The sequence below is a fragment of the Mycobacterium sp. 852002-40037_SCH5390672 genome (genome assembly GCF_001665875.1).
GTDB lineage: Bacteria > Actinomycetota > Actinomycetes > Mycobacteriales > Mycobacteriaceae > Mycobacterium.
Genome location: NZ_LZTA01000099.1, coordinates 1 through 54862 on the forward strand (window position 1 = coordinate 1; position 54862 = coordinate 54862).

A 54862-nucleotide genomic window follows, 5' to 3' on the forward strand; every position below is an offset into this window, starting at 1 on the left:
CCCGTGCACACCTGCAATCACCCACTGACGTTCGAACCCCTCGACGAGCGCAGCTGCCGCTATACCGACGAGATCGAAACCGACGACGGCCTGCACGGGCTGCTGACCCGCGCCTTCGTCCGGGTCATGTTCCGCCACCGGCATCGGCGATGGCGCAAGCTCGCGCAGATCCTGCACTGACAGCGCACCAGAGAGGACGGTAAATCGTGGTCGCCAATCAAGAGGGCGTCGGCATGCTGAAACTCGAATGCCCGCAAAGTCATCCCGTCGGCAGGCTCCTCAAAGACGCTCCGCATCAGTCGGTGCAGTTCGACCCCGGGGCTCAGGTGGGCCCGCGCCGGTTCTGGCCGGACGAAGACGAACAGCCGAACTTCAAGACACTCTGCAGGTTCTGCGATAAGCCGGTCGGGGACACCACGTCCACCCTGCAGACCAGACTCGCCACGGTGCTGGCCGATGCGGCCGCGACCGCCGAGACGGCCACGCTGCCTTACGTGTAGGCGTCCTGCCCCACGCGTAGGCGGCCTGCCCCGCGGATACCGTAAGCGCTACAGTAGCGGCGTTGCGGCGCGACGCATCCGCGGCGACGCCGACCCGAGAGGAGTCCCGTGGCGCAGACACCGCAGAGCACCCCCCGTCCACCCGAAGGCGATTGGCTGGGCACACCGTACCTGCGCTTCGAGCGCCAGGGGCCGATCGCGGTGTGCACCATCGACCGGCCCCAAGCACGCAACGCGCTGAGCCCCGCGATGTATTTCGGAATCCGTTATGCGGTAGGACGTCTCAACGAGGACCCGGATCTGGCCGGGCTGGTGCTCACCGGAACCGGCGACGTCTTCGCGCCCGGCGGTGACATGGGCGGCGGGGGAGGCGAGGACAACTGGATCACCTTCGGTTCGGCGCTGGGCATGGACGTGACCCCGTTCGACGCGGTGCGCACCTCGGGCAAGCCCATCGTCTCCGCGGTCAACGGGCTGTGCCAGGGCGGCGGATTTCAGATCGCGTTGTGCAGCGACCTGTCGGTGGTCAGCGATCGGGCGACCTTCCGGGTGCCCGAGCTGTTCCGCGGCTACGCCGACACCTACTACAGTCAGATGCTCACCCGCGTCATCGGTCCGGTGCGCACCCGCGACCTGATGTTCACCGGGCGGGTGCTCACCGCGGTGGAAGCCCTCGACTGGGGCCTGGTCACCAGGGTGGTGCCGCATGAGGGCCTGCTGGAAGCGGCGAAAGACATACTGGCGCAATGCTGTCGGAGCGCACCGCGCGCCCGCGGAGTCATCAAGTCCAGCATCGACAATTACCTGGGCCTCTATGACCGCATCGGCATGACCGCCAGCCTGGCCGACGCGGAGGCCATCGAAGGCTTCCGCTCGTTCAAGGAACGCCGCTCACCGGACTGGGTGCATCCGGAATTGCGCGTCGAGGGCCGCCTATAAGTCGATCCATTCGCCGTTGGGGGGGCAACCTTCAGCACGTTGCTGATGCCGGCCTGATCGAACGCCGCGACGAATTCGCCGACCCCTCGCTGAAATGAGCCTACCTAGCACATTGATCGCGCAGGCGCGTCACGCGGGGTCCGCTCGTGTGCTCATATGCCCCGCGCGCGGTCGCGCCAAAACGGTTCGCGCAGCTGAGTTTTCAGGATCTTGCCGCTGGCGTTGCGGGGGAGCTCCGTCACGAAATCCACCGTGCGGGGACATTTGAAGCCGGCCAGATGCCCTCGGCAGAATTCGATGATGTCGGTGGGATCGATCTCGCCGTCGGCCACCACGATCGCCTTGACCGATTCGCCCCAGAAGTCGTCGGGCACCCCGATCACGGCGGCGTCCTCGACGGCGGGATGCTCGATGAGCACGCTTTCCACCTCGGGGCCATACACGTTCTCCCCCCCGGTGATGATCATGTCCTTGATGCGGTCTTCGATGTAGACATAGCCATCGGCGTCCATGCGACCGATGTCGCCGGTGCGCACCCAATCGTCGGCGGTGATGGTCTCAGCCGTCGCGTCCGGCCGGTTGAGGTAGCCCGTCATGTTCTGGTTGCTGCGCACCCACACCTCGCCGGAATCCCCGGGCGCCAACGGGTTTCCGGTTTCGGGGTCCACGACGCGAATCTCGCATCCCAGCACCGCTTTTCCGGCCGCCAGTTGCAGCTCGGGCCGCGCCGAATCGCGATGATCGTCGTCGGACAGTGCGGTGACCGCACCGCACAATTCCGTCTGCCCGTACACCTGCACGAATTTCGTGTCGGGCCAGGTGGACAGCGCCCGATGCAGCAACGGCAGCGGCATCGGCGCCGCGCCGTACACGATGTAGCGCAAGCCCGCGATGGCGGCGCTCGCCGCCTCGCCCGCGTCCAGGAACCGGGCGATCACCGGCGGGACGAAGAACGCGTGCGTGGCACCGGCGCGCACCGCGCCGATCAGCGTTGCGGCGTCGGGCTCGCGGGTCAGGAACGTCGGTGCCCCGGAACGGATTCCGAACAGCGCGTAGCCGATTCCGCCCACGTGGAACAACGGCATGGCGACCAGGTTCGCATCCCCGTCGTCGAAGGGGAAGGCCGGAGCCAAGTTCGACGCGTGATTGACCAGCGCGCGCTGGCTGAGCAACACGCCCTTGGGCCGTCCGGTGGTGCCGGAGCTGTAGATCACCAACGCCGTCTCGTTCTCGTCGACGCTCGCGTCGGGCTGTGTCGGTGCCGCGGCGGCCAGCAGCGACTCGTACTCGTCGCCGATCTCGATGATGCGTTCCACGCCGGGCGTCCGCGCGGCGGCGGCCTCGGCCGCAGGGCGCAGCTCGGCCCCGACCAGCAGCACGCGCGCGCCGCTGTCGGTGAGGACATGGACGAGTTCGTCGCCCATCACCCGCCAGTTGACGACGGTGGTGACGGCACCAATGGATGCGCCGGCGATGAGGACTTCGAGGCAGGCGGGGTGATTCTTGTCCAGGAAGGCCACGCACTGGCCTCGCCCGATACCGGCGGCGCGCAGTGCTCCGGCGGTGCGACGAATCCGCGAGCTCCATTCGGCCCACGACCACTGGCGTTCGCCGTAGCGGATCGCGATCGCGTCGGGCCGCTGCTGTGCGTGTCGTTCGACGATGCCGGCGAGCGTCTCCGCCGTGCCGGTCGCCGTGTCGGCTGGTGGCATGAACCCTCCGCGGTCGATTTGTTCCAGTTGGTGATAAGGGACGTGCTGCGCACGCTAATACAGAGCCGGTGGTGCGCACGCGCCGCCAGCCCTCGCCTGCGCTGGTCGCCGGCGGCTCACTCCATTGAGCTGATCATCATCCCGCCGTCGCCGGCGGCTTGGGTGGTCGCACCGTTGTCCTGCCGGAAGTCGATGAACGCCGATCGCCCGTTCGCGGTGTTCAGCAACTCGGTGAACGTGCCGATCACCGGAATCGCGCCCTGTGGGTTCACCACGGTGGCCGTGTAGTTGATGGAGGCTTCCTGCTGAAAGCTGGGGCCGGGCAGCGGCTTGGTGTCGGGCGGGGTCAGGCGGTTCACATCGGTCAAGATGGCCGCCGCGCTGCTGGTGAATTGATCGATGTCGGCCTGCAGAAGCCCGGCGGCATCAGTGCCGCCCGCGGGCTTGACCGTGATCCGCAGCTGCGCGCTGGTGTCGGCGTTGTTCAGCGCCACCCAGTTCGGGCCGCGATGGCCCACCGTCCAGCCCGGCGCGGGCCTGACCGAGACGCCCTGCGCGATCGCGATCGCGTCGTCGGAAGTCAGTGCCACCGCTGCCAAGGATTCGGACCGGTTGGCGGTGCAGGCAAGGACGACCACGGCGGCCGCGCTGATCGCCCCGAATCGCCATCCGGCCCGACGGCGAAGCGCCTGAGGCGGAGTTGTCGACATTCGCTATTCCTAACGCCGTCGGGCGCTACCAAAATCGCCCGTGGCTTATCGTGCTCCAATGGCGGCAGCCATGTCCAAGATCGGTTTGCTATAGCTCGATACAGTCCGCCTATGAACGCCCCGGTGTGTTGGTAAAGCCAAGGGCGCGAACCGATGTGACCAGAAATTCAATATTTGCGAATTCATTGCGGGACGGTGTGTCACCATGACTGGGCCTACCCGCCTGACCGACCCACCCGTAAAGGATGCGACATGGTGAATCCCGACCGCGCCCGTTCCCGCACTTTTGTCGTGACCGGCGCCGCGTCCGGAATCGGGTTGGCCACCGCGCGGCGGTTACTGGCCGAGGGCGGCACCGTGATCGGAGCCGACCTGACCGGGCCGCCCGACGACCTGGGCGCGCGGTTCACCTTCGTGGCCGCCGACGTCACCGACGAATCCGCGGTCGCCGCGGTGCTGGCCGCCGTGCCGGGCCGACTCGACGGCCTCTTCCACGCCGCCGGGGTCGCCGGGGGAGGCCCGGTGCACCTGCTCGAGCGCGCCGAATGGGACCGGGTGATCGGGATCAACCTCACCGGCACCTTCCTGGTGGCCAAGGCGGCCCTTGCCAGGATGATCGATCAACCCCGAGTCGACGGTGAACGTGGCTCGATCGTGACGGTCGCCAGCGTCGAGGGTCTGGAAGGCACCGCGGGCGGCAGCTCGTACAACGCGGCCAAGGGCGGCGTCGTACTGCTCACCAAAAACATCGCACTCGACTACGGGCCGAGCGGCATCCGCGCGAACGTCATCTGCCCCGGCTTCATCGAAACGCCCATGGCGCACAACGTTTTCAGCATTCCCGGGATGGAGGGGCCGCTGGCCTCCATCACCAAGGAACACGCCTTGCAGCGGCTGGGGCAGCCCGAAGAGATCGCCGCCATGGCCGCCTTCCTGCTGTCTGCCGACGCCTCGTTCGTCAGCGGCCAGGCCCTGGCGGTCGACGGCGGCTACACCGCCGGTCGCGATCACGGTGTCGTCGAACTCTTCGGCTTTCCCGACTGAGCCAACTAAGATTCGTCCATGAGCGGTGGACTTACTCCTGACGAGGCGATCGAGGCCATCCGGGGCGCCGGCGGAGCGCAGCCCGGTTGTCGCGCCCTGCACGCCAAGGGCACTCTGTATCGCGGCACGTTCACCGCCGCCCCCGATGCGCTCATGCTCTCGAGCGCACAACATCTCGATGGTTCGACGGTCCCGGCCCTGATTCGCTTCTCCAACGGATCGGGCAACCCCGAGCAGCGCGACGGCGCACCCGGTGTGCGGGGGATGGCGGTGAAGTTCACCCTGCCCGACGGCTCCACCACCGACGTCTCGACGCAGACCGCCCGACTGTTCGTCTCCAGCACGCCGGACGGATTCATCGACCTGCTCAAGGCGATGCGGCCCGGCCTCACGACGCCGCTGCGCATGGCCAGGCACCTGCTCACCCATCCGCGGCTGCTCGGCGCCTTGCCCATCGTTCGTGAGGCGAACCGGGTCCCGGCCAGCTACGCCACCACCGAATACCACGGCCTGCACGCCTTCCGCTGGATCGCCGCCGACGGCAGCGCCAGATTCGTTCGCTACCACCTGGTTCCGACCATATCCGAGGAGTACCTGTCGGGGTCGGACGCCCACGACAAGGATCCGGACTTCCTCACCGATGAGTTGACGGCGCGGCTGGACGGCGGCCCGGTGCGGTTCGACTTCCGGGTGCAGATCGCCGGACCGTCGGACTCGACGGTGGACCCGTCGGCGGCCTGGCAGAGCACCCAGATCGTCACCGTCGGCACCCTGGCGATCACCGGTCTGGACACCGAGCGTGAGCACGGCGGTGACATCGTGGTGTTCGACCCGATGCGGGTGACCGATGGGATCGAACCCTCCGACGATCCGGTGCTGCACTTTCGGACCCTGGCGTATTCGGCCTCGGTCAAGCTGCGGACCGGCGTGGATCGCGGCGCCGAAGCTCCTCCCGCCTGACCCGGGGAGGCGGGGGTGATAGTCACCACCTCGCGCCGAAATCTGCGGCAGGCTAAGGTTTTTCTTCGGTGTCGCCATTTCAGATGTTTCTCATATGCCTGGCCGGGCTGGGTGCTGGTGCGATCAACGCGCTGGTCGGCTCGGGCACCCTGATCACCTTCCCGACGCTGGTCGCGCTGGGCTATCCGCCGGTGACGGCCACCATGTCGAACGCGACGGGTCTGGTCGCCGGCAGCGTCTCGGGTACCTGGGGCTACCGCGCCGAGCTGAGGGGTCAGGCCGATCGGCTGCGGTGGCAGCTGCCGGCGTCGCTGGCCGGCGCGGCGCTGGGTGCCTATCTGTTGCTGCATCTGCCCGAGAAGGTGTTCGCCGACATCGTGCCGGTGCTGCTGGTGCTGGCGCTGGTGCTGGTGGTGATCGGGCCGCGGATCCAGGCGTGGACGGCCAGGCGCGCCGAGCAGGAGGGTCGTTCGCCCGAGCACGTCAGCCCGCGCCGGATGGCGACGCTGGTGTTCGGCACCTTCGCCGTGGGCGTCTACGGCGGCTACTTCACCGCCGCACAGGGCATTCTGTTGGTCGGTCTGATGGGTGCTCTGCTACCGGAATCGGTGCAGCGCATGAACGCGGCCAAGAATCTGTTGTCTCTGGTGGTGAATGTGGTTGCCGCCGTTGCGTATACGGCGGTGGCATTCGATCGGATCAGCTGGCCGGCCGCCGGCCTGATCGCGGCGGGCTCGCTGGTCGGCGGGCTCCTCGGCGCCCGTTACGGGCGCCGGTTGTCGGGCAATGCGCTGCGCACGATCATCGTGGTCGTGGGACTGATCGGGCTGTATCGCCTGCTCGCGGTGACCTGACGAGAAGCGCGGCGCGGCAACGGTTTTGGCCACCCGGGTGTGCCTCAGCTCAGCGTGGCCGCGGCGGCTTCGGCGAGGACGTCGCGCACGTCACCACGCTTGCGCCACGCCCGCAACTGACGCATCGCCCCGTTGCCGTGGGATATGACCCGGTTGAGTTCGTCGCGAACGTGGTCGTATTCACCCAGTGACTCCAGCGCGGGGCGCACCCGCCGTACCAACGCCCCCAACTGCTCTCCCGCCGGCACCGCGCCGCGGCCGTGGATCAAATCGAGTGTTTGGCCGGACAATCCGTCGTGTGCGGCCTTCCAGTACGCCGCGCGCAATGCAGCGGGCGGCAGCCGCTGGGCATCATCGGGTGAGTCGAGCGCCGTCATCACCGCCGCCCTGACCAGTGTGGCAAGCAGCACGGTCTCGGCGACGGTGGCCGGCACGTCGGCCACCCGGACCTCCACCGTCGGGAAGTCCGCCGAAGGACGTACGTCCCAATAGATCATGTCCTCGTCCAGGATCACCCCGTTGTCGACCAACATGCGCACGGCCTCGTCGTATTCGTCGGCTGAGGCGAAAAACGGCGGCGCTCCCGCGGCGGGCCAGCGCCGCCACAGCACGCTGCGCCAGCTCGCGTGACCGCTGTCCGCGTTGCGGTACACCCGCGAATTGGCCGACAGCGCAAGCAAAGACGGCAGCCACGGCCGCAGCCAATTGCTGACATGGATGGCGGCGGCGCGGTCGGGCACCTGCACATGCACGTGGCATCCGCAGATTCCCTGCTCGTGGGCGATCATTCCGAACTCTTCGCCGATCCGCCGGTAGCGCGGGGTGTCGGTGACCGGAAATTCGTGCGGCGTGGCCGGCGGAAGCCCGCAGGCCAGCAGCTGCAATCCGACGGCCTCAGCGGCCTGCGCTGCGGTGCGCCGCAGCCGGCTCAGTTCCTCGCCAAGCTCAGCGCTGCTCGCCGCCACGGTCGATGTCGTTTCCACCTGGCAACTGCTCAGCTCGAGCTGCAGTTCGACTCCTCGCCGCTCGGCCTCTTCGGCCACGGCGGTGTTGTGCGCGGCGGGTTCGCCGGTTCGCGGGTCGATGAGGAGGAATTCCTCCTCGGCACCAACGGTGGGATGGGCGCCCATTGAGCCGGTTACGGCCCGATGCCCTACCAGCGAGCGGCCGCGGAGAGTGCGGAGTCGACGGTCGGGTAGATCGGCAGCACGCCGGACAGGCCGCACGCGTCGACGATGCGAGCCACTATCGGCTCGCAGCTCACCAGGCGTAAGTCGATTCCACGTTCCTGGCAGCTTTTCGCCTCTTCGGCGAGCGCCTCGAATGCGCAGCAACCCATGAACTCGAGCCCGGTGACATCGACCACGAAGGGACCGGGCGCGGTGACGCCGCTGGCCGCCTCGCGCACCAGGTGGCGCCAGGTGTCCTCATTGCAGGCGTCGACCTCGCCCCCGGCGTAGATCACCACCGACGGGCCGCTGCGATCCGCGGTAGCCCGCAGCGTGCTGTGGGGGTCACCGAGTTCGTAGACGAGTTTCGTGCTCAGCGTCAGGTGACTGGTCGGCATCGCTTCAACAATGGCGGAATTCATGATGGACCCCCTGATCGACAGGCGCCTCAGACGCCTCGATGGATGCCCGTCCTAATGTCTGAAGACAGACTGTTCGCGGTGCGAATCTCTTTTCTATAACGAGACAGGGCGGTCTGTCTACTGGCAAGGGCTAAGAGTACGGTAAGGCCTGTATGGCTTCTCCCCATGTCGGACCACCTGCCGCGTCGCCTCGCGAACGCGTGCTGACCGCGGCGTATGACCTGTTCAGCCGGCGTGGCATTCACGCGGTGGGTACCGACGAGGTGATCGCACGGGCCGGTGTTGCCAGGGCGACGCTGTACCGCCATTTCGCGACCAAGGATGACCTGGTCCTGGCCGTGCTGGAGCGCCGCGAGGAGCTTTGGACCCACGGTTTGATCGAGGAGCAGTCGCGGCGGCGCGGCAACACCCCCGAGGAGCAGTTGCTGGCGATCTTCGACGTCATGCACGACTGGTTTCAGCTCAGGGATGGCTACGAGGGCTGCTCGTTCATCAACGTGCTGCTCGAGCTGGGGCCGGCGCATCCGGCCGGCCAGGCCTGCATCGGCCACATCGATCACGTCCGCGACATCGTGCGTCGCCGCGCGGTTGCGGCCGGTTTGACCGACGTCGAGGACTTCGCCTCGTCGTGGCACATCCTGATGAAGGGCTCGATCATTCTGGCCGCCGTCGGGGATCTCGACGCCGGGCTGCGCGCCCGCCGGATGGCCCGCACTTTGATCGACGAACACCGGCCGCCACTGGCGGCGGACACCGTCGAGGCCGTGTAGTCAGACGGTGTCGGACGCGGTGCTGCCGGTCTTGCGGTAATGCTCGGCCTCCAATTCCGCGATCATTCGTGATGTGCGTTCCCGCAACAGGATTGCGGCGGTCAGCCCGGCCACGACGGCGATCACCAGCCCGATCCAGGAGAACCGTTCCAGCCAGCGTTCGGCGGCCATTCCGGCGAAGTACACCAGCGCGGTGGTGCCGCCCGCCCAGCAGATGGCGCCCGAGACGTTGGCGGCCAGGAATCGGGGGTAGTGCATCTTCAGCGCCCCGGCCAGCGGGCCGGCCAAAATCCGTAGCAGCGCGATGAAGCGGCCGAGGAAGACGGCCCGAACACCCCAGCGGTTGAACAGCTTTTCGGCAAGCGCGACGTGTCCGGGACCGAAGTGTTTGGGGAACCGCCGCCCGAGCCGGTCGAAAAGCGGCATGCCGAACCGGCGCCCGATCGCGTAGCCGATCGAATCGCCGATCACCGCGCCGATCACCGCCGCGATGCCGACCCCGAGCGGATTGACGGCCAGGTCATGGTGCGACGACATCAGCGCCGCGGTGACCAGCACGATCTCACCCGGTAGCGGGATGCCCAGGCTCTCGATCCCGACCACACCGCCGACCACCAGGTAGACCGCGAGCGGGGGAATCGAGTGCAGCAAGGGCGCTAGATTCATGCGTCAAGAATGCCTGACCGACCGGGGATCCGTTGGCTTAGGTGTGCGGTTGAATTCGCTGGGGGTGCCCAGCCCCTCCAGCCGCGGACGTTTGGGTTCGCGCCCGTCGTAGGACGAGAGGCCGCGCAGCCGCCGCCAGATCCACGGGAAGAAACTCTCTTGTGTCCAGCGCAACTGTTCGTACGTGCCGGCCGCAAAGGAACGCTGGGCGCAATGGAGGCGACCGCGTGCCCAATCGTGGTTGCTGTCAGGCAAATTGAGGGCTTCGGCGGCCGCGGCGGCGAACAGCGCATGGCCCTTGCTGGAGGCGTGCACCCGGTCGATGGCCCAGGTGTCCAACTCGCGCATCGAGGGCGCGTTGTACAGGTCGACGAGCCGGAACCCGTAGCGATCGGCGGCCGCGCTGATCGCGCCGTTGATGCGGGCAAGCCGACCCGCCACCAGGCGTCCCAGCGGCAGGAACTGCGCGACGTTCGGGAAGGTCGTCGTCACCACCGTCGCGCCCGATTCGGCCAGCCCGGCGTAGATGTGCTCGAGGTCGGCCAGGGCGGGACCGAACGACCGCCCCGGCTGGATGACGTCGTTCATCCCGGCGCACACGGTGATCAGATCGGGCCGCATCGCCAGTGCCTGCGGCAGCTGCTCGGTGAGCACGTGGCCAATCCGTTTACCGCGGATCGCGAGGTTGGCGTATTGCAGGCCGGGATAGAGCGAATCGACCCTCACCGCGAGTCGGTCGGCGAATCCGAGCAGGCCGACCGTGTCGTCGCCGTCCCACAAGCCCTCGGTCTGGCTGTCACCGATGGCGACGTAACGGTGGTATCCAGCGTGAATAGCCCCGCTCACGATGCCGAGAATAACCCGAAGCCGCGCCCATAACTGGTTACCGTGGGTGCATGCCACACAAGCGTGAGCCGGCCGCCGAGGATGCCGCGACGGCCCCGGCCGCCGATTCGCTTGCGCCGCAGTATCCGATCGAGTCGGTCGACAATGCGCTCAAGCTGTTACTGCTGTTGGGCGAGCAGCCCCAGATCCGGTTGAGCGAGGCGACCCGCTATCTGGGCGTAGCGTCGTCGACCGCGCATCGGTTGCTGGCGATGCTGGCCTACCGCGGGTTCGTCCGGCAAGACCCGGTGTCCAAGGCGTACCTGCCCGGTCCGTCGTTGAGTGGGGTGGCATTCGCGATCTTCGGCCGCATCGACATCGCGCGATCCGCGGCGCCCGTCATGCGCAGCCTCAGTGAACAACTGCGCGAGACGGTGCACGTCGGAATGCTGGACGGGGCCAGCGTCCGATTCGTCGCCGCCGTCGAGGCGCCGGCCGCGGTGCGGGTGGCGTCGCGGCTGGGCCGCACCATGCCGGCCCATTGCACCTCGACGGGCAAGGTCATGCTGGCCCAGCTGTCGTCACCGGAATTGCGTGCGCTGCTGCCGCGTGAGCAGCTCGAGCGCATCACCTCGCATTCGATCGGCAGCCGTACCGAGTTGGAAGCCGAGCTTTCCGGTATCCGCGAGCGCGGCTACGCCACCAACCGGGAAGAGAGTGAGGAAGGCGTCGCTTCGGTCGCGGTACCGATCCCCACCCGTGCGCCCGGGCTGCGGCTCGCGCTCAACGCCGCCGCGCCACAAAACCGGCTGGATGCCTCGCGGTATTCGGCGGTGGCCGCGGCACTTGGGGCGGCCGCGAAGGAGATCGGCGATCAGCTCGGCTGATCTGAAAGCCGCGCCACTTCGTGCCGCCAGGCCGCCTCGTCGGTGAACGCAGATCCCAAGTCGGGCAGGTCATCCCAGTCCGCGTCGTCGATGCCACGCAAGGTGCCACCAGCCGCGCGCACCCGCAACGACATCCGGGCCAGCGCGTCGAGGCTGATCGCCTGCAGCACCGCGCGCGGCACCGTGGCGGCGGCGCTGGTGATTCCGTGCCCGCGGCAGATCACCACCGGCCGGCCGCGCATCGCGGCCACCATTTCCTTGCCCAGGCGCGAATTGCGGATCAGCACCGCCCGTTCGTAAACGGGGACGCCGCCGCGCGCCAGCCAGGCGCCCGGAATGTCGTAGGCACCGTAAACCGGCCGGATCACGATGCCGGCCAGATCGGCGGCGACCACGTCCGGCGGGTGCAGATGCGCGACGGCCGCGTGCCGCGCATCGGCCAGCATCGTTTCAACGTGGATCGGCAGTTCGTTGGGAACGCGGTACCCGTCGAGTTCGCCTGGGGCACCGGCGGTTCCGTCGAATGTGATGAGCCGGATGTCGCTGGAACGGGTGAAGGCCACCCCGGTGTCGGTATCGCTTCGGCAGCGCACCAGCAGGTGCTCGTCGTCGACCCGCAGGCTCAGGTGGCCGAGGATGCCGTCGACCAGTCCGCGGGCCGCCGCGACGCGGCAGCCCTGCGCCACCAGAGCGCGCTGTTGCGCCAGGTCCGTCATCGCGGCGCGCCCAGCCCGAATCCGCCGTCTGGCCGGACGGTTTCGCCGGTGATCCCGCGGGACCGTTCGGATGCCAGGAACACGTAACTCCACGCGTGGTCCTCGCCGGTGAGCGCGACGTGCAGGGGAGTGCGCGCGGCGACATCCCGCGTCCGCTCGGGGCTGTCGTCCAGGCGGGTCGCCTCGAGCCCGAGGCTGGACAGGCCGCGCAGGTCGGTGTTGAGCGTGCCGCCGGGTGCCACCCCGTTGACGCGGATCTGCGGCGCCAGTTCGTGCGCCAGCGCCGACACCAGCCCGCGCACCGCGAATTTCGACGACACGTAGAGCACACCACCGCGTCCGGGATAGAACGACGACGCGGACTCGGTCAGCACGATCGAGGACCCCGCTGAAACCCCAGCGGCCCGCAGTGCCGGGATCGCGGATTTGACCGACTGCAGATGGCTGAGCACATTGGTGCGAAACATCTCATCGAACGCATCGGGGAGCGCGTCGGCCTCGATTTCGCCCACGCCCCGGTAGAAGTCGAAGACCCCCACACAGTTGACCAGGGTGTCCAGCCCGCCGAAGGTATCCACCGCGGCGGCCACGGCGCGGTCGTTGGCCTCGCGGGTGGTGGCGTCGCCCTCGATCACCGGCACCTGCGGCAACTGCTGGCGCAACGCGTCGCACTTGTGCGGATCACGTTCCAGCACAGCAACATTCGAGCCTTCGGCGCCGAAGGCCGCTACCACCGCCCGCCCGATCCCGGAACCGGCACCGACGACCAGGGCGCGTTTGCCCTCGAGCCAGCCGGTCATGGCCGGGGTTCGCTGTCGTCGGGCAGCAGCGGCGCATGGGAATTGCCGACCATGGCAGCCAGGGTCCGGGGGTTCTGCCAGGTCAATGCCTCGACCTCGAGCGCGTCCAGGGTGATCCACTGTCCGGATTTGGGTGCACTGATCAACAGCCGTGACCCATTCCGGGTGTCGACCCGGCGCACCACGACCTCGGTGAATTCGTTTGCGACGCTGATCGCTTCGCCGACCGCGCCCTCGAGCAGCTGCTGCAGTTCATCGTCCATTGCCAGCACCGTTCATAGAAACACCGCCAGGTTCTGCATCCGTAGCACCGACTCGTCGGCGATGATCTTGCGGCGGGCCAGCTTCCAGCGATCATCGCACCAGCGCAACACGTCTTCGCGCCCGCACGACATCAGGGCGCTGTCGTTGACGTCGCCCCGGCTGCGAAACAGCAGCTCGGCCGATTCGACGATCAGGTGCGCGTCGTCGTGGCCGGTGAAGGTGCGCACGTTGGTGATGAAATGGCGCAGCCGCGACGGCGGGTCCTCGGCCCACACGTGCTCGGTGCCCATCCGCGCGACACGCTGGCTCAGCGAATACTTGTCCTCGTTGAAATGATCCATGCCGGGCCCCCTTTCCGGCGAGGTGTCGAGACTCGCGCCGCGCGCGGTCGTGACGCGGACCGGCATGACGTAGCGGACGTCGTCGGTCAACATGTCCAGCCACGGCTCATACTGCTGGGCGTCCAGCAGGTAGGCCTCGTCCACCAGGAACCGGTGTGCTTCGAGGTGCCGCGTGTCATCAAATGGCAGTGATGGCAGGGGCTTTCTCATGCCGGCACCCTCTGCAGGTAGTCGGTCCACATGTTCAGCAACGCTCGCTGATTGTGTTCGTTGTAGCCGACCTGTGCGTGTCCGGGCCCGTGGAAAGCGCTGGGCGACAACGCCTCGATGACGGGGCGGTCATCGGCGAGCAGACCCATCCGGCTGTTCAGCAGCAGCCGTCGCGCCATGGAACCACCCGCGGTGGTGGTCAGCGACACCCAGTTCTCCACGTCATCTTGTTCGAACATGCCGGTCGACCCGAAGCACATCAAATACGCCTTGTACGAATCTTGTTTGTACTGCGGGGGAGCGGCGGAGTCCACCGCGAACCACGAGCACACTTCGGTCTCGTTCTCGCTGATCGGCTGCCACAACCTGATGGAGATGAATGGCAGCACCTGATCTTCCCGGTCATGCACCTTGGGCCAGTTGTGCACGAAGCTCAGGTTCGGAAAGCACGTCGCAGCCGAGATCATGAATCCGTCCTCGCCCACCACCCGTTGCTGTTGCGGTGTCCAGGAATCCTTGATCCGGCCGATCATCTCGTCGGGGTAGCCGACGTAGCGCATCCGCTCTTCGAAGCTGCCCGGTGGAAGTTTGTAGGTGGTTCCACCGCCGCGGTGGGCCCAGTAGGTGGCGCCGTCCTTGCGCTTCTGCGCTTTCGGCTCGCGAAAGAGCCCGATGTCGACGATCGACGCATGGGTGTGAGGCGTGTGGTACATGTCGCCGGCGAAATTCTCCGCGCCGATCTTCCAGTTGGCTTTGATCCGCCAGCGTTGCGGCCCCCGCACCTGGACTCCGCCGGCGCTCTGCTTGGTGTAGTAATCCAGATAGAACCTGAAGTCGCCGAGGAAGTCTTCTAGCGGTTCGGCTTTCGGATCCATGCTGATGAACAACAGGCCGTTGTAACTCGCGAAATTCGGTGCAGGCAACAGGGTTTGGTCCTTGGTGAACCCCTCGTCGCCGCCATAGGCCTCCCGGTGGAACGGTAGCCCGGTGAGTCGGCCGTCGTTGCGGTAGGTCCAGCCGTGGTAGGGGCAGCGGAAGTTGGAGGCGTTTCCCATCTCCGCGCGACAGACCTGCATTCCGCGGTGCAGGCACATATTGAACAGGGCCCGCACGGTGCCCTGCGAGTCGCGGGTGATGATGAACGAGTCGTCGAGGACGCGGCGCACCACGTAGTCGCCGTCCTGGCCGATCTCTGATTCGTGTCCCACGAACGTCCACGCCCGGCTGAACAGCCGTTGCTTCTCCAGCGCGAACAGTTCCCGGTCGTTGTAGATGTGCGCGGGGATCATCCCCCGGCGCACGTTCTCGAAGACCTCGACCAATTCGCCGTGACGATCTGACATAGCCCCTGCAATCTCTCTGTTCTACAGAAACACTCTCCGCTTAGTAGAATCTCGTAGTTGTCGGCGGCGGTCAATCACCAGGCCGCCACGTCACCAGGTTTCTACAAGAATGCTTGGTGCCAATTCACAGGTTGCACGCAATTAAAAGGCGGGGGCCCGCGGCTACGGTGGTTCACGACAGCCATTCCGCGCCAGTGAGCGCGGCGTAAACAACGGGTAATCGTTCGGTTCTGCGGAGATTAACGGTCTTTTTCCGCTGATCTGAGGAAGGAACTGGTGCCATGGTGGGTCGACCACGAGGGGGTCGATTGCAGCAGGTCGGATCGAAGGTTCTGGCCGCTATCGGGCGCCAGGAGTGGATTGATCGACCGAGCTATCGGTTCGAACACCTGCTCAGCTTCGCCTACAACGGGCTGGGCGACGCCCGCAACACCGTCACCAACGCTCTCAACGGAGTCTGGCTCGGGCACCCGGTGCACCCGCCGTTGGCGTCACTGACCAGTGGCGCCCTCGGGACGACGGTGGCGCTGGACGCGCTCAGCATCCTGCCCGGACAGCCGGCTTCCGAGGTCGTCGATGCCTCGCGATTCGCGTCGCGCGCGCTGGGGGTGGGCATCCTGGCGAGCCTCGGTTCGGCCGTCACCGGTGTCACCGACTGGCAGCACACCCACGAGGAGGAGCGCCGGGTCGGCGCTGTACACGGCCTGGTGAACGTGGCCGCCACCGTGCTGTACATGCAGTCCTGGTGGGACCGGCGCAAGGGGCGCCACGGTCGCGGGATCGTGCTCACCGCCCTGGGTTACGGCATCACCGTCATCGGCAGCTACCTCGGTGGTGCGCTGGTCTTCGAGTCCGGGATCGGCATCGATCAGTCGGGTCCGCGGCTGCGCACGTCCACCTGGACGCCGGTGCTGCCCGCGAGTTCGCTGAACGGCAAGCCGGTACGTGTCGAGGTCGACGGAGTGGGCCTGGTGGTCTGCCAGACCAAGCCCGGTGAGGTCGCGGCGTATGGCGAATTCTGTCCGCACCTGGCCGCACCGATGTCCGACGGCTGGATGGACCGGGGTCGGTTGGTTTGCCCCTGGCACGGTTCATGGTTCGCGGCCGAGTCCGGAGAAGTGGTGCGCGGCCCGGCGGCGGCGCCACTGCCGTGCTATGAGGCCCGATTGGTCGACGGAGTGGTCGAAGTCCGCGGCGAGCAGCAGCCCGCTCCCGGCGGCGCGGTAGGAATCGCAAAAGGAGGAGCCAATTGAACGCCTACGACGTTTTGAAAGAACACCACATCGTGATCAAGGGCCTCGGCCGCAAGATCAGCGACGCACCGGTGAATTCCGAAGAGCGGCATGCCCTTTTCGACGACCTGCTGATCGAGCTCGACATTCACTTCCGCATCGAGGACGACCTGTACTACCCGGCGCTCAAACAGGCCAGCAAGCTGATCGCGGTCGCCCACGCCGAGCACCGCCAGGTGGTTGATCAGCTTTCGGTGCTGCTCAAGACCCCGCAGAGCGCGCCCGGCTACGAGGACGAGTGGAATTCCTTCAAGACCGTCCTGGAGGCCCACGCCGACGAAGAGGAACGCGACATGATCCCGGCTCCACCGGAGGCGAAGATCACCGACGCGGAGATCGAGGAGCTCGGCGTCAAGATGGCCGCCAAGATCGAGCAATACCGCGGCTCGGCCATCCACCGTCTGCGGACCAAGGGCCGCGCGGCGTTGGTGCGCGCCCTGTAGCCTCTCGGAGCCGACAAGCGTCGCCGGCTTACCGGATTCGGTGAGCACCGAGAGTAGCCTCACGGCACATGGACCCGCAGCGTGTCGCGTCTCAGGGTGACATCACCGCGGAGATCGCCGGCATCGCAGCGCAATACCAGGGCGCCGCGGGGAGAGTCGAATACGAGCAGCCGCGGCTCGACTATCCGCCGTACCGCAGCACGATCCTGCGCCATCCGAAGCAACCGCTGATCGTCGTCGATCCCGAGGGCGTCGAACGCTGGGCACCGTGCTTCGGCCACCAGGACGTCGACGCACTCGATGCCGACCTGACGGCCGGTCATCCGGGCGAGCCGATCGGGGAGCGCGTCGTGGTGACCGGACGCGTCCTCGACGAATCCGGCCGGCCGGTCGCGGGCCAGCTGGTCGAGATCTGGCAAGCCAACGCCGGCGGGCGCTACCGCCATCAGCGCGACCAGCATCAGGCGCCACTCGACCCGAACTTCACCGGTGCGGGCCGCTGTCTGACCGGCCCGGACGGAACCTATCGGTTCCTGACCATCAAGCCCGGCCCCTACCCGTGGCGCAACCACCACAACGCGTGGCGCCCGGCCCACATCCATTTCTCCCTCTTTGGAACAGCTTTCACCCAGCGCCTGGTCACCCAGATGTACTTTCCGGGTGACCCGATGTTCGAGCTGGACCCGATCTTCCAGTCGATCCTCGATCCCGCCGCACGACAACGGTTGATCGCCCGGTACGACCACGACCTCACCGAACCGGAGTACGCCACCGGGTACCGGTGGGACATCGTGTTGGCCGGTCGCGCACAGACACCGACAGAAGGCGAGCATGGCTGAATCATCTTGCACGCCAGGGCAAACGGTCGGTCCCTTCCTCGACCTGGGATTGCCGTATCCCGGTGGCAACCAGGTGGTCGGCGACGGCCACCCGCAGGCCATCCGGCTGCACGGCAGGGTGTACGACGGTGCCGGAGCAGCGGTCCCGGACGCACTGGTGGAACTCTGGCAACCCGACGGCGCGGGACGTGTTCCGCGGCAAGCCGGTTCGCTGCGCCGCGACCATACGGTGTTCACCGGGTGGGGGCGCTGCGCGACCGACGCCGAGGGAAGCTACACCTTCACCACGCTGGCGCCCGGAACGGCGGACGCCGGGCGATCGCCGTTTTTCGCGCTCACCGTGTTCGCGCGGGGACTGTTGAACCGGCTGTTCACCCGCGCCTATCTGCCCGGCGCCAACCCGCACGCCGATCCGCTGTTGGCGACGGTCACAGCCGAGCGCCGTAACACATTGCTCTGCGTCGCCGAAAACGGCGGCGCAGCTTACCGTTTCGACATCCACCTGCAGGGCCCGGCCGAGACCGTGTTCCTGGCCTTCCGGGAAGACGCGCGATGACCAACCTGTTGTGGCCCGGAGACCACCGCGCCGGCGCGCACATGAGCGATGAGGCGCTGCTGGGATCGATGGTCGCGATGGAATCCGCGTGGCTGAGCGCACTGGCGGCCGCCGGCCTGGCTCCGCCCGCATGCGCCGCGGTGGACCTGTCGAATCTGGTCATACGCAACGACTGTGAGACACTCGCGGTCGCCGCCGAGGGCGGCGGCAACCCGGTCATTGCGCTCGTGGAGCTGCTGCGGCGGCGGTCCGAACCGGCCGTCGCGCCCTGGATTCACCGCGGACTCACCAGCCAGGACGTCCTGGACACCGGACTGATGCTGGCCCTGCGCGCGGTCGCCGATGAGCTGACAATTCAGCTGAGACAGCAGATTTCCACGCTGTCCGAACTCGCAACCCGGCATCGGGCCACGCCCATGGTGGCCCGCACCCTTACCCAGCACGCCGCGCCCACCACCTTCGGCGGCAAAGCCGCCGGCTGGCTGACCGGGATCGTCGACGCGTTCGAGCGCGTTGGCGCGCTGACCACACCGATCCAAATCGGCGGCGCCGCCGGCACATTGGCCGCAACGACGGAGCTGGCCGCATTGCTCACCGGCACGACCGACCCGGCCGGTGTCTCACGTCAACTGATCCAAAGCACCGCAACCACTTTGGGCTTGCAAGACCGGTCCGCGTGGCACACCGCCCGAGCACCCGTCACGGCGGCCGGCGACGCCTTCGTCGGCTGCACCGACTGTTGGGGCCGCATCGCCTCCGACGTCGTCACCCTGGTCCGCCCGGAGATCGCCGAACTCAGCGAGCCGGCAGCCACCGACCGCGGGGGCTCGTCGTCGATGCCGCACAAGCGAAACCCGATACTGTCCATCCTGATCCGCCGCGCCGCCATTGCGGCACCGCCATTGGCCGCGACGCTGCACACCGCGGCCGCGCTGGCCAACGACGAGCGGCCCGACGGGGGATGGCATGCCGAGTGGGACACCCTGCGCACGCTGGGCCGGCGCACCGTCGTCGCGGGATCCCATAGCGGCGAGCTGCTCGCCGGGTTGACCGTACACTCACAGCGAATGGCCGAAAACCTCAAAGCCGCAGACGTTTCGGGTGAACAGCGGGCAATCGCCGACCTGGTGGGCAAAGAGCCGACCTCTACCTATTTCGGCGCCACCGACCGGTTGATCGACGAGAGCCTGAGCCGCGCGGCACAGGTGGTTGCTCAGCGCTGATAAATGCTGGCCAGCCAGATGTGCAGCAGCGTGTCGATCACCCGATCTTCGGGGATCGCCTGATCCTCGGCGGTGAACGCCGCGGCCATCATCCGCTCGCTCAACATGTTCAGCGCCACGGACAGCTCCGCGGCCGGGATGGTGTCGGGAGCGGCGCCGCGGCCGCGCTCGGCCCTGATCGCGATGGTGGTGTAGGCGATCCACTTGCTCATGAGTGCGGACCACAGCTGCCGCACCTCGGGGTTGGTGGCTTTGGCCGCCGCACCGGCGACGGCCACCGCCCGGTGCGAGGCGGACACCTCGAAGAACGATTCGATGCGTGCCCGCCAGATCGCCTCGGGGTCACCGGACGACACCACGTCGAGCGCCCCCAGCGCCGCCTGTGCCTTGCTGTTCATCTGGTCGAGCAGCGACAACAGCACCGCGTTCTTCGACCGGAAATAGAAGTAGAAGGTGGGCCGCGATATGCCGGCGCCTTTTGCTAGGTCGTCGACGGAAAAGTCGGCCAGCGGCCTTTCCTGCAACAGCCGCTCGGCGGTGGCAAGTATCGCCTGTTCGCGGTCGTCACCGGAGTAGTGCGACGCGCGGCGGCCCCGCGAGGCCTGCAGATACTTTGTTTGTGTCGGGATGTCGGACACGCCCGTTACTGTTGGGCACTCCGATATACGTCAACAAAACTGTTGATGAAAACCAGCAATAATGTCGATTAAAAGCGGCGATTTGCTGGACGACTTCTCAGTCGGCCACCGCGATCTCGATGGACAGGCACTCACTCAGCGCGTGTGCGGCCGGCCAGTCGCCGCCACACACGGCGCGCTCGAGTTCGTCGACCAACGGGCTGTTGGCACCCAGGTCGGCCAGCCACGCCGCTACCGTCGCCGTGATCTGGTGCGCGGGTACGCGAGCGATGTGTCCTTTGTGGAGGCGATCGGTCAGCTGATAGATCGTGGCGGTGGGCCTGCGCTGCGGCCAATGAACCGTCCATTTCGGTGAATTCATCGTGCCCTCCCCGCGAGCCTCAACGACTCATCCGACCCCGGCGGCGCGTTCAGCTCTAGGGCACAATAGTACGTCTGTACCAATGCGTTGGCTGGTATTTTCGCCGTGAGAATTCCCGTTTTTTTGAACTTTGTGGTCATCGGATCGCCTACCTGGTGCTACGGAAGAAAAACGGAAGAAAACAGGCCGATCAGTGCCGTGCCAGCGTGGCGCGGCCCCGGGCCATGATGCGTTCCAGGACGTTGTGGGACAGGTCGCCGTCGTTGGCCACCCGGGCGAGACCGCGCCGCCGCAGGAACATGTCGAGCCGTCGATCCGGTGACCAATCGGCATAGATGGACCCGAGGTAATGCGACTCCAGGAAATCCGACGCCAATGCATCGAGGTCGGACTCCGTCAACAACGGTGAGGTAGCACCCATAGCCGGCAATCTCCCTTGTTCTCCCCGCAACTGCCGCAGCCAAAGTTACGTCAGGGGGCGTAACTAAACCGTCACGCAGAGGTTGCGGAACGGGCCCAAAGTCTCCCAGGGGTGCAAAGACGAAGGTCAGAGGCCTACGGCGGTGCTCTGGCGGTGCCCGGTGCCAAGGTCGCTGAGCACGCCGCGCACCACGTTGGCCGCGTCCGGCCGGCCCTGGGCGCCGTCCTGGCATCAGATCTCCTGTCGCGCAGGGCTTTCCAGCTTCCAGGACCGCGTACGTCAAGTTCGTTGGCGGCCATGGGTTCTCCGACCTTCCGCTAGTTTTCACAATCGGGATTGTGTAAACTCTAGGGCGTGAGCTGCGCGATCGGGAAGCCATGCGTCGATGTGATGGACCGCGCTTGCGTCGAGGAATACCCCGTGCATTGCATTTACGAAGGCGGCCGGGCGCTCTACATTCATCCCGACGAATGCGCCGATTGCGGCGCGGGTGAACCGGTTCGTCCGGTGGAAGCGATTTACTACGACGGTGATTCCCGCTCGGTATCGACACGCCGCTGGTGGCGGGCCAGCCCGGTGCCACCCATTCGGCCGGGGCGTGAAGGACAACGAGCGGGAGGCACCCAGTGAAATCCCAGCAGTTCCCGAAGTCCCGGGACTCCTCGAACGGGGAATCGGCCGGCCGGCGGCGCGCCGTGATGCGGCTGCTGCGGGCCTCGCCCGATCCAATGAGCATCGCCGGAATCGCCGACGTGCTGCGCGTGCACCCCAACACCGTCCGCTTCCACCTCGACAGCCTGGTCGCTGACGGTCAGGTGGAGCACGTCGAGCTGGATCGCAGAGGGCCCGGGCGGCCACCGCTGATGTTTCGCGCGGTCCGGCAGATGGATCGCGGCGGAACCCGGCACTATCGGCTGTTGGCCGAGATCCTGGTCACGGCCTTCGCCACCGAGCCCGATCCCGGGCCCAAGGCCCTGGCCGCGGGCCGCGCCTGGGGACAGAAGATGGATGCCGAACTTCACCCGCTTCCCGACGGCGCCGGCAGCGCCGAAGAGGCCATCGCCCACCTGATCGATGTGCTCGACGAACTCGGCTTCGCCCCCGAGCGTCGGGTGAGCAAAGGACAGCAGCAGGTCGGGTTGCGGCACTGCCCCTTTCTGGAATTGGCCGAAAACCGCTCCAGCGTGGTCTGCCCGGTGCATCTGGGTCTCATGCAGGGCGCCGTCCAGACTTGGGGAGCGCCCGTCTCGGTGGACCGGCTCGACCCGTTCGTCGAGCCGGATCTGTGTGTGGCTCACCTGACCCTGCAAGGGGCGGCCACATGAGCACCGGCACAGCGGTCGCCGTCGCGTTGACCTACATCTGGCTCGGCATGGTGGCGGCGATCTCGTTCCTGGAAGCTCCACTGAAATTCCGGGCGCCCAACGTGACGTTGCAGATCGGGCTCGGCATCGGGCGGTTGGTCTTCCGCGCGCTCAACACCGTCGAGGTGGCATTCGCCCTGGTCATCGGGGCCATCGTGGTGGCCGGTCCGGCGCGGGCGGGCGTCAGGGTGGCGATCGCCGTCGCCGTGGCCGCATTGGCCATCCAGCTGGTCGCGGTGCGTCCGGCATTGACCCGTCGCGCGGACAAGGTGCTCGCCGGATCGGACGGACCGCGCTCGCGGGCCCACTACGCCTACGTCGCACTGGAGGCGGTCAAGGTGGTCGCCCTCGTCGTGGCGGGGATACTGCTACTGAGCGGCTAACAGCAATCTCGAGGCCCGATGCGGGCCGTGCAACTTCGAAGGACCCGATATGGATTCCATCTCGCTGACCGAGCTCGCGTCCGAAAAGATCGCCGAGGCCAAGCAATCGCACAGCGGACGGGCCGCCCACACCATCCACGGCGGTCACACCCACGAGCTTCGGCAGACGGTGCTGGCCCTGCTGGCCGGTCACGACCTCGCCGAACACGACAGCCCCGGCGAGGCGACACTGCAGGTGCTGCAGGGTCACGTGCGGCTGACGGCGGGCAGCGACGCCTGGGATGGCAGGGCGGGTGAATACGTCGCGATTCCCCCCGAACGACACGCCCTGCACGCGGTCGAGGATTCGGTGATCCTGCTGACCGTGCTGAAGACCATTCCGTCGGCGCACTAGCCACCGATGTTGTCGACGCCCTGGTCAACGAATTTCGGTCTGCGGGTCCCCATCGTCAACGCCCCGATGGGCGGGGTCGCCGGCGGCCGCCTGGCCGCCGCCGTCACGGCGGCCGGTGGTCTCGGCATGGTCGGCATGGGCAGTGTCGCGACCAGGCAGCTACTGGCCGAGCAGCTACAGCACGTCGACGGGCGGTTCGGCATCGGCATGGTCGATTGGGTGATGCGCAACGAGGCCGGGCTGCTCGAGGACGCGCTGGCCGCACGTCCGGTCCTGTTGTCGGTCAGCTTCGGAACCGAATGGTCGTGGGTCGCCAAGGCGCATGACGCCGGAATCCCCACCGTCACACAGGTTTACGACAGTGCCGGGGCTCGGCAGGCGGTCGACGCCGGAGTCGACATCCTGGTCGCGCGCGGGTCCGAGGGCGGCGGGCACGGCGAGGACAAGCTGGGGCTGCTGCCGCTGCTGGACGCCGTGTTGGACGCCGTCTCGGTGCCGGTGCTGGCCGGCGGCGGAGTCGCCTCGGCGCGCAGCCTGGCCGCGGTGCTGGCCGCCGGAGCCAGCGGCGCGTGGGTGGGCACCAGGTTTTCGGCATGTCCGGAGGCCCTGACCGGCGACACCGGCCGCCGGGCGCTGGTCACGGCCACCGAAACCGACACCGCCGTCACCCGGGCTTTCGACGTCGCCAAGGGGCTGCCCTGGCCGGCGCGGTTCCCCTCGCGGGTGTTGGCCAACGACTTCGTCCAGCACTGGACGGGTCACGAGGAAGCACTGGACGCCGGCGCCTGCGACGAGCTGGCCGCGGCGATCGCCGCCGGGGACTGCCGGATCGCGCCCGTGGATGCCGGTCAGGGTGTCGGGATGATCCGCGACGACGCGTCGGTGGCCGACGTCATCGACGAGATGTGTACGGGTGCCGAAAAGTTGCTGACCGGGTGGGGCGGTTAGCGCCGGCGGTCACACCGCGCGCAGGTAGCGCTTGGCGATGAGGCGCTGACCCACCTTCAGCACCGGCCCGCCGGCCTTGCTCCACCAGGTCGCGGGCCGGGAGAAGGCCGACACTTCCGCGTACACCGCGGAGGTGACCGGGTCCCGGCGAACCACGAAGCGTTCCTCGCCGGACTCCGGATGGCCCGGCAGGGTGCCATAGCCGAAGCCGCGGATGTCTGGTTCGTCGACGACGTAGACGACGCGGCAGGGCGCGGGCACAAAGCCCATCTTCACCACCACCACCGCGTCGACGACGGCGATCTCGGAGCTGGCCTGCACGCGCAGCCCGGACCCGCGCTGCATGCCCCAGCGCATGACGGCGTCGGCGGCCTGCTCGAAACGCTGCCGGCCCGTGCCGATTTGGCGCTCGGCGTGTTGATGGTCATACCCCGCGGGCAGTTCGCCGGAAGCTGTTGCACCCACTTCGGAGTAGGTCAGGGGGAGTTCCTCGAGCGCGCGCAGGTCCACCTGCTCAGCTTGCCACGCGGAGATGCGTGGCCGCATTTGGCGCGTACGGTCTAAAGGTGTGACCGCAGAAAACTCGAAAACTGTTGCAGGGGCATCCGGAACATTCACCTTCGGCGGTGACCTGACCGTCAACCGACTCGGCTTCGGCGCCATGCGCCTGACGGCGAAAGGCGTGTGGGGCCCGCCCGCCGACCGTGACGAATGCGTCCGGGTGCTGCGCCGGGCCGTCGAACTCGGGGTGAACTTCATCGATACCGCCGACTCCTACGGCCCCTACGTGTCCGAGGAGATCATCCGCGAGGCGCTGCATCCCTACTCGTCTCATGGGGGCCTGGTGATCGCGACCAAGGCGGGGCTGCTGCGCACCGGTCCGGACGTCTGGATTCCGTTGGGTAATCCCAGTTACCTGCGTCAGGAATGCGAGATGAGCCTGCGCCGGCTGGGCGTGGACACCATCGATCTGTTCCAGCTGCACCGCATCGACTCGAACTTCCCGCTCGAAGATCAGGTGGGCGAGCTGCTCACCTTGAAGAACGAAGGCAAGATCCGCCACATCGGCCTGTCCGAGATCGACGTCGACCAGCTGAACGCGGCCCTGCGCGTCACCGAGATTGTGTCGGTGCAGAACATGTACAACCTGACGGCCCGTGGCGCCGAGCCGCTGCTGGACGCCGCGACCAAACAGGGCATCGGGTTCATCCCGTGGTTCCCGCTGGCCGCGGGACCACTGGCGGCCGCCGACGGCCCCCTGCAGCGCATCGCCGCCGACCACGACGCGTCGCCCTCCCAGTTGGCGTTGGCGTGGTTGCTGAAACGCTCGCCGGTGATGGTGCCGATTCCGGGTACGTCGAAGGTCGCGCACCTGGAGGAGAACGTCGCCGCCGCCCAGATCGAGCTGTCCGATGACGAGTTCGAAACATTGTCGGCCGCCGGGGCGCAGCAGCCGGTCTAAGCACCGCGCGAAAGCCCGCCCGCCGGGGCAATACGGTGTGGTGGTGGCCGAACATCAGCGACACCCCGGCGGCGGATTCAATCCGCCGGAACCGACGACCAAGGGCGGGCCCGACTACGGCAGGTTCATCGACGCCGTGCGCTCGCTGCAGGATCACGCCCGGGCCGCCGACGCGCCCGACGAGGTGATCACAGAGGCCGCTGACCTGCTGGAGAAGGCGTCGGCGCTGCTGGCGCCGTTCGACGCCGACGAATGGGCGTCCCCGTCGGGTCGGCGGATGGACCTGCCCATGCGCGGCAACATCCTGACCATCCCGATGCAGGTCCGGGACGGGCCGCTAATAGGCACTGACGGCCGGATCCATGGCCAGGCCCGCTTCGCCCGGTTCCATCTGGGCCGCAACGGAGCCGTGCACGGCGGCGCGCTGGGGATGCTGTTCGACTCCGTTCTCGGGCTGTCGGCGTCGGTGCTCACCGGCAACCCGCGACAGCGCACCGCGTACCTCAAGATCGACTACCGCCACGTCGTCCCGGTGGAAACCGAACTCCGGTTCGACGCGGGCGTCGACCGGGTGGACGGGCGCAAGATCTTCGTGTCGGGCCGGTTGACCGACGGCGATCAGTTGCTGACCGAAGCCGACGCGCTGTTCGTGCGGCTCAAACCTGGCCAGCCCTGAGCGCGGTCGGCACCGATAGCATGGCTACGACCGAACCAAGACCCATCACGATCACACAGCTTTGCCTGTAACCCCACCCCTTGGAGAACACCTCGATGAGCGCCGCAGCAGAGCCCACCCCAGGAGCATCCCCGATCCGGGTGCCCGCTGGGACCACCGCGGCCGCCGCGGTGGGCGAGGCCGGGCTGCCGAGGCGGGGCACGCCCGACGCCGTCGTGGTGGTGCGCGATGACTCGGGAACGTTGCGCGACCTGAGTTGGACGCCCGATGCCGACGCCGAGGTGGTTCCCGTGGCCGCCAACACCGACGAGGGCCGCAGCGTCATCCGGCATTCGGCCGCACACGTGTTGGCACAGGCCGTCCAGGAGCTGTTCCCACAAGCCAAGCTGGGCATCGGCCCGCCCATCACCGACGGTTTCTACTACGACTTCGATGTGCCGGAGCCGTTCACCCCCGAAGACCTGACGGCGCTGGAAAAGCGGATGCGTCAGATCGTCAAAGAGGGTCAACTGTTCGAGCGGCGCGTGTATGAGTCCAAAGATCAGGCGCGCGCCGAGCTGGCCAACGAGCCGTACAAGCTCGAACTCGTCGACGACAAGTCCGGCGATCCGGAGGTCATGGAGGTCGGCGGCGACGAGCTCACCGCCTATGACAACCTCAATCCCCGTACCCGACAACGGGTTTGGGGCGACCTATGCCGGGGACCGCACATCCCGACGACCAAGCACATCCCCGCGTTCACACTGACCAGAAGCTCGGCCGCCTACTGGCGGGGAGATCAGAAAAATGCCAGCCTGCAACGCATCTACGGCACGGCGTGGGAGTCGCAGGAGGCGCTGGACGCCTACCTCGAGCTGATCGAAGAAGCGCAGCGTCGCGATCACCGCAAGCTGGGCAGCGAGCTGGACCTGTTCAGCTTCCCCGACGAAATCGGTTCCGGCCTGGCGGTTTTCCACCCCAAAGGCGGAATCATACGACGAGAGCTGGAGGAGTACTCCCGGCGCAAGCACGAGCAGGCGGGCTACGAGTTCGTCAACACGCCGCACATCACCAAGGAGCAGCTCTACGTCACGTCGGGGCACCTGGAGTGGTATGCCGACGGCATGTACCCGCCGATGCATCTCGACGCGGAGTTCAACGACGACGGCACGGTGCGCAAACCCGGCCAGGACTACTACCTCAAGCCGATGAACTGCCCGATGCACCACCTGATCTATCGGTCGCGAGGACGGTCGTATCGCGAACTCCCGTTGCGGCTTTTCGAGTTTGGGAGCGTCTACCGGTACGAGAAGTCGGGCGTGATCCATGGGCTGACCCGGGTGCGCGGAATGACCCAGGACGACGCGCACATCTACTGCACGCGCGAGCAGATGCGCGACGAGCTGACCTCGGTGCTGCGTTTCGTGCTCGACCTGCTGAGCGACTACGGCCTCAACGATTACTACCTGGAACTGTCCACCAAGGACCCGGACAAATACGTGGGTTCCGACGACGCGTGGGAGGAGGCCACCGAAATCCTGCGCGAGGTCGGCGAGGCGTCCGGCCTGCAGCTGGTGCCCGATCCGGGAGGTGCGGCCTTCTACGGCCCGAAGATCTCGGTGCAGGTCAAGGACGCGCTGGGCCGAAGCTGGCAAATGTCCACGCTGCAAGTCGATTTCAATATGCCGGACCGCTTCGAACTCGAATACACCGCCGCCGATGGCAGCCGGCAGCGGCCGGTGCTGATCCACCGCGCGCTGTTCGGGTCGATCGAGCGGTTCTTCGGCATCCTCACCGAGCACTACGCCGGGGCGTTCCCGGCCTGGCTGGCTCCGGTACAGGCGGTCGGCATCCCGGTCGCCGACGAGCACGTCGCATATTTGGAAAGCATTGCCGCCCAGTTGAAATCGCACGGCGTGCGGGTCGAGGTTGACGCCAGCGACGACCGGATGGCCAAGAAGATCGTCCACCACACCAACCAGCGGGTGCCGTTCATGTTGCTGGCCGGTGACCGCGACGTGCAGGCCGGGGCGGTCAGCTTCCGTTTCGGTGACCGCACCCAGATCAACGGCGTGCCCCGCGACAGCGCGGTCGATGCGATCGTGAAGTGGATCGCCGACCGCGAGAATTCCGTGCCCACAGCCGAACTCGTGAAAGTGTCAAGTGGTGAGTGACTGTGAGTGATCGCGAACCTGCCGAGCAGGCTGCCGACGACACCATCCTGGACAGGGGTGTCGGCGAGCAAGATCACCTGCAGCGGTTGTGGACGCCGTACCGGATGACCTACCTGGCCGAGGCGCCGACGAAGCGCGACAACGGCAAGACCGAGGAGCCGTTCACCGACATTCCACACCTCGCCGACGAAGACGGGCTGGTGGTCGCCCGTGGCGAGCTCGTCTACGCCGTGCTCAACCTCTACCCCTACAACCCCGGACATCTGATGGTGGTGCCCTATCGGCGGGTCTCCGAGCTCGAAGAGCTGACCGACCCGGAAAGCGCGGAGCTGATGTCCTTCATTCAGAAGGCAATTCGCGTCATCAAGAACGTCTCGCGGCCGCACGGTTTCAACGTCGGGCTGAACCTGGGGACGTCGGCAGGTGGGTCACTGGCCGAACACCTGCACGTGCACGTGGTGCCACGCTGGGGCGGCGACGCGAATTTCATCACCATCATCGGCGGGTCGAAGGTGATCCCGCAATTGCTGCGCGACACGCGCCAGCTGCTGGCCACGGAGTGGACGAAACAACCATGAGCAAGATGCCGTTCCTGTCGCGGGCGGCGTTCGCGCGGCTGACCACTCCGACCGCGCGGGCGTGCCTGCGGCTGGGATTGACCCCCGACGTCGTCACGGTCCTGGGCACCGTCGTGGCGGTGGCCGGGGCGCTGACGCTGTTCCCGGTGGGCAAGTTGTTCGCGGGGGCGTGTGTGGTCTCGTTCTTCGTCCTCTTCGACATGCTCGACGGGGCGATGGCCCGGGAACGCGGCGGCGGCACCCGCTTCGGCGCGGTGCTCGACGCCACCTGTGACCGGGTCAGCGACGGTGCGGTGTTCTGCGGGCTGCTGTGGTGGATCGCGTTCGGCCTGCACGACAAGCTGCTGGTGGCGGCGACGCTGATCTGCCTGGTCACCTCGCAGGTGATCTCCTACATCAAGGCCCGCGCCGAAGCCAGCGGGCTACGCGGCGACGGGGGCCTGATCGAACGGCCGGAACGGCTGATCATCGTGCTCGTCGGCGCAGGCGTGTCGGACTTTCCGTTCGTCGCCTGGCCGCCCGCACTACCGGTCGCGATGTGGGTGCTGGCGGCGGCCAGCCTCCTCACCTGCGCGCAGCGGTTGCACGCGGTGCGCACCTCGCCGGGCGCCACCGACCGGCTGGTGGAATCGGGCGAGCCGTGATCCCCACTCCGCCGGGCATGAAAGCGATTGGGGCACAACCCCGCATGGTGCGCCAGTTGGCGAGCCGGACGGTGGGCCGTCTGACGGGCGGAATCGGTGCCGACTGGGCGTACGCGTCCGGCTGGATGGCGGTGCGGGCGATGCCGGAGTTCGCCGCGCGCAACGCTTTTGACGCCGGGGCGCGTTACGCCGCCCGTGGCGGCGGCCCCGACCAGTTGCGCAAGAATCTGGCCCGCGTCTTGCGCGTGTCGCCCGAGGATGTGCCCGACTCGGTGATGCGGGCCTCGCTGGCCTCCTACGCCCGGTATTGGCGCGAGGCGTTCCGGCTCCCGGGGATGGACCTGGCCGCACTGGGCCGCGAGCTCCACGACTCGGTCCTGGGGCGAGACCATATCGAGGCGGCGCTGGCCAGCGGCCGCGGCGCGGTGATCGCGTTGCCGCACAGCGGCAACTGGGATATGGCCGGGGTCTGGCTGGCCCAGACCCACGGCACCTTCACCACCGTCGCGGAGCGCCTCAAACCCGAGTCGCTGTACCGGCGCTTCATTGCCTACCGCGAACGCCTGGGCTTCGAGGTGCTGCCCCTGTCCGGCGGAGAACGGCCCCCCTTCGACGTGTTGTGCGACCGGCTGCGGGACAACCGGGTGGTCTGCCTGATGGCCGAACGCGACCTGACCCGCACCGGCGTGCAGGTCGACTTCTTCGGTGAGCCCACCCGGCTGCCGGCCGGGCCGGCGAAGCTCGCGATCGCGACCGGGGCGGCGCTGCTGCCCGCACATTGCTGGTTCGAGGACCGGGGCTGGGGCGTCTCCATCCACCCGCCCCTGGATAGCAGCAGCGGCGATGTCGGCGCCATCACCCAGGCGATGGCCGATCATTTCGAGAAGAACATCGCCGCCCGGCCCGAGGACTGGCACATGATGCAGCCGCAGTGGCTGGCCGACCTCCCCGAAGCCAAGCAGGCCCGGTTGAAGGAAACCTGATGCGGATCGGGATGGTCTGTCCCTACTCGTTCGACGTACCGGGCGGGGTGCAGTCGCACGTCCTGCAGCTGGCCGAGGTGATGCGCGCCCGGGAGCATGACGTCAGCGTGCTCGCGCCGTCGTCGCCGCACGCCGCGCTGCCGGACTACGTCGTGTCGGCGGGCAAGGCCGTCCCGATTCCCTACAACGGATCGGTTGCCCGGCTGCGGTTCGGGCCGGCCACCCATCGCAAGGTGAAAAAGTGGCTCGCCGAAGGCGATTTCGACGTGCTGCACCTGCACGAGCCCAACGCGCCGAGCCTGTCCATGTTGGCCCTCAACATCGCCGCGGGCCCGATCGTGGCGACGTTTCACACGTCGACCACCAAATCGCTGACGCTGACGGTGTTTCAGGGCATTCTGCGCCCGATGCACGAGAAGATCGTCGGCCGGATCGCGGTCTCCGATCTGGCCCGCCGCTGGCAGATGGAGGCGCTGGGCACCGACGCGGTGGAGATCCCCAACGGCGTCGACGTCGCCTCGTTCGCCGCCGCGCCGCACCTGGACGGCTACCCGCGCGCCGGCAAGACGGTGCTGTTCCTGGGCCGCTACGACGAGCCGCGCAAGGGCATATCGGTGCTGCTCGATGCGCTGCCGGGACTGGTCGAGCGTTTCGCCGACGTGCAGCTACTGGTCGTCGGTCGCGGCGACGAGGACCAATTGCGCGTGCAGGCAGGCGGATTGGTGGACCACCTTCGCTTTCTGGGTCAGGTCGACGACGCCGGGAAGGCGTCGGCCATGCGCAGCGCCGACGTGTATTGCGCGCCCAACCTCGGCGGGGAGAGTTTCGGCATCGTCCTGGTCGAGGCGCTGGCCGCCGGCACCCCGGTGGTGGCGAGCGACCTGGACGCCTTCCGGCGCGTGCTGGCCGGCGGTGACATCGGCTGCCTGGTGCCCGTCGGCGACGGCGACGCGCTTGCCGATGCGCTGATCGCGGTGCTGGAGGATGATGTGCTGCGGGAGCGTTATGTGACGGCCGGTTCGGCAGCTGTGCAGCGCTACGACTGGTCAGTGGTGGCCAGCCAGATCACGCGGGTGTACGAGACGGTCGCCGCGTCAGGCGCCAAGGTTGAGGTGGCCAGTTGATGACATGGCTGATTGTCGCCATCGCGGTCTTCGTCGCGGTGCTGGCGGTCTTCGGCGCGTGGGCTTTCCGCACGGCCAACCGGCTGGACCGGCTGCACGTCCGCTACGACCTGTCGTGGCAGGCGCTCGACGGTGCACTGGCGCGGCGCGCGGTGGTGTCGCGTGCCGTCGCCATCGACGCCTACGGCGGCGCGTCTGAAGGGCGGCGGCTGGCGGCGCTGGCCGACGCCGCGGAGGGGGCACCCCGGTCCGCGCGGGAAAACGCCGAGAACGAGCTGTCGGCCGCGCTGGCCGTCGTCGACCCGGCGTCACTGCCGGCCGGGCTGATCGCCGAGATGGCCGATGCCGAGGCCCGGGTGGTGCTGGCCCGTCGTTTCCACAACGACGCGGTCCGCGACACCCTGGCGCTGGCCGAGCGCCCCCTGGTGCGGTTGTTCCACCTGGGTGGGACCGCCGCGCTGCCCAGCTATTTCGAGATCGTCGAACGGCCGCATGCGCTGGCCCACGGCGCCTTGGGCTTTGAAGGCGTCCTCAACCACCGCACCTCGGCGCGCATCGTGCTGCTCGACGACACCGGTGCGGTGCTGCTGCTGTGCGGGTCGGACCCGGCACTCGCCGAGCGGCACGCGCCGAAATGGTGGTTCACGGTGGGCGGCGAAGTGCAGCAAGGGGAGCGGCTCGCCGAGGCCGCCGCGCGCGAGCTGGCCGAAGAAACCGGTCTGCGGGTCGCGCCGTCGGAGATGGTCGGGCCCGTCTGGCGGCGCGACGAGGTCTTCGAGTTCAACGGCTCGCTCATCGACAGCGAGGAGTTCTACTTCGTCTACCGCACCCAGCGGTTCGAGCCGTCGCGCACCGGCCGAACCGAGCTGGAACGCAGCTACATCCACGGCCACCGCTGGTGTGACGCTGCCGACATCGCACAGCTCGTCGCGGCGGGCGAGACCGTGTACCCGATGCAACTATCCGGACTGCTCACCGACGCGGCCGCGCTCGCCGGCGGCCGCACCCCCGGGCCGCTGCTGTCCATCCGCTGAGTCCGTCGGTCAACGCGGGTCAAAGCGCCTCATTAGACTGGGTCTACAACGGTTGAAGGAGATCAAGCAGTGAATACCGCCCACCCACCGAACGGCAACGGGCGAACCGGGACGGCACGCGTCAAACGCGGCATGGCCGAGATGCTCAAGGGCGGTGTCATCATGGACGTCGTCACCCCCGAGCAGGCCAAGATCGCCGAGGCCGCCGGCGCCGTCGCCGTCATGGCGCTGGAACGGGTGCCCGCCGACATCCGCGCGCAGGGCGGGGTGTCGCGGATGAGCGACCCCGACATGATCGAGGGCATCATCGCCGCGGTGACCATCCCGGTGATGGCCAAGGCCCGCATCGGCCACTTCGTCGAGGCGCAGATCCTGCAAAGCCTCGGTGTGGACTACGTCGACGAGTCCGAGGTGCTCACCCCCGCCGACTACACCCATCACATCGACAAGTGGAAGTTCACCGTGCCGTTCGTGTGCGGGGCGACCAACCTCGGTGAAGCGCTGCGGCGCATCGGCGAGGGAGCGGCGATGATCCGCTCCAAGGGCGAGGCCGGCACCGGCGACGTCTCCAACGCGACCACCCACATGCGGGCGATCGGCGGCGAGATCCGCCGCCTGACGTCGCTGTCCGAAGACGAGTTGTACGTCGCCGCAAAGGAATTGCAGGCCCCCTACGACCTCGTCGTCGACGTGGCCCGGGCGGGCAAGCTGCCGGTCACGCTGTTCACCGCCGGCGGCATCGCCACCCCCGCGGATGCCGCGATGATGATGCAGCTCGGCGCCGAGGGCGTGTTCGTGGGCTCGGGCATCTTCAAGTCCGGCGATCCCGCCGCGCGCGCCGCCGCGATCGTCAAGGCGACCACCTTCTACGACGACCCCGACGTGCTGGCCAAGGTGTCGCGCGGGCTGGGCGAGGCGATGGTGGGCATCAACGTCGAGCAGATCGCGGAGCCCCATCGGCTGGCCGAACGCGGCTGGTAAAAACAGTCCGTGGCGATCCAAGAGATCCTTGATCTCGAGCAACTCGAGGTCAACATCTACCGTGGCAGCATCTTCAGCCCAGAGTCGGGATTCCTGCAGCGCACCTTCGGGGGCCACGTAGCCGGCCAGTCGCTGGTGTCGGCCGTGCGCACGGTCGACCCGCGCTACCAGGTCCACTCACTGCACGGGTACTTCCTGCGGCCCGGGGACGCCAAGGAGCGCACGGTTTTCATCGTCGAGCGCACCCGCGACGGCGGCTCGTTCGCCACCCGCCGTGTCAACGCGATCCAGCACGGGGAAATCATCTTCAGCATGGGCGCGTCCTTCCAGACCGACCAGGAGGGCATCCACCACCAGGACCCGATGCCGGCCGCGCCGCCGCCCGACGGCCTGCCCGGCCTGGACTCGATCAAGGTCTTCGACGACGCCGGATTCAAGCAGTTCGAGGAGTGGGACGTCTGCATCGTGCCGCGCGATCGCCTGCACCTGTTGCCCGGCAAGGCCTCCCAGCAGCAGGTGTGGTTCCGCCACCGTGATCCGTTGCCGGACGACCCGGTGCTGCACATCTGCGCGCTGGCCTACATGAGCGACCTGACCCTGCTGGGATCGGCCCAGGTGACCCATCTCGACGTGCGCGAGCACCTGCAGGTGGCGTCGCTGGACCACGCGATGTGGTTCATGCGGGCGTTCCGGGCCGACGAATGGCTGCTGTATGACCAGAGCTCGCCGTCGGCCAGCGGCGGCCGCTCGCTGTGCCAGGGCAAGATCTTCACCCAGTCCGGCGAAATGGTCGCGGCGGTGATGCAGGAGGGGCTGACCCGCTTCAAACGCGGATACCAGCCGACCCACCAGTGAGCACCCGGTGAGCTCTCCGCGGATCGGGGTCCTGGCGCTGCAGGGCGACACCCGCGAGCACCTGGCGGCCCTGCGCGAGGCCGGAGCCGAGTCGATGCCGGTGCGCCGGCGCAGCGAGCTCGAGGCGGTCGACGGCCTGGTCATTCCCGGTGGGGAATCGACCACCATGAGCCACCTGTTGGGGGACCTCGGGCTGCTGGAGCCGTTGCGGGGTCTGCTGGCCGACGGGCTGCCCGCCTACGGCGCATGCGCCGGCATGATCCTGCTGGCCAGCGAGATCCTCGACGCCGGCGCGGGCGGACGCGAGGCGCTGCCGTTGCGTGCGATCGATATGACGGTGCGGCGCAACGCCTTTGGGCGACAGATTGATTCGTTTGAGGGTGACATCCCGTTCGTGGGGCTGAGCGATCCGGTGCGCGCGGTGTTCATCCGGGCGCCCTGGGTCGAGCGCTCCGGTGACGACGTCGAGGTGCTGGCCAGCGCGGCCGGGCACGTCGTCGCGGTGCGGCAAGGCCAGAAGCTGGCCACGGCGTTTCACCCCGAGATGACCGGCGACCGGCGCATCCACCACCTGTTCGTCGACCTCGTCACCGGTTGACGACTGACCCCACAAGCGTGGGGCCGGGTGGGTAGTCGGCGGCGCCCAAGCCACCCCAAGCGTCCACGTAGACTCGTCTGGCCACAAAAACAAGAGGACTTTCAGATAGGACAGCAATGAGCGGCCATTCCAAGTGGGCCACCACCAAGCACCAGAAGGCCGTCAAAGACGCGCGCCGTGGCAAGGAGTTTGCCCGGCTGATCAAGAACATCGAGGTCGCCGCCCGTACCGGCGGGGGGGACCCGGCGGGCAACCCGACGCTCTACGACGCCATCCAGAAGGCGAAGAAGACCTCGGTGCCCAACGACAACATCGAGCGCGCCCGCAAGCGGGGTGCCGGCGAGGAGGCCGGCGGCGCCGACTACCAGACCATCATGTACGAGGGCTACGGTCCCAACGGTGTCGCGGTCCTGATCGAATGTTTGACCGACAACCGCAACCGCGCGGCCGGCGAGGTCCGGGTGGCGGTGACCCGCAACGGCGGCAACATGGCCGACCCCGGGTCGGTGTCCTACCTGTTCACCCGTAAGGGCGTCGTCACGCTGGAGAAGAACGGCCTGACCGAGGACGACCTGCTGACGGCGGTGCTCGACGCCGGCGCCGAGGACGTCAACGACCTCGGTGAGAGCTTCGAGATCATCTCCGAGCCGACCGACCTGGTCGCGGTGCGCACCGCGCTGCAGGACGCCGGCATCGACTACGAGTCCGCCGAGGCCAGCTTCCAGCCGTCGGTCAGCGTGCCGGTTGACGTCGAGGGCGCGCGCAAGGTGTTCAGGCTGGTCGACGCGCTGGAAGACAGCGACGACGTGCAGAACGTCTGGACCAACGTCGACCTGTCCGACGAGGTGCTCGCCGCTCTCGACGAGGAGTAACTAGTCGTAGCCGTGTCGCATGTCCTCGACGATGCGCGGATTGTCCAGGGTGGAAGGCTCCACCGGACGCGGCCCGATGTCGCCGGAGAAGACGCCGGCGGCGTCGAGCACCTGCTGGTTGAGGTAACGCAGCGGGGGCGCATTGGTGGGCACCCTCGGTGCGGGCCCGGCGCCGGCGCGCTGCGCCAGGGCGAATCCCCAGTCACCGAACGTGGGCACGTGCACGTGATACGGCGTGACGGCGTAGCCGGCGGCCCGGATCGTCGACACCGTGCGCCAATACGCCGTCGGGGTCGAAAAGGGACTGCCCGCCTGCACCACCATCAGCCCACCGGGGGCCAGCGCGTGGGCGACCAGCGCGTAGAACTCCGTTGAGTACAACCGACCCAGCACCGGGGTGTCGGGATCGGGAAGATCGATGATGACCGCGTCGAAGCGGTCCACCTTCGGTCCGCGCAACCAGTTCATCGCGTCCTCGGTCACCACGCCCACCCGCGGGTTGTCCAACGAACCGCCATTGGCGTCGCGCAGCGTGGTGCGCGCGATGTCGATCACCGCGGGGTCGAGCTCGACCTGCACGATCTTGGAAATGCCGGGCTGGCGCAGCAATTCGCGAGCGGCCAGGCCGTCTCCGCCACCGAGCACCAGCACCGAATGGGCGCCGTTGCCCAGGGCGGGGTAGACGAGGCTCTCGGTGTAACGGTATTCGTCGCGCGTGGAGAACTGCAGCCCCCCATCGAGATACAGCCGGGTGTCGCTGCCGCGGCGGGTCACCACGATCTCCTGGTACGCCGTGTGCCGATAGGCGATGATCGGGTCGGCGTAAAGTCTTTGCCTGCTTGTGGTTTCGATGTCGGCCGAACGCAGCAGCAGGGTGGCGAGCAGCCCCAGTGCGGCGGCCAGCGCGCACAACGCCAGCACCAGCTGCCGTGTCGAAACCACTTGGCGCAACAGGAAAATCGCCACCACGCCCGCCGCCGCCAGGTTGATCATGCCGGTGGCCGCCGCGCCGCGAATCATCCCCAGCTGCGGCAGCAGCAGGAACGGCCAGACCAGCCCGCCCAGCAGCGCGCCCAGGTAGTCCGCGGCGTTGAGGTTGGCCAGCGTGCGGCCGGCGTCCGCGGCTCCCGCGGTCCGGCCGCGTTGCAGCAGCGTCATCAACAACGGCACCTCGGCACCGACCAGCCCACCGATCAGCGCCGTGCTGACCGCGAGCACCCACGCCGACCCGTCCACAAAAGCGAACACCACGTACAGCGCCGCCGCCGACAGGCCACCGATGATGCCCAGCAGCGCCTCGACGGCGATGAAGGTGATCGCGGCGTGCGCCAGCAGCGGTTTGACCAGCAGGGCGCCCAAGCCCAGCGCGGCGATGTAGCCCGCGACGATCAGGGAGGTGGCGACGATCCCGCCACCGTCGAGGCTGGCCGACAGCGTCAGCAGCGCGAGTTCGTAGACGATGCCGCAGGCCGCACAGGCCGCCACGGCGGCCAGCAACAGTGCCCGCCACCGCCCCGACGACACCGCCGACGGCGCCGCCTCGGCTGTCCGCACATTGCCCGCTGACCTGACAGCGCTCATGACACCGCCGCGGCGGTCACCCCTCCCACCGCGAGCAAGATCAGCGCCACCGCAAACGATCCCGGATGCAGCTCCGGCTCATCGATGTGCTCGTGGAAACTGCCCGGTATCAACAGGTGCATGGTCAGCAGCGCGACGCCCAGCAGGATCACGCCCATCAATCCGTACACCGCCACGCCGACGAGTCCCTGGCCCAGCTGGCTGTAACTGTTGGCGATGGCGGTGATGATGACGATGGTCAGGGCGACGTACATCGCGCCCGCGACCACCACCGCGTTGGGCCGGCGGTCGATGAACACCAGTTGGCGCAGCTTTCCCGGGGTCAGCAGGTCGACCGCGTAGAACCCGACAAGAAGTACGGCCATGCCGACTCCGAAGTACAGGATCGTCGCGACTGCGCCTTTCAGGACGGGGTTGAGATCGACGTTGCCGATCTCGACGGCGAGGTACATGGTTGTCTCCTTTGCGTTTTACATCCGCGTTGAGGTCGGCGAAGCCATCACTTGGTTCCGCCGGGACCGCCGGGGGTACCTCCGGCGCCGCCCGACGGGGAGCCGGGACCGAATCCGGGGCCGAGGAAGATGAAGGCGCCGTGGCTGTATCCGGCGCTCAGCGGCTCGACGCGAATGCTGCACGGGTAAGTGCCGTCGGGGCCGACGATCACGATGTTGTTGCTGTAGCGCAGGTACTCGGTCTTGCCGTTGTCGGCCCGCGCTTCGGGTTGTTCGTAATCGGCGAGCGTGTCGGCCACCTGTTCGGGCGAGCCGGTGCACTGGTAACGCGTCCCGTTCACGTCGTGGCCGTACTCGTGGTAGTGGCTCGCGACATACGACGCAATGTTCTTCTGCAGCAAGATGATTCCGAAGATCAGACACGCTATGGCGGCGGCGCCCAGCACGCCGGCGATGACGAACAGCCGGTTGCGGCTCACGGGCGCCACCGGCTGGCGGTGTGAACCACCGTCCCGCCATTGCCGGCGGGACGCCCCGGGTAGAGATGCCAGGTCTGCCAGCGCCAGCCGGCGCCGTCGGGTTCGGCGGCCAGCACGGTCAGCGCGGCGTCATCGCCGGGGAACGTGCCGCCGAGCCAGCCCGCCCGGCCGGCGCAACCGTCGCGCAGGTCGCGCGCGAGGAGGCGAAAGCTCGCCTCGTCGTGGGTGTCGGTGCGGGATTGCAGGCAGTAGCCGGGCGCGTTGGTGCGCTCGGGCAGGCCGGCCCCGAAATTGCGTGCGGTACAGGAGATCTCCTCGGAGAACCACCCCGCGGCGTGCTCGACCGCGACGACGTGTGATGCGCCGAGCACTCCGAGCAGTAGCGCGGCGCCGCCGCCCGGGTGGTCCAGCCGGCAGCTGGCCAGCGGCGAGGGTACGGGCGCGTTGAGCGCGAGTCCCAGCCCTTCCCCGGATACGTCGGCCGGAGGCACGGCGAGCTGATGAAGGGGCACCGACCGGACCTCGTGCTCTAAGCCGAGCCGGGCGGGGGTGCCGAATACACGGTGATTTCCCCGGGTGAGACGGACTTGCCCGTCGAAACCTCCCAGGGCATGTCCGGGGCCCAGCGCTCGAACGAGAGCAGCGCCGACTCGTCGGCGTTGGCGCAGTCGACGAATTCCATCTCGCCGCCGGCCGGCAGCCCGGTGGTGCCTTCGGTCGTGTAGGAGGCGCGGCCGCGTTCGGACTCGTGGAACGTCACACCGTCAACGACGTATTGGTCGCCGGGGCGCAGCGACACGTCTTTGCGGGTCACCCACATCGCGAGTTCCAGCCGTCCGTCGTCCTCCTCGACGCTGAACCAGAGCGGCTGGTCGCCGCCTTCCAGCAGGTGTTCCCACCACACGAACGGGCCTTCGCGGTAGGTGACCGAACCGCGCACGATGTAGTCGACGCCGCCGTAGCTGACGATCGCGCCGGGCCCGAGTTGACGCGGCCCGAACTGCGGCATCGCGTCAGCGGCGAGAGGATCCTGGCGCCCGCCCCGCTGGCCCGGCTGCTTGGGCCGCCGCAAAGCCACCACCAGCACCACGATGGATGCGATGAAGAGCAGCACGGCAATCATGACCAGCAGAGATCCCACGCCAACCCCTCCGTTGCCACTTTGCTCGAGCGAACGTCGGCTAAAGCTAACAGCTTTTTCGCGGGTTCGGCGCCTTAACGTCACTCCGGGGAATCGACGGCGCCGCCGCGTGTCCTACCCGGACCCGTCGGCGCCGGCCGCTAGGGTATCGAACAGCTGTTCTAGTAGGTGGGAGCGGGTAATGCGGGTGATGGGCGTCGATCCCGGCCTGACCCGATGCGGTCTGTCGGTCGTCGAAAGCGGGCGTGGGCGCACGGTCGTCGCGCTGGACGTCGACGTGGTGCGCACGCCCTCGGATGCGCCGCTCGCCCAGCGGCTGCTGAAGATCAGTGATGCCGTCGAGCATTGGCTGGCGACCCACCAGCCCGACGTCGTGGCGATTGAGCGGGTGTTCTCCCAGCTCAACGTGTCGACGGTGATGGGCACCGCCCAGGCCGGTGGCGTAATCGCGCTGGCGGCGGCCAAACGCGGCATCGACGTGCACTTCCACACCCCCAGCGAGGTCAAGGCCGCGGTCACCGGCAACGGCGCGGCCGACAAGGCGCAAGTCACCGCGATGGTCACCAGAATCCTTGCGCTGCAATCCAAACCGTCACCGGCCGACGCCGCCGACGCGCTGGCGCTGGCGATCTGTCATTGCTGGCGGGCGCCGATGATCGCCCGGATGGCCGCGGCCGAAGCGATGGCCGTCGAGCAACGACAGAAGTACAAGGCCAAGCTGAAGGCCGCGCGATGATCGCCTCGGTGCGCGGCGAGGTCCTCGAGGTGGCGCTCGATCATGTGGTGATCGAGGCCGCCGGCGTCGGCTACCGCGTGAACGCGACCCCGTCGACGCTGTCCACGTTGCGCACCGGGACCGAGGCGCGGCTGATCACCGCCATGATCGTCCGCGAGGACTCGATGACGCTGTACGGCTTCACCGCCACCGATACCCGCGATCTGTTCCTGACGCTGCTGTCGGTGTCGGGCGTGGGGCCCCGCCTGGCGATGGCGACGCTGGCCGTGCACGACGCCGGGGCGCTGCGACAGGCGCTGCACGACAGCGACGTCACCGCGCTGACCCGGGTGCCCGGGATCGGCAAGCGCAGCGCCGAGCGGATGGTGTTGGAGTTGCGTGACAAGGTCGGTGTCGGCGTGGCGGCCGGGGGAGCGTCGCCGGGTGCGGCCCTCAACGGCCACGCGGTGCGCGGTCCGGTGGTGGAGGCCCTGGTGGGGCTCGGGTTTGCCGTCAAGCAGGCAGAAGAAGCCACCGACAAGGTGCTGGCCACCGAACACGCCGCCACCACGTCGGCCGCCCTGCGCGCCGCCCTGTCATTGCTGGGTAAGTCCCGATGACTCCGCACGACGTCGGGGACGATTACGCCGATCGGGAGGTCTCCGGCGCGCTGGCGTCCGGCGAGGGCGACGTCGACGTCAGCCTGCGACCGCGCTCGCTGCGGGAGTTCATCGGCCAGCCGCGGGTGCGCGAACAGCTGCAGCTCGTCATCGAGGGCGCCAAGAACCGCGGCGGCACACCGGATCACATTCTGCTGTCCGGTCCGCCGGGTCTGGGCAAGACGTCGCTGGCCATGATCATCGCCGCGGAGCTCGGGTCCTCGCTGCGCCTGACGTCGGGGCCCGCGCTGGAACGCGCCGGTGACCTGGCGGCCATGCTGTCCAACCTGGTCGAGCACGACGTGCTGTTCATTGACGAGATCCACCGCATCGCCCGGCCCGCCGAGGAGATGCTGTACCTGGCCATGGAGGACTTCCGGGTCGACGTGGTGGTCGGCAAGGGTCCCGGGGCGACGTCGATTCCTTTGGAGGTGGCGCCGTTCACGCTGGTCGGCGCAACCACCCGGTCCGGCGCGCTCACCGGCCCGTTGCGGGATCGGTTCGGTTTCACCGCGCACATGGACTTCTACGAACCCCCGGAGCTGGAGCGGGTGCTGGCCCGCTCCGCCGGGATTCTGGGCATCGAACTCGGCGGCGATGCGGCCGAGGAGATCGCCCGGCGCTCGCGCGGGACGCCGCGGATCGCCAACCGGTTGTTGCGCCGGGTTCGTGACTTCGCCGAGGTGCGCGCCGACGGCGTGATCACCCGCGACGTCGCCAAGGCCGCGCTGGCGGTCTACGACGTCGACGAGCTGGGCCTGGACCGGCTGGACCGGGCGGTGCTCTCGGCGTTGACCCGCAGCTTCGGCGGTGGCCCGGTCGGGGTGTCGACGCTGGCCGTGGCGGTGGGCGAGGAGGCCGCCACCGTCGAGGAGGTGTGCGAGCCGTTCCTGGTCCGCGCCGGCATGGTCGCGCGGACTCCGCGGGGCCGGGTTGCCACCGCCCAGGCGTGGACGCACCTCGGCATGGCTCCACCTGCCGGGGTCACCGGCCTCGGCCAAGCCGGTCTGTTCGACGAGCGGTGATCGCGCGCGGTGCCGGGCGACGTGGGTCGCCCCGATCGGGCCGGCGGGTCGCTCGCCACCATCGGCTGCTTCGATGCCGCCATCGACGGGCTCGGCCGTTTCGCGGCCAAATCGTGACCTTTGCCCGGGCCGGGGCCCGAGCGTCCGCCCGGTCCGGCCTCCGACCTGCTCAGACCGGCTCGGCGGCGGGCAGCCCGGCCCGGCCATTCCGGCCTTATCCCGCTCGGATGGCCCCAGCAAACGCCTAAGCGGCCCTCAACCGGTTACACCCCGGCGCGGCCGGGTAACCAGGCTCGCAAGCAGTAATACCTGTTGAAGGAGGTTCCGATGAGGACCACGAGCCACGACTATGACCGCCCTCGCGCGCTGTACATGCCCCGTACCCGCGGCGCGCTAACCGGGTTACTTCTGATTCTCCTGGGCGCGTGGGGCGCATTGGTGCCGTTCTTCGGGCCCAACATCGATTGGGCGTACATGGCCGACCCGGCATGGACGTGGACCACGGCCAAAGGCTGGCTGGAGGTGCTCCCCGGGGTCGCCGCGGCGGTGGGCGGCCTGCTGGTGCTCATGTCCGGCAATCGCGCCAGCGCCGTGCTCGGCGGCTGGCTGGCGGTCGCCGGCGGCGCCTGGTTCGTGGTGGGCCGCGCGTTCGCGTCGACACTCGGAATCGGGGACCTCGGTCAACCGGTGGCGTCGTCGGACCTGAAGCGCGCCCTGCTCGAGGTCACCTACTTCACCGGTCTGGGCGCCCTGATCGTGTTCCTGGGCGGCGCCGCCGTGGCGCGCCTGGCCGTTCGACACGCGCGAGACGTCGTGGCGACCCAACCGGCGCCCGTGGCAGGTGAGGCCGTGCCCGCGGCCGAACCGGCCATGTATGACGAGACCCGGGGCGCGCCGCCGGCGCGGACGGACGCCGTGGCGGCCGGACCGGGGCCCCGCAAGCGCTTCGCGGGTGGCTTATTCCATCGGCGCGCCGACGAAGGCGGCTTGTTCCACCGCCGCCACCACCACGCTGGCGCCTAGCGCGACAAGCAAGTAAGGCGCGAGGCACCGGTAGCCGCTGGCTGCCGGTGCCTTTCGCGTCGGGCTGGCCCGGGCAACCCCGGGTCGGTAGAGTTCAGCGGCGCCGCGACCTGCGTGAATCTGGCCGCAGCCCAGGCCTGGACCAGCGAGGAGGAGCGATGATCACCGCCGGGTTGGTGTTCGCCGCACTGGCGGCGTTGCTGCATGTCTACATCTTTGTGATCGAATCGTTGACCTGGACCTCGCCGCGCACCCGCGCCACCTTCGGCACCACCGCCGCCGAAGCCGAAACCACCAAGGCGCTCGCCTTCAACCAAGGCTTCTACAACTTGTTCCTGGCCATCGTGACCGGCGTGGGAATTGTCGCAGTTGTCTTGGGGCACACCGGCATTGGAGCGGCACTCATCTTTGCCGGTGTCGGATCGATGGCCGCGGCCGCGGTGGTGCTGGTCGCGTCCGCGCGCGACAAGGCGCGCGCCGCCGCGACCCAGGGCACTTTTCCGGCGATCGCAATCGTGCTCCTGCTGCTCGGCCTTCGCTAGTAACACCAGTATCACCAGCCCCAAAAGCCCCGGCCAGCGGTGGCTTTCGCGCGCCTCGTGGGTTAGTAGTGGAAAGCGCTGGGTAACCATCCCAGGCCGGAATCAGACCCGGTATTCAACGAGGGGATGTCATGAAATACGCACAAGACGGCCAACCCCGCGGGCTGAGTATGCCGCGCTCGCGTGGCGCGGTCAGCGGATTGCTCCTGGTCATTTTGGGAGCTTGGGGGGCGTTAATACCGTTTGTTGGTCCGCATTTCAATTTCGCTTACACACCGGACCGGGACTGGGCATGGAGCACGGCCCGGGGCTGGCTGGAAGTGGCGCCGGGAGCGGCTGCCGCACTGGGCGGTCTATTGCTGATCGTCGCCGGGAACCGTGTGGCCGCCATGCTGGGCGGTTGGCTGGCCGTGCTGGCCGGCGCCTGGTTCGTCGTGGGCGGTCAGGTCGCCCCGTTGCTGGGGATCGGCTCCGCCGGTGACCCGATCGCCGCGACCGAGCGCAAGCGCGCGGTGCTCGAGGTCACCTACTTCTCGGGCCTGGGCGCGCTGATCATCTTCGTGGGCGGGGTGGTGCTGGCGCGCACCGCCGTACGCCTGGCCCGCGACGTGCACCCGGTGGCGGGCCAACCCGCGGCGGCGCCGGGCGTTGAGCCCTACCGGGATTCGGTCTACGAGCCGGCCGAGGTCTCCTCGGGCGCGCTGACCAAGCCGCGATCCTCGGTGGACCCCGCGCCGAAGCGGGGATGGCGTCGTAACCGCGCCGGTGCGGGGTCGGGCGCGAACGCCGCGTATCTGCGGTGGCCGCACCCGCAGCAGTAGTTCAGCAGATAGCAGAAAGTGGCCCGGCCCTGAAAAGGGCTGGGCCACTTTCTGTTTGGCCTACCTCAGAGGAGTCCGAGCAACTGCAGGTTGGTGATGTACTGGACGATGACCGGTGCCGACACATGCGGAATGTCTTTGTCGGGACCGATTTTCGCTTCCTGCACCGCCGCGCGGAACACATCGGTGGGTGCCATCGAGCCGTTGATCGGCTTTTCCGGCGTCTGGTAGTTGTGCAACAGCGGCAGCAGCGAGTACTGACGCTGCCGATCCGGCAGGGCCCGCAGCGACGTCTCGAACCGCCGCAGCCATTCGGAGTAATCGGCGATGCGTTCGATGGAATACCCGGCCTCGATCAGCCAGTCGATGTACTCGTCGAGTCCGATGCCGTCGTCGTAGGGGTTCATCACGTGGTACGTCTGGAAACCGTTGTCGCTGTCGGTGATCTGCGTTCCCAGCGTCGAGATCGCCGCGGCGATGAACTCGACCGGCAGACCGTCGTAGTGCGCCGGCTGCCGGTTGCCGTCGGCGTCGAGCTCGTAGAACGAACCGGGCGCGATACCCGTGGCGACCAGGCTCAGCATCAGCCGGGTGAACATGTCCGGCAGGTTGAGCTGTCCGGCATAGGTCGTGTCGGCCAGGATCATGTCGCAGCGGAACACCGTGACGGGCAGCCCGCACAGGTCGTGTGCCTCACGCAGTAACACCTCGCCGGCCCACTTGCTGTTGCCATAGCCGTTGGCGTAGTTGTCGTTGATTTCGCGCGTGGCGCTGATCTCCCGGATGTCGGCGTTCTCGACGAACCTGCCCGGCTCGATCTGGTCACCCACCCCGATCGTCGACACGTACGTGTACGGCTTTTGCTTGGACGTCAGCGCAATCCGCAGCAGCTCTGCGGTGCCCAGGGCGTTGGGCCCGAACAGCTCGCTGTACGGCAGCACGTGGTTCACCAGTGCCGCCGGGTCAACGATGACGTCGACCGTGTCGGCCAGCCGCTGCCAGGTCTGCTGGTCCAGGCCGAGGTTGGCCTCACCCTTGTCGCCCGCGATGACCTCGAGGTGGTCGGCGGCCAGCTTCTGGTAATGCGCCAGCAGTTTCGGGTCGCCGCTGTCGAAGGTCTTGTCCAGCCGGGCGCGCGCCTCCTCGTCGGACCGGGCCCGCACCAGGGCGATCACCTTGCCGTCGACCATGTCCATCCGCTCGAGCCAGTCCAGTGCCAGGTATCGGCCCAGGAATCCGGTCGCGCCGGTCAACAACACCGTGCGCACCTCGGTCGCCGGCTTCGGCAGGCTCGGCGCGGCGGCCAGGAGGGCCTCGTCGAGGAACTTGTCCAACGTGAGGTCACTGGCATGCACCGTCGTCGTACCGCGTCCGTGCACGGCGGCGAACGTCGGCCGCTTGGAGCCCTGCCGCTCGGCCTCGATGTAGCTGGCGATGGCCGCCAGGTCGTTGGCCGGGCTGACGATGACGCCCACCGGCACGTCGACGTCGAAGATCTCGCGCAGCAGGTTTCCGAATGTCAACGCCGACAACGAGTCTCCGCCCAGATCGGTGAAGTGGGCGTCCGGCGACAGGTCGTTGGTCGCGGCCCCGAGCATGGCGGCCGCGGCCCGGCTGACGGTCTGCAGCACCGGCGCGTCGGCGCCGCTGCGGCGCAGTTCGGCCAACTCGTTGGCCTGTCCTGCGGCCAGGTCGGCGTAGATCTGCTCGAGCCGTTCCCCGTAGTGCTGCTTGAGCTTCGGCCACGCCAGCTTGCGGATCCCGGTCAGCAGGCCGTTTTCCAGCGTGAACGGGGTGGTCTCGATGATGAAGTCGCGCGGCACCTCGTAGGACTGCAGGCCGGCCTCTTTCGCCACCTTCTGCAGGGAGTCGGCGATTTTCGGCTTCAGCGATTCGATGTCGTTGTCCGCCAAGGCCTCTTCGGTCGGCACCACGACCGCCAGCAGGTAGGGCTGAGAGCTGTTGCCGTAGACGTAGATCTGGCGAATCAGCGGGCTGTTGCCGAACACCGCCTCCAGCTTGGCCAGCGTCACGAACTCGCCCTGCGCCAGCTTCAACACGTTGTTGCGGCGATCGACGTACACCAGCCGGTCCGGAGCGATCTCGGCGAACACGTCACCGGTCCGGTAGTAGCCGTCGTCGTCGAAAACGTCGGCGGTGGTCTCGGCCCGCTTGTAGTAGCCGGGGAACATGTTCTCGGTCCGCAGCAACAGCTCACCGCGCGGATGGGGCCGGTCGGTGCTGAAGTAGCCCAGATCCGGGACGTCGACCAGCTTGTAGTCGATGACCGGCGGACGCTGAATCTCCCCGTCGAACAACACCATTCCGGCCTCGGTCGAGCCGTACCCGTCCATCAGATGCATCTGGAGCAGCGACTCGGCCCACTTCTTCAACTCCGGTGAGGTGGGGGCCGAGCCCGTCATCGCGAAGATGAACCGGCCGCCCAGCAGGTATTGGCGCTGTTCGTCCAAAATTTCCGCTTCGACGGCGGTGCGGTCGCCGCCATCGGCCAGACGCCGCTCGACCTGGCGCTGGAATTCACCGAACAGCGTCTCCCAGATACGCGGGACGAAGTTCATCTCCGTGGGCCGCACCAGCTCGAGGTCTTCGAGCAGGGTGGACAGATCGCTGCGGGCCGCGAAGTAGGCGGTGCCGCCGTTGCCCAACGTGCCGTAGAGGATTCCGCGTCCCATGACGTGGCTCATCGGCATGAAGTTGAGGGTGATCGACGCGGCGCTCTCGCCGAACCAGTTCTTGCTGCCGCGCCGCCACATCTTGCCGACATTGCTCTGGGGGTACATGGCACCCTTGGGCGCGCCGGTGCTGCCGGAAGTGTAGATCAGCAGGGCCAGCGAGTCCTCGTCCGTGTGTGCGACCTCCTCGGCGACGGCCGGCAGGTCCTTGCCGCGGTGCAGCACGTCGGCGAGCGTCTCGACAACCACGTCGGTGCCGGCCAGCCGCGCCACCGCGCTGTCCACGGCCTCGCGCTGGTCGTCGACCGCCGGCAGATAGTCGAACACGACGAGCTTGCCGGGCACGTGGTCGCCGCGCAGGATCAGCTCCACGGCGTCGGGCAACTGGTTGACGCTCGACGCGATCAGGCTGGGCTCGGTCTCGGCCACGATCGGCTGCAGCGACGTGATCGCCGCGCTGGTCTGCAGGGGCACCGATACGGCCCCGATCGTGCCCAGGGCCATGTCGATGGTGGCGTAGTCGACACTGTTGAAACCCAGCACGCAGACCCGGTCGCCGGGGCTTACCGAGTCACTGGCCCAGGCGCGGCCGAGGGCCGAAACACGTTCGCCCAGTTCGCCATACGTGATGGTCTCGAAGCGGGGGAGCAGCTCGGCCGTCGTCCGCCCGGTCTTGGGATCCTTGACGAACTCCACCACGCGCTGCCCCAGTGCCGGCCGGTCCGCGTAACCGTCGAGCACGGTCCGGATGATCTGCGGCAGCCGCAGCCCGGGCTGTTCGAGGGCGGCGGTGATAGCCGGGTTCGGCCGGGCGGCGGCGAACTGGGGGTCGTTGGCAATGAGTTCCTCGACGCGGCGGTCGAGTTCTTCGTCATGAATAGCAGTCGACATAACAGATCCCTTGCAAATGAAAGTTAGCGAGTCAAATTGCGCTGTCCGCGCTGACATATAGAACGTTAGCTAAAGTAACGGTATTCCACCATGATCCGGCCTTTATGGCGTTTGTGAGATTGCCCACCCGGGCCGGCGTCACCGGGTGTTAGAGGTCGCGGAGCAACCCGCCGATGATGTCGATGCCCTCGCTCAGCAGCTCGTCGCTGATGGTCAGCGGGGGCAGCAGCCGGATGATGTTTCCCCACATGCCGCAGGTCAGAACGATCACGCCGGCGGCGGCCGCCGCGACCGACAGCTTCTGGGTCAATTCTTTGTCGGGCTCGGCGGTTCCCGACTTCACCAATTCGATGGCGATCATGGCGCCCCGACCGCGTACGTCGCCGATCCGGTCGTCGCCGGCCTGCAGACGCAGCAGTGGTTCGGTGATCAGGCGTTCCAGCTGCTGCGCTCGTTCGATCAAACCGTCGTTCTCGATTGTCTCGATGGTGGCCAACGCCGCCGCGCAAGCCAGTGGGTTTCCGCCGAAGGTGCCCCCCAAACCGCCGACATGCGGCGCATCCATGATCTGCGCCCGGCCGGTGACGGCCGACAGCGGCAGTCCGTCGGCGATGGCCTTGGCCGTGCAGATCAGGTCGGGCTCGATGCCCTCGTGCTCACACGCGAACATCGCCCCGGAGCGCGCGAATCCGGTTTGCACCTCGTCGGCGATGAACACCACGTCGTTCTTGTGGCACCAGTCCAGCAGGGAGGGCAGGAATCCCTCGGCCGGAACGATGAACCCGCCCTCGCCCTGGATCGGCTCGATGATGAGGGCGGCCAGGCTGTCGGGCCCGATCTGGCTGTCGATGATGTTGATGGCCCGCGCGGCGGCCTTTTCCCCGTCGGTGGCCAGGTCCTTGTCGATAAGGCCGTCCCGATAGGGGTAGGACAGCGGCGCCCGGTAGACCTCCGGCGCGAACGGGCCGAAGCCGCCCTTGTAGGGCATCGACTTGGCGGTCAGCGCCATCGTCAAGTTGGTGCGGCCGTGGTAGGCGTGGTTGAACGCCACCACGGCGGGCTTGCGCGTGTACGCGCGCGCGACCTTGACGGCATTCTCGACCGCCTCGGCCCCGGAGTTGAACAGCACCGAGCGCTTCTCGCCGGAACCCGGCGTGATTCGGTTGAGCGTTTCGGCGACCGCGACGTAGGACTCATACGGCGTCACCATGAAACAGGTATGGGTGAACTCGGCCACCTGCGCGCGCACGGCTTCGACCACGCGGGGCGACGAGTTGCCGATCGTCGTCACCGCGATACCGGATCCGAGGTCGATCAGCCGGTTGCCGTCGACGTCCTCGATGATGCCGCCGCCGGCGCGCGCGACGAAAACGGGCACCGACACATTCACCGCGTGCGACACCGCCGCCGCCCGCCGCTTGCTCAGCTCCAGCGATGCCGGGCCTGGGATCTCGGTGACCAACTGGCGGGTCTGCTCGAGGCTGGCCACCACATAACTCCTCCCCGCGGCGCGCGCATCACGTCGCCTCAAAAGCCTATCGAGCTTGACGTCCGCGGGCACTCCGCGCACCGTGGCGGTCGGTCGCGACCCGTGGCCTGCCAGACTGAACGGGCACACTGGACCGTTACGAGGTGCGCGACGCTCGAGTCCTACCGGCACCTACCCCCCGTAATGCCCCGAATATTTAGACGAAAGACAGGCGCGTCCATGCAGAGTCTGATCCTGTTCCTGCCGTTCCTGCTCATCATGGGCGGGTTCATGTACTTGGCATCGCGCCGTCAGAAGCGTGCGATGCAGGCCACCATCGACCTGCACGAGTCATTGCGCCCGGGCGACCGGGTGCACACCACGTCGGGCCTGCAAGCCACCGTCGTCGAGATCACCGAAGACACCGTCGACCTCGAGATCGCACCCGGGGTCGTGACCACCTGGATGAAGCTGGCGGTCCGCGACCGGATCCTGCCCGATGACGACGAAGACCTGGTCGACGGCGACGACTCCGCCGACGAGGGCTCGATCACCAAGGATTCCTGACGGGGATTCCCCGCCAATCGCTCAACCGGCGGACCGCTTGCGCAACGGGCAAGTGAGGGCCACGTAGGCTCTGTCGGGGGTAAGTAACCGATTTTCGAGGAGATAGAAGGAACGTGGCATCGTCTTCGGCGCCGGTGCACCCTGCCCGCTACCTGTCGGTCTTCTTGTTATTGCTCATCGGCGTCTACCTGCTGGTGTTTCTCACCGGGGACAAGCGGGCCGCGCCCAAGCTCGGCATCGACCTTCAGGGAGGCACCCGCGTCACGCTGACCGCGCGCACCCCGGACGGGTCCAAGCCCAGCCGCGAGGCGTTGGCGCAGGCCCAGCAGATCATCGGTGCCCGGGTCAACGGACTCGGCGTCTCCGGTTCGGAGGTCGTCGTCGACGGCGACAACCTGATCATCACCGTGCCCGGAAACGACGGCAACGAGGCCCGCAACCTGGGCCAGACCGCCCGGCTCTATATCCGGCCGGTGCTCAACTCGATGCCGGCCGAGAGTGCCCAGCCGAAGCCGGCGCAGCGTCAGCCCGCGCCCGGTCAGCCCGCTCCGGGTCAGCCAGCTCCGGGACAGCCGGCACCCGGCCAACCTGCTCCGGGTCAGCCCGCGCCTGGACAACCGGCTCCCGCTCAACCCGCTCCCGCTCAGCCCGCTCCCGCTCAGCCCGCTCCCGCTCAGCCCGCTCCGGGTGCCCAGCCCCGGCCGTATCCGCAGGACCCGCCGCCGACGCCCAGCCCCGCACCTCCGGCTCCCGCACCCGCGCCGGCTCCCGCACCCGCGCCGGCTCCCGCACCAGCGCCGGCCCCCGCGCCCGGGGCACCGGCTCCCGCGCCGGCAGGGCCCGCAGCGCAGGCGCCGCCCGGCGAACAGCCCGCGCCGCCCGATCCGCGCAAGGAACTTGCCGACCGCATCGCCGATGAGAAGAAGTGGCGCCAGAGCACGCGTCAGGGCATTCAGTTCCTCGCCCTGCAGTTCCAGGCGACGCGCTGCGACAAAGAAGACATCCTGGCCGGCAACGACGATCCCGCCCAGCCGTTGGTCACCTGCTCCACCGACCACAAGGTCGCCTACCTGCTGGGACCGTCGATCATCAGTGGTGACCAGATCCAGGACGCCAGCGCCACCCAGAACCAGCGCGGCATCGGCTACGTCGTCGACCTGCAGTTCAAGTCCGCCGCGGCGAACACCTGGGCGGATTTCACCGCCGCCCACATCGGCACCCAGACCGCGTTCACCCTGGACTCGCAGGTGGTCAGCGCGCCCATGATCCAGGAGGCGATTCCCGGCGGCCGTACCCAGATCAGCGGCGGCGATCCGCCGTTCACCGCGGCAACCGCCAAGCAGCTGGCCAACGTCCTCAAATACGGCTCGCTGCCGCTGTCCTTCGAAGCCTCGGAGGCCCAAACCGTCTCGGCGACACTGGGATTGACCTCGCTGCGCGCGGGACTGATCGCGGGCGCGATCGGCTTGATTCTGGTGCTGGTGTATTCGCTGCTCTACTACCGGGTGCTGGGACTGCTCACGGCCCTGTCGCTGGGCGCCTCCGGGGCAATGATTTTCGCGATCCTGGTGATCCTGGGCCGTCAGATCAACTACACCCTGGATCTGGCGGGCATCGCGGGTCTGATCATCGGTATCGGCACCACCGCCGACTCGTTCGTCGTCTTCTTCGAACGCATCAAAGACGAGATCCGCGAAGGCCGTTCGTTCCGGTCGGCGGTGCCACGCGGGTGGGTGCGGGCCCGCAAGACGATCGTGTCGGGTAACGCCGTCACCTTCCTGGCCGCCGCGGTGCTGTACGCCCTGGCGATCGGCCAGGTGCGGGGATTCGCCTTCACGTTGGGCCTGACCACAGTCCTCGACATCGTGGTGGTGTTCCTGGTGACCTGGCCGCTGGTGTACCTGGCGTCCAAGTCCCCGACGCTGGCAAAGCCGGCCTACAACGGCCTGGGCGCCGTCCAACGGGTCGCCCGCGAACGCCGGGCTTCGGCGCAGGTCAAGACGGGACGGGGATAGCACATGACTTCCTCCAAAGCCTCCAAAGACGCCACCGAGATCACCGAAGCCTCCGAGGGCGCCACCGAGTTGACCGACAGCGCCGCCGCCGGCCTGCCGCACCACGGCTTCCTGTCGCGCCTCTACACCGGCACCGGCGCCTTCGAGGTGGTTGGACGGCGCCGGTTCTGGTTCGGCATCAGCGGCGCGATCGTCGCGGTCGCCGTCCTGTCCATCCTGGTGCGGGGCTTCACCTTCGGTATCGACTTCAACGGCGGCACGACGGTGTCGATGCCCGCCGCCGGGAAGACGGGCACGGTGCAGACCTCGCAGGTCTCAGAGGTGTTCCGCAAGGCCCTGGGCAGTGATCCGGAAGCAGTGGTGGTCGTCGGTAACGGCGCCGGCGCGACCGTGCAGATCCGCTCGAAAACACTGACCAACGACCAGACGACGAAGCTGCGCAACGCCCTGTTCGACGCGTTCGGACCAAAGGGCGCCGACGGCAAGCCCAGCAAGCAGGCCATCAGCGACGCGGCGGTCTCCGAGACCTGGGGCGACCAGATCACCGACAAGGCGCTGATCGCGCTCGCCGTCTTCCTGGTGCTGGTCGGCGTCTACATCATGGTGCGCTACGAGCGGTACATGGCCATCTCCGCGCTGACGACCATGGTTTTCGACCTGAGTGTCACCGCCGGGGTGTACTCGCTGGTCGGTTTCGAGGTCACGCCGGCCACCGTCATCGGCTTGCTGACGATCCTCGGTTTCTCCCTCTACGACACGGTCATCGTGTTCGACAAGGTCGAGGAGAACACCCACGGCTTCCAGCACACCACCCGGCGCACCTTCGCCGAGCAGGCCAACCTGGCGATCAATCAGACGTTCATGCGTTCCATCAACACCAGCCTGATCAGCGTGTTGCCGGTGCTGGCGCTGATGGTGGTGGCGGTGTGGCTGCTGGGCGTCGGCACGCTGAAGGACCTGGCGCTGGTGCAGCTGGTCGGCATCCTGGTCGGCACCTACTCGTCGATCTTCTTCGCCACGCCGCTGCTGGTCACGCTTCGCGAGCGCACCGAGCTGGTGCGCACCCACACCCGCCGCGTGATGCGGCGGCGTAGCCCGGCCTCGCGCGCGGTGACCGAGACCCCCGGCGATGACGACGCCGAGACCGCCGAGGAATCGGAGGCGACGGCGACCGCGGCCGAGCCGTCCAAGCCCGCCCCGAGCAAGCCGGCGCCCGGCGCGCGTCCCGTGCGGCCGACCGGGACGCGGCGTCCCACCGGCAAGCGGAACGTCGGCCGGCGGTAGGCACCATGGCCACCAGGTACCGGGAGACTGGGGCCGGTCGTGGCGTGCTGATCGGCCGTCGGGCCTGGGCGGTTTGGATCGGCGCCGGATTGGCGGTAGTGCTGGCGGCGGGTTTCACGCTGACCGCTTGCGCAGGTAGCGCCGCGTCCCAGATCGACTACGTGGTCGACGGCCCACTGACCACCTACAACACCAACACCGTCGTCGGCGCCGCGTCCGCCGGAGCCCAGGCATTCGCCCGCGCGCTCACCGGCTTCAGCTACCACGGGCCCGACGGGCAAGTCGTTGCCGACCGCGACTTCGGCACCATTTCGGTGGTCGGCGGCACGCCGCTGGTGCTGGACTACCAGATCGCCGACAACGCCGTCTACTCCGATGGCAAGCCGGTGACCTGCGACGACATCGTGCTCGCCTGGGCGGCCCAGTCCGGCAAGTTTCCCGACTTCCACGCCGCCACCCAAGCCGGCTACCTCGACATCGCCAACGTCGAATGCATGCCCGGGCAAAAGAAGGCCCGGGTGTCCTTCATCCCGGACCGCGGCGTCGTCGACTACAACCAGCTGTTCACCGCCACCTCGCTGATGCCGTCGCACGTCATCGCCGACCAACTCAACGTCGATGTGACCGCGGCCCTGCTCAGCAACAACGGGCCGCTGGTGGCTCAGATCGCGAAGCTGTGGAACACCATCTGGGACCTCAAACCCGGGGTCGACCTCAAGCATTTCCCGTCGTCGGGGCCGTACAAAATCGAATCCATCCTCGATGGCGGCGCGGTGGTGCTCGTCGCCAACGACCGGTGGTGGGGCCCCAAGGCCATCACCAAGCGGGTCACCGTGTGGTCGCAGGGACCCGACATCCAGGATCGCGTCAACAGCCGCAGCGTCGACGTGGTCGACGTCGCCGCGGGTTCTTCGGGGGCGCTGACCACGCCGGATAACTACGAGCGCTCCGATGGACCGTCGAATGGCGTCGAGCAACTGATCTTCGCCCCACAGGGGCCGCTGGCGGCGTCCAAGGCCCGCCGCGCGGTCGCGCTGTGCACGCCGCGCGACACACTGGCCAAGGACGCGGGAGCGCCGATCGCCAACTCCCGCTTGGAACCGGCCGCCGATGATGCGGCGTCGGCCGCCGACGGGGCCGCCGAGGCCGACCCGTTCAAGAAGGCCGATCCGGTCGCCGCGCGCAACGCGCTGGGCGGTGCGCCGATGACGGTACGGATCGGCTACCAGGGACCGAATGCGCGGCTCGCGGTCAACGTCGGCGTCATCACCAAAGCGTGCGCCGCGGCCGGTATCACCGTCGTCGGCGTCACCCTGGACGGCCCGGGGCCCCTGGCGCTCGAGGACGGAAAGATCGACGCGCTGCTGGCCAGCACCGGCGGTGCCACCGGCAGCGGGTCGACGGGGTCGTCGGCGCTGGATGCCTACGCCCTGCACACCGGCAACGGCAACAACCTCTCCAGATACACGAATCCCCAGGTCGACAACGCAATCGGCGCGCTGGCAGTCTCGGCCGACACCGCCGAGCGAGCCAGGCTGCTGACCGAAACCGC

Annotated in this window: 61 protein-coding genes and 1 pseudogene (1 of these 62 cut by a window edge); 40 read left to right on the plus strand and 22 right to left on the minus strand. The window is 67.9% G+C overall.

Annotated elements, in window-relative coordinates; translation table 11 throughout:
• The 3 genes and pseudogenes from A5782_RS18305 to A5782_RS18315 form a co-directional block, all read left to right on the plus strand.
• Positions 1–180: pseudogene (locus tag A5782_RS18305) on the plus strand (hypothetical protein); the annotation flags it as partial.
• Between the two features lie 26 nt (positions 181–206).
• Positions 207–500, plus strand: a complete 294-nt coding sequence (locus A5782_RS18310; RefSeq protein WP_156624019.1) for a hypothetical protein — start codon at positions 207–209, stop codon at positions 498–500.
• Between the two features lie 108 nt (positions 501–608).
• Complete coding sequence (locus tag A5782_RS18315) at positions 609–1439, plus strand: enoyl-CoA hydratase/isomerase family protein (RefSeq protein ID WP_067103191.1); 831 nt, start codon at positions 609–611, stop codon at positions 1437–1439.
• Positions 1440–1591: 152 nt separating this feature from the next.
• Here A5782_RS18315 and A5782_RS18320 read toward each other — a convergent pair whose 3' ends face one another.
• Both A5782_RS18320 and A5782_RS18325 read right to left on the minus strand, forming a co-directional pair.
• The gene (locus tag A5782_RS18320; RefSeq protein ID WP_067103193.1) at positions 1592–3151 is read right to left on the minus strand and encodes a long-chain-fatty-acid--CoA ligase; all 1560 of its coding nucleotides are present in this window, start codon (positions 3149–3151) and stop codon (positions 1592–1594) included.
• A gap of 116 nt (positions 3152–3267) precedes the next feature.
• Complete coding sequence (locus A5782_RS18325; RefSeq protein WP_067103195.1) at positions 3268–3861, minus strand: hypothetical protein; 594 nt, start codon at positions 3859–3861, stop codon at positions 3268–3270.
• 252 nt (positions 3862–4113) lie between these two features.
• On the opposite strand from A5782_RS18325, the gene A5782_RS18330 reads away from it, so the two are divergent.
• From A5782_RS18330 to A5782_RS18340, 3 genes are all read left to right on the plus strand, one after another.
• Entirely contained in the window at positions 4114–4905 is a 792-nt protein-coding gene (locus tag A5782_RS18330; protein ID WP_067103197.1) for an SDR family NAD(P)-dependent oxidoreductase, read from the plus strand.
• Positions 4906–4923: 18 nt separating this feature from the next.
• A complete protein-coding gene (locus A5782_RS18335; RefSeq protein WP_067103199.1) occupies positions 4924–5865 on the plus strand; it encodes a catalase family peroxidase in 942 nt (313 codons plus the stop codon).
• Positions 5866–5948: 83 nt separating this feature from the next.
• Positions 5949–6719 carry a sulfite exporter TauE/SafE family protein gene (locus A5782_RS18340; protein ID WP_156624020.1) on the plus strand — a complete coding sequence of 257 codons (771 nt, stop codon included), beginning with the start codon at positions 5949–5951 and terminating at the stop codon, positions 6717–6719.
• A 44-nt stretch (positions 6720–6763) separates the two neighbouring features.
• Here the strand turns inward: A5782_RS18340 and A5782_RS18345 are convergent, their stop codons facing one another.
• Together A5782_RS18345 and A5782_RS18350 are read right to left on the minus strand one after the other, a co-directional pair.
• Positions 6764–7849 (minus strand): glutamate--cysteine ligase, encoded by a 1086-nt coding sequence (locus A5782_RS18345; protein ID WP_067103202.1) that lies wholly within the window; start codon positions 7847–7849, stop codon positions 6764–6766.
• A 23-nt stretch (positions 7850–7872) separates the two neighbouring features.
• The gene (locus A5782_RS18350; RefSeq protein WP_067103204.1) at positions 7873–8310 is read right to left on the minus strand and encodes an anti-sigma factor antagonist; all 438 of its coding nucleotides are present in this window, start codon (positions 8308–8310) and stop codon (positions 7873–7875) included.
• Positions 8311–8462: 152 nt separating this feature from the next.
• On the opposite strand from A5782_RS18350, the gene A5782_RS18355 reads away from it, so the two are divergent.
• Positions 8463–9080 (plus strand): TetR/AcrR family transcriptional regulator, encoded by a 618-nt coding sequence (locus tag A5782_RS18355; protein ID WP_067103206.1) that lies wholly within the window; start codon positions 8463–8465, stop codon positions 9078–9080.
• On the opposite strand, the gene A5782_RS18360 is transcribed toward A5782_RS18355, so the two are convergent.
• Positions 9081–9746: a DedA family protein gene (locus A5782_RS18360; protein ID WP_067103208.1), complete on the minus strand. Its 666-nt coding sequence runs from the start codon at positions 9744–9746 to the stop codon at positions 9081–9083.
• 3 nt (positions 9747–9749) lie between these two features.
• On the minus strand, positions 9750–10592 hold the full coding sequence (locus A5782_RS18365) for an SGNH/GDSL hydrolase family protein (protein ID WP_082942998.1): 843 nt from the start codon (positions 10590–10592) through the stop codon (positions 9750–9752).
• A 50-nt stretch (positions 10593–10642) separates the two neighbouring features.
• Between A5782_RS18365 and A5782_RS18370 the strand changes: the two genes are divergently transcribed.
• Positions 10643–11458, plus strand: a complete 816-nt coding sequence (locus A5782_RS18370; RefSeq protein ID WP_067103212.1) for an IclR family transcriptional regulator — start codon at positions 10643–10645, stop codon at positions 11456–11458.
• On the opposite strand, the gene A5782_RS18375 is transcribed toward A5782_RS18370, so the two are convergent.
• The 5 genes from A5782_RS18375 to A5782_RS18395 are packed head-to-tail and all read right to left on the minus strand — an operon-like array spanning position 11446 to position 15132.
• Complete coding sequence (locus A5782_RS18375) at positions 11446–12174, minus strand: class II aldolase/adducin family protein (protein ID WP_067103214.1); 729 nt, start codon at positions 12172–12174, stop codon at positions 11446–11448. The two genes, A5782_RS18370 and A5782_RS18375, sit on opposite strands and share 13 nt — an antisense overlap.
• Positions 12171–12974, minus strand: coding sequence for a 3-(cis-5,6-dihydroxycyclohexa-1,3-dien-1-yl)propanoate dehydrogenase (gene hcaB, locus A5782_RS18380; protein ID WP_067103216.1), 804 nt, complete (start codon positions 12972–12974; stop codon positions 12171–12173). The genes A5782_RS18375 and hcaB overlap by 4 nt, the downstream gene beginning before the upstream one ends.
• On the minus strand, positions 12971–13237 hold the full coding sequence (locus A5782_RS18385) for a dihydrodiol dehydrogenase (protein WP_067103218.1): 267 nt from the start codon (positions 13235–13237) through the stop codon (positions 12971–12973). Before A5782_RS18385 ends, hcaB begins: the two co-directional genes overlap by 4 nt.
• A gap of 12 nt (positions 13238–13249) precedes the next feature.
• Complete coding sequence (locus A5782_RS18390; RefSeq protein WP_067103220.1) at positions 13250–13789, minus strand: 3-phenylpropionate/cinnamic acid dioxygenase subunit beta; 540 nt, start codon at positions 13787–13789, stop codon at positions 13250–13252.
• Positions 13786–15132: an aromatic ring-hydroxylating dioxygenase subunit alpha gene (locus A5782_RS18395; RefSeq protein WP_067103222.1), complete on the minus strand. Its 1347-nt coding sequence runs from the start codon at positions 15130–15132 to the stop codon at positions 13786–13788. Before A5782_RS18395 ends, A5782_RS18390 begins: the two co-directional genes overlap by 4 nt.
• Before the next feature lie 281 nt (positions 15133–15413).
• Here A5782_RS18395 and A5782_RS18400 point away from each other — a divergent pair, with 281 nt between their 5' ends.
• The 5 genes from A5782_RS18400 to A5782_RS18420 all read left to right on the plus strand — a co-directional run bounded on the left by A5782_RS18400 (position 15414) and on the right by A5782_RS18420 (position 19485).
• Positions 15414–16385: a Rieske 2Fe-2S domain-containing protein gene (locus A5782_RS18400; protein ID WP_067103224.1), complete on the plus strand. Its 972-nt coding sequence runs from the start codon at positions 15414–15416 to the stop codon at positions 16383–16385.
• Complete coding sequence (locus A5782_RS18405) at positions 16382–16867, plus strand: hemerythrin domain-containing protein (protein ID WP_067103226.1); 486 nt, start codon at positions 16382–16384, stop codon at positions 16865–16867. The genes A5782_RS18400 and A5782_RS18405 overlap by 4 nt, the downstream gene beginning before the upstream one ends.
• 68 nt (positions 16868–16935) lie before the next feature.
• Positions 16936–17706: a protocatechuate 3,4-dioxygenase subunit beta gene (gene pcaH, locus A5782_RS18410; protein ID WP_067103227.1), complete on the plus strand. Its 771-nt coding sequence runs from the start codon at positions 16936–16938 to the stop codon at positions 17704–17706.
• Entirely contained in the window at positions 17699–18262 is a 564-nt protein-coding gene (pcaG, locus tag A5782_RS18415) for a protocatechuate 3,4-dioxygenase subunit alpha (RefSeq protein ID WP_067103229.1), read from the plus strand. The genes pcaH and pcaG overlap by 8 nt, the downstream gene beginning before the upstream one ends.
• Positions 18259–19485, plus strand: a complete 1227-nt coding sequence (locus A5782_RS18420; RefSeq protein WP_067103232.1) for a lyase family protein — start codon at positions 18259–18261, stop codon at positions 19483–19485. The genes pcaG and A5782_RS18420 overlap by 4 nt, the downstream gene beginning before the upstream one ends.
• On the opposite strand, the gene A5782_RS18425 is transcribed toward A5782_RS18420, so the two are convergent.
• The 3 genes from A5782_RS18425 to A5782_RS18435 form a co-directional block, all read right to left on the minus strand.
• Entirely contained in the window at positions 19476–20123 is a 648-nt protein-coding gene (locus A5782_RS18425) for a TetR/AcrR family transcriptional regulator (RefSeq protein WP_067103234.1), read from the minus strand. The two genes, A5782_RS18420 and A5782_RS18425, sit on opposite strands and share 10 nt — an antisense overlap.
• Positions 20124–20220: 97 nt before the next feature.
• Positions 20221–20484: a hypothetical protein gene (locus A5782_RS18430; RefSeq protein WP_067103237.1), complete on the minus strand. Its 264-nt coding sequence runs from the start codon at positions 20482–20484 to the stop codon at positions 20221–20223.
• A 190-nt stretch (positions 20485–20674) separates the two neighbouring features.
• Complete coding sequence (locus tag A5782_RS18435; protein ID WP_197694275.1) at positions 20675–20884, minus strand: hypothetical protein; 210 nt, start codon at positions 20882–20884, stop codon at positions 20675–20677.
• Positions 20885–21259: 375 nt separating this feature from the next.
• Here A5782_RS18435 and A5782_RS18440 point away from each other — a divergent pair, with 375 nt between their 5' ends.
• The 5 genes from A5782_RS18440 to A5782_RS18460 all read left to right on the plus strand — a co-directional run bounded on the left by A5782_RS18440 (position 21260) and on the right by A5782_RS18460 (position 23994).
• Positions 21260–21535 carry a ferredoxin family protein gene (locus A5782_RS18440; protein WP_231986720.1) on the plus strand — a complete coding sequence of 92 codons (276 nt, stop codon included), beginning with the start codon at positions 21260–21262 and terminating at the stop codon, positions 21533–21535.
• 68 nt (positions 21536–21603) lie between these two features.
• Positions 21604–22230, plus strand: a complete 627-nt coding sequence (locus A5782_RS18445; RefSeq protein WP_231986721.1) for a metalloregulator ArsR/SmtB family transcription factor — start codon at positions 21604–21606, stop codon at positions 22228–22230.
• Positions 22227–22652, plus strand: a complete 426-nt coding sequence (locus A5782_RS18450) for a hypothetical protein (RefSeq protein ID WP_067103244.1) — start codon at positions 22227–22229, stop codon at positions 22650–22652. Before A5782_RS18445 ends, A5782_RS18450 begins: the two co-directional genes overlap by 4 nt.
• 49 nt (positions 22653–22701) lie before the next feature.
• Complete coding sequence (locus tag A5782_RS18455; RefSeq protein WP_067103246.1) at positions 22702–23046, plus strand: cupin domain-containing protein; 345 nt, start codon at positions 22702–22704, stop codon at positions 23044–23046.
• Positions 23047–23052: 6 nt separating this feature from the next.
• Complete coding sequence (locus A5782_RS18460) at positions 23053–23994, plus strand: nitronate monooxygenase family protein (RefSeq protein WP_067103248.1); 942 nt, start codon at positions 23053–23055, stop codon at positions 23992–23994.
• Between the two features lie 9 nt (positions 23995–24003).
• On the opposite strand, the gene A5782_RS18465 is transcribed toward A5782_RS18460, so the two are convergent.
• Positions 24004–24504 (minus strand): DUF1990 family protein, encoded by a 501-nt coding sequence (locus A5782_RS18465; RefSeq protein WP_067103250.1) that lies wholly within the window; start codon positions 24502–24504, stop codon positions 24004–24006.
• A 22-nt stretch (positions 24505–24526) separates the two neighbouring features.
• Here A5782_RS18465 and A5782_RS18470 point away from each other — a divergent pair, with 22 nt between their 5' ends.
• The 12 genes from A5782_RS18470 to A5782_RS18525 all read left to right on the plus strand — a co-directional run bounded on the left by A5782_RS18470 (position 24527) and on the right by A5782_RS18525 (position 35954).
• Positions 24527–25456 carry an aldo/keto reductase gene (locus tag A5782_RS18470; RefSeq protein WP_067103252.1) on the plus strand — a complete coding sequence of 310 codons (930 nt, stop codon included), beginning with the start codon at positions 24527–24529 and terminating at the stop codon, positions 25454–25456.
• A gap of 37 nt (positions 25457–25493) precedes the next feature.
• Positions 25494–26132 (plus strand): PaaI family thioesterase, encoded by a 639-nt coding sequence (locus A5782_RS18475; RefSeq protein ID WP_067103254.1) that lies wholly within the window; start codon positions 25494–25496, stop codon positions 26130–26132.
• A gap of 95 nt (positions 26133–26227) precedes the next feature.
• Positions 26228–28285 carry a threonine--tRNA ligase gene (thrS, locus tag A5782_RS18480; protein WP_067103256.1) on the plus strand — a complete coding sequence of 686 codons (2058 nt, stop codon included), beginning with the start codon at positions 26228–26230 and terminating at the stop codon, positions 28283–28285.
• A 2-nt stretch (positions 28286–28287) separates the two neighbouring features.
• Positions 28288–28863, plus strand: coding sequence for an HIT domain-containing protein (locus tag A5782_RS18485; RefSeq protein WP_067103258.1), 576 nt, complete (start codon positions 28288–28290; stop codon positions 28861–28863).
• Positions 28860–29507, plus strand: coding sequence for a phosphatidylinositol phosphate synthase (pgsA, locus tag A5782_RS18490; protein WP_067103358.1), 648 nt, complete (start codon positions 28860–28862; stop codon positions 29505–29507). Before A5782_RS18485 ends, pgsA begins: the two co-directional genes overlap by 4 nt.
• 44 nt (positions 29508–29551) lie before the next feature.
• The gene (locus A5782_RS18495) at positions 29552–30490 is read left to right on the plus strand and encodes a phosphatidylinositol mannoside acyltransferase (RefSeq protein WP_156624021.1); all 939 of its coding nucleotides are present in this window, start codon (positions 29552–29554) and stop codon (positions 30488–30490) included.
• A complete protein-coding gene (locus A5782_RS18500) occupies positions 30490–31614 on the plus strand; it encodes a glycosyltransferase family 4 protein (RefSeq protein ID WP_067103262.1) in 1125 nt (374 codons plus the stop codon). Before A5782_RS18495 ends, A5782_RS18500 begins: the two co-directional genes overlap by 1 nt.
• Complete coding sequence (locus tag A5782_RS18505; RefSeq protein ID WP_067103264.1) at positions 31614–32648, plus strand: NUDIX domain-containing protein; 1035 nt, start codon at positions 31614–31616, stop codon at positions 32646–32648. The genes A5782_RS18500 and A5782_RS18505 overlap by 1 nt, the downstream gene beginning before the upstream one ends.
• 69 nt (positions 32649–32717) lie before the next feature.
• Positions 32718–33629 (plus strand): pyridoxal 5'-phosphate synthase lyase subunit PdxS, encoded by a 912-nt coding sequence (gene pdxS, locus A5782_RS18510; RefSeq protein WP_067103266.1) that lies wholly within the window; start codon positions 32718–32720, stop codon positions 33627–33629.
• Positions 33630–33638: 9 nt separating this feature from the next.
• Positions 33639–34484, plus strand: coding sequence for an acyl-CoA thioesterase II (tesB, locus tag A5782_RS18515; RefSeq protein ID WP_067103269.1), 846 nt, complete (start codon positions 33639–33641; stop codon positions 34482–34484).
• Between the two features lie 7 nt (positions 34485–34491).
• Entirely contained in the window at positions 34492–35082 is a 591-nt protein-coding gene (pdxT, locus tag A5782_RS18520) for a pyridoxal 5'-phosphate synthase glutaminase subunit PdxT (protein ID WP_067103271.1), read from the plus strand.
• 116 nt (positions 35083–35198) lie between these two features.
• Positions 35199–35954 (plus strand): YebC/PmpR family DNA-binding transcriptional regulator, encoded by a 756-nt coding sequence (locus A5782_RS18525; protein ID WP_067103273.1) that lies wholly within the window; start codon positions 35199–35201, stop codon positions 35952–35954.
• On the opposite strand, the gene A5782_RS18530 is transcribed toward A5782_RS18525, so the two are convergent.
• From A5782_RS18530 to A5782_RS18550, 5 genes are read right to left on the minus strand one after another with little or no spacing between them, the layout of a single operon-like run.
• Complete coding sequence (locus A5782_RS18530; protein WP_067103276.1) at positions 35955–37535, minus strand: polyamine aminopropyltransferase; 1581 nt, start codon at positions 37533–37535, stop codon at positions 35955–35957. It abuts the gene before it with no gap.
• Positions 37532–37987, minus strand: a complete 456-nt coding sequence (locus tag A5782_RS18535) for a DUF350 domain-containing protein (RefSeq protein WP_067103278.1) — start codon at positions 37985–37987, stop codon at positions 37532–37534. Before A5782_RS18535 ends, A5782_RS18530 begins: the two co-directional genes overlap by 4 nt.
• Positions 37988–38034: 47 nt before the next feature.
• Positions 38035–38466, minus strand: a complete 432-nt coding sequence (locus tag A5782_RS18540; protein ID WP_067103360.1) for a DUF4247 domain-containing protein — start codon at positions 38464–38466, stop codon at positions 38035–38037.
• Complete coding sequence (locus A5782_RS18545; RefSeq protein WP_067103281.1) at positions 38463–38978, minus strand: DUF2617 family protein; 516 nt, start codon at positions 38976–38978, stop codon at positions 38463–38465. The genes A5782_RS18540 and A5782_RS18545 overlap by 4 nt, the downstream gene beginning before the upstream one ends.
• A gap of 17 nt (positions 38979–38995) precedes the next feature.
• Positions 38996–39607: a DUF4178 domain-containing protein gene (locus A5782_RS18550; RefSeq protein WP_067103283.1), complete on the minus strand. Its 612-nt coding sequence runs from the start codon at positions 39605–39607 to the stop codon at positions 38996–38998.
• A 181-nt stretch (positions 39608–39788) separates the two neighbouring features.
• On the opposite strand from A5782_RS18550, the gene ruvC reads away from it, so the two are divergent.
• From ruvC to A5782_RS18580, 6 genes are all read left to right on the plus strand, one after another.
• On the plus strand, positions 39789–40343 hold the full coding sequence (ruvC, locus tag A5782_RS18555; protein WP_067103286.1) for a crossover junction endodeoxyribonuclease RuvC: 555 nt from the start codon (positions 39789–39791) through the stop codon (positions 40341–40343).
• Positions 40340–40942 (plus strand): Holliday junction branch migration protein RuvA, encoded by a 603-nt coding sequence (ruvA, locus tag A5782_RS18560; protein ID WP_067103289.1) that lies wholly within the window; start codon positions 40340–40342, stop codon positions 40940–40942. The genes ruvC and ruvA overlap by 4 nt, the downstream gene beginning before the upstream one ends.
• Positions 40939–42006: a Holliday junction branch migration DNA helicase RuvB gene (gene ruvB, locus A5782_RS18565; RefSeq protein WP_067103291.1), complete on the plus strand. Its 1068-nt coding sequence runs from the start codon at positions 40939–40941 to the stop codon at positions 42004–42006. Before ruvA ends, ruvB begins: the two co-directional genes overlap by 4 nt.
• A 327-nt stretch (positions 42007–42333) precedes the next feature.
• Positions 42334–43029, plus strand: a complete 696-nt coding sequence (locus A5782_RS18570) for a hypothetical protein (protein ID WP_067103293.1) — start codon at positions 42334–42336, stop codon at positions 43027–43029.
• 158 nt (positions 43030–43187) lie between these two features.
• Positions 43188–43571 carry a DUF1304 domain-containing protein gene (locus tag A5782_RS18575; protein ID WP_067103296.1) on the plus strand — a complete coding sequence of 128 codons (384 nt, stop codon included), beginning with the start codon at positions 43188–43190 and terminating at the stop codon, positions 43569–43571.
• 131 nt (positions 43572–43702) lie between these two features.
• Complete coding sequence (locus tag A5782_RS18580; protein WP_067103298.1) at positions 43703–44392, plus strand: hypothetical protein; 690 nt, start codon at positions 43703–43705, stop codon at positions 44390–44392.
• Between the two features lie 65 nt (positions 44393–44457).
• Here the strand turns inward: A5782_RS18580 and car are convergent, their stop codons facing one another.
• Together car and gabT are read right to left on the minus strand one after the other, a co-directional pair.
• Positions 44458–47976: a carboxylic acid reductase gene (gene car, locus A5782_RS18585; protein ID WP_067103300.1), complete on the minus strand. Its 3519-nt coding sequence runs from the start codon at positions 47974–47976 to the stop codon at positions 44458–44460.
• A 148-nt stretch (positions 47977–48124) separates the two neighbouring features.
• The gene (gabT, locus tag A5782_RS18590) at positions 48125–49465 is read right to left on the minus strand and encodes a 4-aminobutyrate--2-oxoglutarate transaminase (RefSeq protein WP_067103362.1); all 1341 of its coding nucleotides are present in this window, start codon (positions 49463–49465) and stop codon (positions 48125–48127) included.
• A 219-nt stretch (positions 49466–49684) separates the two neighbouring features.
• Here gabT and yajC point away from each other — a divergent pair, with 219 nt between their 5' ends.
• From yajC to A5782_RS18610, 4 genes are all read left to right on the plus strand, one after another.
• The gene (yajC, locus tag A5782_RS18595; RefSeq protein WP_067103302.1) at positions 49685–50011 is read left to right on the plus strand and encodes a preprotein translocase subunit YajC; all 327 of its coding nucleotides are present in this window, start codon (positions 49685–49687) and stop codon (positions 50009–50011) included.
• Positions 50012–50124: 113 nt separating this feature from the next.
• Positions 50125–52026, plus strand: a complete 1902-nt coding sequence (gene secD / locus A5782_RS18600) for a protein translocase subunit SecD (protein ID WP_067103304.1) — start codon at positions 50125–50127, stop codon at positions 52024–52026.
• A 3-nt stretch (positions 52027–52029) separates the two neighbouring features.
• Complete coding sequence (gene secF, locus A5782_RS18605) at positions 52030–53310, plus strand: protein translocase subunit SecF (RefSeq protein ID WP_067103307.1); 1281 nt, start codon at positions 52030–52032, stop codon at positions 53308–53310.
• A gap of 5 nt (positions 53311–53315) precedes the next feature.
• Positions 53316–54862, plus strand: the 5' portion of a protein-coding gene (locus A5782_RS18610) for an ABC transporter substrate-binding protein (RefSeq protein ID WP_067103309.1). Its footprint extends 148 nt past the window's final position; only the first 1547 of its 1695 coding nucleotides appear in the window; the start codon lies at positions 53316–53318; its stop codon lies beyond the right edge, outside the window.

What these genes read in the sequence shown, in the direction of transcription:
- A5782_RS18530 (WP_067103276.1), bottom strand. Translation starts at nt 37,535, where the DNA reads ATGAGCGCTGTCAGGTCAGCGGGCAATGTGCGGACAGCCGAGGCGGCG.
- A5782_RS18400 (WP_067103224.1), top strand. Translation starts at nt 15,414, where the DNA reads ATGGTGGGTCGACCACGAGGGGGTCGATTGCAGCAGGTCGGATCGAAG.
- pgsA (WP_067103358.1), top strand. Translation starts at nt 28,860, where the DNA reads ATGAGCAAGATGCCGTTCCTGTCGCGGGCGGCGTTCGCGCGGCTGACC.
- A5782_RS18340 (WP_156624020.1), top strand. Translation starts at nt 5,949, where the DNA reads ATGTTTCTCATATGCCTGGCCGGGCTGGGTGCTGGTGCGATCAACGCG.
- ruvA (WP_067103289.1), top strand. Translation starts at nt 40,340, where the DNA reads ATGATCGCCTCGGTGCGCGGCGAGGTCCTCGAGGTGGCGCTCGATCAT.
- yajC (WP_067103302.1), top strand. Translation starts at nt 49,685, where the DNA reads ATGCAGAGTCTGATCCTGTTCCTGCCGTTCCTGCTCATCATGGGCGGG.
- A5782_RS18355 (WP_067103206.1), top strand. Translation starts at nt 8,463, where the DNA reads ATGGCTTCTCCCCATGTCGGACCACCTGCCGCGTCGCCTCGCGAACGC.
- thrS (WP_067103256.1), top strand. Translation starts at nt 26,228, where the DNA reads ATGAGCGCCGCAGCAGAGCCCACCCCAGGAGCATCCCCGATCCGGGTG.
- hcaB (WP_067103216.1), bottom strand. Translation starts at nt 12,974, where the DNA reads ATGACCGGCTGGCTCGAGGGCAAACGCGCCCTGGTCGTCGGTGCCGGT.
- A5782_RS18445 (WP_231986721.1), top strand. Translation starts at nt 21,604, where the DNA reads ATGCGGCTGCTGCGGGCCTCGCCCGATCCAATGAGCATCGCCGGAATC.
- A5782_RS18330 (WP_067103197.1), top strand. Translation starts at nt 4,114, where the DNA reads ATGGTGAATCCCGACCGCGCCCGTTCCCGCACTTTTGTCGTGACCGGC.
- A5782_RS18455 (WP_067103246.1), top strand. Translation starts at nt 22,702, where the DNA reads ATGGATTCCATCTCGCTGACCGAGCTCGCGTCCGAAAAGATCGCCGAG.
- A5782_RS18420 (WP_067103232.1), top strand. Translation starts at nt 18,259, where the DNA reads ATGACCAACCTGTTGTGGCCCGGAGACCACCGCGCCGGCGCGCACATG.
- A5782_RS18385 (WP_067103218.1), bottom strand. Translation starts at nt 13,237, where the DNA reads ATGGACGATGAACTGCAGCAGCTGCTCGAGGGCGCGGTCGGCGAAGCG.
- pcaH (WP_067103227.1), top strand. Translation starts at nt 16,936, where the DNA reads ATGGACCCGCAGCGTGTCGCGTCTCAGGGTGACATCACCGCGGAGATC.
- A5782_RS18535 (WP_067103278.1), bottom strand. Translation starts at nt 37,987, where the DNA reads ATGTACCTCGCCGTCGAGATCGGCAACGTCGATCTCAACCCCGTCCTG.
- A5782_RS18580 (WP_067103298.1), top strand. Translation starts at nt 43,703, where the DNA reads ATGAAATACGCACAAGACGGCCAACCCCGCGGGCTGAGTATGCCGCGC.
- A5782_RS18320 (WP_067103193.1), bottom strand. Translation starts at nt 3,151, where the DNA reads ATGCCACCAGCCGACACGGCGACCGGCACGGCGGAGACGCTCGCCGGC.
- A5782_RS18495 (WP_156624021.1), top strand. Translation starts at nt 29,552, where the DNA reads ATGGTGCGCCAGTTGGCGAGCCGGACGGTGGGCCGTCTGACGGGCGGA.
- A5782_RS18390 (WP_067103220.1), bottom strand. Translation starts at nt 13,789, where the DNA reads ATGAGAAAGCCCCTGCCATCACTGCCATTTGATGACACGCGGCACCTC.
- A5782_RS18525 (WP_067103273.1), top strand. Translation starts at nt 35,199, where the DNA reads ATGAGCGGCCATTCCAAGTGGGCCACCACCAAGCACCAGAAGGCCGTC.
- A5782_RS18350 (WP_067103204.1), bottom strand. Translation starts at nt 8,310, where the DNA reads ATGAATTCCGCCATTGTTGAAGCGATGCCGACCAGTCACCTGACGCTG.
- A5782_RS18450 (WP_067103244.1), top strand. Translation starts at nt 22,227, where the DNA reads ATGAGCACCGGCACAGCGGTCGCCGTCGCGTTGACCTACATCTGGCTC.
- A5782_RS18430 (WP_067103237.1), bottom strand. Translation starts at nt 20,484, where the DNA reads ATGAATTCACCGAAATGGACGGTTCATTGGCCGCAGCGCAGGCCCACC.
- A5782_RS18470 (WP_067103252.1), top strand. Translation starts at nt 24,527, where the DNA reads ATGCGTGGCCGCATTTGGCGCGTACGGTCTAAAGGTGTGACCGCAGAA.
- A5782_RS18460 (WP_067103248.1), top strand. Translation starts at nt 23,053, where the DNA reads ATGTTGTCGACGCCCTGGTCAACGAATTTCGGTCTGCGGGTCCCCATC.
- secF (WP_067103307.1), top strand. Translation starts at nt 52,030, where the DNA reads ATGACTTCCTCCAAAGCCTCCAAAGACGCCACCGAGATCACCGAAGCC.
- A5782_RS18500 (WP_067103262.1), top strand. Translation starts at nt 30,490, where the DNA reads ATGCGGATCGGGATGGTCTGTCCCTACTCGTTCGACGTACCGGGCGGG.
- A5782_RS18335 (WP_067103199.1), top strand. Translation starts at nt 4,924, where the DNA reads ATGAGCGGTGGACTTACTCCTGACGAGGCGATCGAGGCCATCCGGGGC.
- A5782_RS18375 (WP_067103214.1), bottom strand. Translation starts at nt 12,174, where the DNA reads ATGACGGACCTGGCGCAACAGCGCGCTCTGGTGGCGCAGGGCTGCCGC.
- A5782_RS18325 (WP_067103195.1), bottom strand. Translation starts at nt 3,861, where the DNA reads ATGTCGACAACTCCGCCTCAGGCGCTTCGCCGTCGGGCCGGATGGCGA.
- car (WP_067103300.1), bottom strand. Translation starts at nt 47,976, where the DNA reads ATGTCGACTGCTATTCATGACGAAGAACTCGACCGCCGCGTCGAGGAA.
- A5782_RS18505 (WP_067103264.1), top strand. Translation starts at nt 31,614, where the DNA reads ATGACATGGCTGATTGTCGCCATCGCGGTCTTCGTCGCGGTGCTGGCG.
- A5782_RS18575 (WP_067103296.1), top strand. Translation starts at nt 43,188, where the DNA reads ATGATCACCGCCGGGTTGGTGTTCGCCGCACTGGCGGCGTTGCTGCAT.
- ruvB (WP_067103291.1), top strand. Translation starts at nt 40,939, where the DNA reads ATGACTCCGCACGACGTCGGGGACGATTACGCCGATCGGGAGGTCTCC.
- pcaG (WP_067103229.1), top strand. Translation starts at nt 17,699, where the DNA reads ATGGCTGAATCATCTTGCACGCCAGGGCAAACGGTCGGTCCCTTCCTC.
- A5782_RS18395 (WP_067103222.1), bottom strand. Translation starts at nt 15,132, where the DNA reads ATGTCAGATCGTCACGGCGAATTGGTCGAGGTCTTCGAGAACGTGCGC.
- A5782_RS18370 (WP_067103212.1), top strand. Translation starts at nt 10,643, where the DNA reads ATGCCACACAAGCGTGAGCCGGCCGCCGAGGATGCCGCGACGGCCCCG.
- A5782_RS18345 (WP_067103202.1), bottom strand. Translation starts at nt 7,849, where the DNA reads ATGGGCGCCCATCCCACCGTTGGTGCCGAGGAGGAATTCCTCCTCATC.
- ruvC (WP_067103286.1), top strand. Translation starts at nt 39,789, where the DNA reads ATGCGGGTGATGGGCGTCGATCCCGGCCTGACCCGATGCGGTCTGTCG.
- A5782_RS18570 (WP_067103293.1), top strand. Translation starts at nt 42,334, where the DNA reads ATGAGGACCACGAGCCACGACTATGACCGCCCTCGCGCGCTGTACATG.
- A5782_RS18360 (WP_067103208.1), bottom strand. Translation starts at nt 9,746, where the DNA reads ATGAATCTAGCGCCCTTGCTGCACTCGATTCCCCCGCTCGCGGTCTAC.